The sequence below is a fragment of the Halomonas caseinilytica genome, assembly GCF_001662305.1.
GTDB classification, from domain to species: Bacteria; Pseudomonadota; Gammaproteobacteria; order Pseudomonadales; family Halomonadaceae; genus Halomonas; species Halomonas caseinilytica.
In genome coordinates, this window is record NZ_BDEP01000004.1 from 1 (window position 1) to 57,671 (window position 57,671).

General features: G+C 63.3%; 51 protein-coding genes and 2 tRNA genes (1 of these 53 running past the window's edge). 10 read left to right on the forward strand and 43 right to left on the reverse strand.

What is annotated here, in order from left to right; translation table 11 throughout:
• From wecB to A9O65_RS01940, 12 genes are all read right to left on the reverse strand, one after another.
• The coding region (wecB, locus tag A9O65_RS01890) for a non-hydrolyzing UDP-N-acetylglucosamine 2-epimerase (protein ID WP_146077110.1) at window positions 1–1,028 on the reverse strand (1,028 nt) is incomplete at its 3' end.
• 106 nt (window positions 1,029–1,134) lie between these two features.
• Complete coding sequence (locus tag A9O65_RS17145) at window positions 1,135–1,587, reverse strand: hypothetical protein (RefSeq protein WP_139180656.1); 453 nt, start codon at window positions 1,585–1,587, stop codon at window positions 1,135–1,137.
• 54 nt (window positions 1,588–1,641) lie between these two features.
• Entirely contained in the window at window positions 1,642–2,742 is a 1,101-nt protein-coding gene (locus A9O65_RS01900) for a KpsE/RkpR family capsule polysaccharide export protein (RefSeq protein ID WP_064701202.1), read from the reverse strand.
• A 106-nt stretch (window positions 2,743–2,848) separates the two neighbouring features.
• Window positions 2,849–3,778, reverse strand: coding sequence for an ABC transporter ATP-binding protein (locus tag A9O65_RS01905; protein WP_064701203.1), 930 nt, complete (start codon window positions 3,776–3,778; stop codon window positions 2,849–2,851).
• 15 nt (window positions 3,779–3,793) lie between these two features.
• Entirely contained in the window at window positions 3,794–4,609 is an 816-nt protein-coding gene (locus A9O65_RS01910; protein WP_064701204.1) for an ABC transporter permease, read from the reverse strand.
• Between the two features lie 64 nt (window positions 4,610–4,673).
• Entirely contained in the window at window positions 4,674–6,452 is a 1,779-nt protein-coding gene (locus A9O65_RS01915; RefSeq protein WP_064701205.1) for a polysaccharide biosynthesis/export family protein, read from the reverse strand.
• Window positions 6,449–6,889, reverse strand: a complete 441-nt coding sequence (locus A9O65_RS01920) for an RT0821/Lpp0805 family surface protein (RefSeq protein WP_254783098.1) — start codon at window positions 6,887–6,889, stop codon at window positions 6,449–6,451. The genes A9O65_RS01915 and A9O65_RS01920 overlap by 4 nt, the downstream gene beginning before the upstream one ends.
• A 196-nt stretch (window positions 6,890–7,085) precedes the next feature.
• Complete coding sequence (cysN, locus tag A9O65_RS01925; RefSeq protein WP_064701206.1) at window positions 7,086–8,999, reverse strand: sulfate adenylyltransferase subunit CysN; 1,914 nt, start codon at window positions 8,997–8,999, stop codon at window positions 7,086–7,088.
• 78 nt (window positions 9,000–9,077) lie between these two features.
• Window positions 9,078–9,320, reverse strand: coding sequence for a four helix bundle protein (locus A9O65_RS16855; RefSeq protein WP_258027399.1), 243 nt, complete (start codon window positions 9,318–9,320; stop codon window positions 9,078–9,080).
• A 208-nt stretch (window positions 9,321–9,528) separates the two neighbouring features.
• On the reverse strand, window positions 9,529–10,443 hold the full coding sequence (cysD, locus tag A9O65_RS01930) for a sulfate adenylyltransferase subunit CysD (protein WP_064701207.1): 915 nt from the start codon (window positions 10,441–10,443) through the stop codon (window positions 9,529–9,531).
• Between the two features lie 115 nt (window positions 10,444–10,558).
• Complete coding sequence (gene cysQ, locus A9O65_RS01935) at window positions 10,559–11,365, reverse strand: 3'(2'),5'-bisphosphate nucleotidase CysQ (RefSeq protein WP_064698273.1); 807 nt, start codon at window positions 11,363–11,365, stop codon at window positions 10,559–10,561.
• Between the two features lie 203 nt (window positions 11,366–11,568).
• A complete protein-coding gene (locus A9O65_RS01940) occupies window positions 11,569–13,332 on the reverse strand; it encodes an SLC13 family permease (RefSeq protein ID WP_064701208.1) in 1,764 nt (587 codons plus the stop codon).
• 506 nt (window positions 13,333–13,838) lie between these two features.
• On the opposite strand from A9O65_RS01940, the gene A9O65_RS01945 reads away from it, so the two are divergent.
• The 3 genes from A9O65_RS01945 (at window position 13,839) to A9O65_RS01955 (ending at window position 16,546) form a co-directional block, all read left to right on the forward strand.
• Window positions 13,839–15,377: an alkaline phosphatase D family protein gene (locus A9O65_RS01945; protein ID WP_064701209.1), complete on the forward strand. Its 1,539-nt coding sequence runs from the start codon at window positions 13,839–13,841 to the stop codon at window positions 15,375–15,377.
• A 172-nt stretch (window positions 15,378–15,549) separates the two neighbouring features.
• Complete coding sequence (gene csiR, locus A9O65_RS01950) at window positions 15,550–16,236, forward strand: DNA-binding transcriptional regulator CsiR (RefSeq protein WP_064701210.1); 687 nt, start codon at window positions 15,550–15,552, stop codon at window positions 16,234–16,236.
• 94 nt (window positions 16,237–16,330) lie between these two features.
• On the forward strand, window positions 16,331–16,546 hold the full coding sequence (locus tag A9O65_RS01955; RefSeq protein ID WP_064698269.1) for a ribbon-helix-helix protein, CopG family: 216 nt from the start codon (window positions 16,331–16,333) through the stop codon (window positions 16,544–16,546).
• A gap of 42 nt (window positions 16,547–16,588) precedes the next feature.
• On the opposite strand, the gene A9O65_RS01960 is transcribed toward A9O65_RS01955, so the two are convergent.
• From A9O65_RS01960 to osmF, 14 genes are all read right to left on the reverse strand, one after another.
• Window positions 16,589–17,527 carry a 5-oxoprolinase subunit C family protein gene (locus A9O65_RS01960; protein WP_064698268.1) on the reverse strand — a complete coding sequence of 313 codons (939 nt, stop codon included), beginning with the start codon at window positions 17,525–17,527 and terminating at the stop codon, window positions 16,589–16,591.
• A complete protein-coding gene (locus A9O65_RS01965) occupies window positions 17,524–18,240 on the reverse strand; it encodes a 5-oxoprolinase subunit B family protein (protein ID WP_064701211.1) in 717 nt (238 codons plus the stop codon). The genes A9O65_RS01960 and A9O65_RS01965 overlap by 4 nt, the downstream gene beginning before the upstream one ends.
• Window positions 18,237–19,022: a 5-oxoprolinase subunit PxpA gene (locus A9O65_RS01970; protein WP_064698266.1), complete on the reverse strand. Its 786-nt coding sequence runs from the start codon at window positions 19,020–19,022 to the stop codon at window positions 18,237–18,239. Before A9O65_RS01970 ends, A9O65_RS01965 begins: the two co-directional genes overlap by 4 nt.
• A gap of 82 nt (window positions 19,023–19,104) precedes the next feature.
• Window positions 19,105–20,346 (reverse strand): hypothetical protein, encoded by a 1,242-nt coding sequence (locus tag A9O65_RS01975; protein WP_064701212.1) that lies wholly within the window; start codon window positions 20,344–20,346, stop codon window positions 19,105–19,107.
• A complete protein-coding gene (locus A9O65_RS01980; RefSeq protein ID WP_064701213.1) occupies window positions 20,343–20,969 on the reverse strand; it encodes a condensin complex protein MksE in 627 nt (208 codons plus the stop codon). Before A9O65_RS01980 ends, A9O65_RS01975 begins: the two co-directional genes overlap by 4 nt.
• Entirely contained in the window at window positions 20,966–24,664 is a 3,699-nt protein-coding gene (locus A9O65_RS01985) for an ATP-binding protein (protein ID WP_064701214.1), read from the reverse strand. Before A9O65_RS01985 ends, A9O65_RS01980 begins: the two co-directional genes overlap by 4 nt.
• Before the next feature lie 209 nt (window positions 24,665–24,873).
• Complete coding sequence (locus A9O65_RS01990; RefSeq protein WP_064701215.1) at window positions 24,874–26,718, reverse strand: protein kinase domain-containing protein; 1,845 nt, start codon at window positions 26,716–26,718, stop codon at window positions 24,874–24,876.
• Between the two features lie 12 nt (window positions 26,719–26,730).
• Complete coding sequence (locus tag A9O65_RS01995) at window positions 26,731–28,341, reverse strand: dihydrolipoyllysine-residue acetyltransferase (RefSeq protein ID WP_064701216.1); 1,611 nt, start codon at window positions 28,339–28,341, stop codon at window positions 26,731–26,733.
• Between the two features lie 16 nt (window positions 28,342–28,357).
• Window positions 28,358–29,335 (reverse strand): alpha-ketoacid dehydrogenase subunit beta, encoded by a 978-nt coding sequence (locus tag A9O65_RS02000; protein WP_064701217.1) that lies wholly within the window; start codon window positions 29,333–29,335, stop codon window positions 28,358–28,360.
• Window position 29,336: 1 nt separating this feature from the next.
• Window positions 29,337–30,560: a thiamine pyrophosphate-dependent dehydrogenase E1 component subunit alpha gene (locus tag A9O65_RS02005; RefSeq protein ID WP_064701218.1), complete on the reverse strand. Its 1,224-nt coding sequence runs from the start codon at window positions 30,558–30,560 to the stop codon at window positions 29,337–29,339.
• A 207-nt stretch (window positions 30,561–30,767) separates the two neighbouring features.
• Window positions 30,768–31,511: an ABC transporter permease gene (locus A9O65_RS02010; protein WP_064698258.1), complete on the reverse strand. Its 744-nt coding sequence runs from the start codon at window positions 31,509–31,511 to the stop codon at window positions 30,768–30,770.
• A complete protein-coding gene (locus A9O65_RS02015; RefSeq protein ID WP_064701219.1) occupies window positions 31,504–32,451 on the reverse strand; it encodes an ABC transporter ATP-binding protein in 948 nt (315 codons plus the stop codon). Before A9O65_RS02015 ends, A9O65_RS02010 begins: the two co-directional genes overlap by 8 nt.
• A complete protein-coding gene (locus A9O65_RS02020) occupies window positions 32,448–33,599 on the reverse strand; it encodes an ABC transporter permease (RefSeq protein ID WP_258027398.1) in 1,152 nt (383 codons plus the stop codon). The genes A9O65_RS02015 and A9O65_RS02020 overlap by 4 nt, the downstream gene beginning before the upstream one ends.
• A gap of 23 nt (window positions 33,600–33,622) precedes the next feature.
• Window positions 33,623–34,540: a glycine betaine ABC transporter substrate-binding protein OsmF gene (gene osmF / locus A9O65_RS02025; RefSeq protein ID WP_064698624.1), complete on the reverse strand. Its 918-nt coding sequence runs from the start codon at window positions 34,538–34,540 to the stop codon at window positions 33,623–33,625.
• 94 nt (window positions 34,541–34,634) lie between these two features.
• On the opposite strand from osmF, the gene A9O65_RS02030 reads away from it, so the two are divergent.
• On the forward strand, window positions 34,635–35,603 hold the full coding sequence (locus tag A9O65_RS02030) for a DUF1853 family protein (protein ID WP_064701220.1): 969 nt from the start codon (window positions 34,635–34,637) through the stop codon (window positions 35,601–35,603).
• A 168-nt stretch (window positions 35,604–35,771) separates the two neighbouring features.
• Here the strand turns inward: A9O65_RS02030 and A9O65_RS02035 are convergent, their stop codons facing one another.
• The 4 genes from A9O65_RS02035 to A9O65_RS02050 are packed head-to-tail and all read right to left on the reverse strand — an operon-like array spanning window position 35,772 to window position 38,893.
• Window positions 35,772–36,551, reverse strand: coding sequence for an ABC transporter permease (locus tag A9O65_RS02035; protein WP_064698254.1), 780 nt, complete (start codon window positions 36,549–36,551; stop codon window positions 35,772–35,774).
• Window positions 36,544–37,266: an ABC transporter permease gene (locus A9O65_RS02040; protein ID WP_064701221.1), complete on the reverse strand. Its 723-nt coding sequence runs from the start codon at window positions 37,264–37,266 to the stop codon at window positions 36,544–36,546. The genes A9O65_RS02035 and A9O65_RS02040 overlap by 8 nt, the downstream gene beginning before the upstream one ends.
• A 41-nt stretch (window positions 37,267–37,307) precedes the next feature.
• A complete protein-coding gene (locus A9O65_RS02045) occupies window positions 37,308–38,081 on the reverse strand; it encodes a transporter substrate-binding domain-containing protein (RefSeq protein WP_082920097.1) in 774 nt (257 codons plus the stop codon).
• Between the two features lie 2 nt (window positions 38,082–38,083).
• A complete protein-coding gene (locus A9O65_RS02050) occupies window positions 38,084–38,893 on the reverse strand; it encodes an ABC transporter ATP-binding protein (protein WP_064701223.1) in 810 nt (269 codons plus the stop codon).
• A 100-nt stretch (window positions 38,894–38,993) separates the two neighbouring features.
• Between A9O65_RS02050 and A9O65_RS02055 the strand changes: the two genes are divergently transcribed.
• From A9O65_RS02055 to A9O65_RS02070, 4 genes are all read left to right on the forward strand, one after another.
• Window positions 38,994–39,869, forward strand: a complete 876-nt coding sequence (locus A9O65_RS02055; RefSeq protein WP_064701224.1) for a dimethylarginine dimethylaminohydrolase family protein — start codon at window positions 38,994–38,996, stop codon at window positions 39,867–39,869.
• A gap of 4 nt (window positions 39,870–39,873) precedes the next feature.
• The gene (locus tag A9O65_RS02060) at window positions 39,874–40,500 is read left to right on the forward strand and encodes a TetR/AcrR family transcriptional regulator (RefSeq protein WP_064698249.1); all 627 of its coding nucleotides are present in this window, start codon (window positions 39,874–39,876) and stop codon (window positions 40,498–40,500) included.
• Window positions 40,501–40,706: 206 nt separating this feature from the next.
• Complete coding sequence (locus tag A9O65_RS02065) at window positions 40,707–40,973, forward strand: hypothetical protein (protein ID WP_064701225.1); 267 nt, start codon at window positions 40,707–40,709, stop codon at window positions 40,971–40,973.
• A gap of 38 nt (window positions 40,974–41,011) precedes the next feature.
• A complete protein-coding gene (locus A9O65_RS02070) occupies window positions 41,012–41,323 on the forward strand; it encodes a hypothetical protein (protein ID WP_064698247.1) in 312 nt (103 codons plus the stop codon).
• A gap of 14 nt (window positions 41,324–41,337) precedes the next feature.
• Here the strand turns inward: A9O65_RS02070 and cysS are convergent, their stop codons facing one another.
• Window positions 41,338–42,738: a cysteine--tRNA ligase gene (cysS, locus tag A9O65_RS02075; RefSeq protein ID WP_064698246.1), complete on the reverse strand. Its 1,401-nt coding sequence runs from the start codon at window positions 42,736–42,738 to the stop codon at window positions 41,338–41,340.
• Window position 42,739: 1 nt separating this feature from the next.
• On the reverse strand, window positions 42,740–44,416 hold the full coding sequence (locus A9O65_RS02080; RefSeq protein WP_064701226.1) for a glutamine--tRNA ligase/YqeY domain fusion protein: 1,677 nt from the start codon (window positions 44,414–44,416) through the stop codon (window positions 42,740–42,742).
• Window positions 44,417–44,558: 142 nt separating this feature from the next.
• Here A9O65_RS02080 and A9O65_RS02085 point away from each other — a divergent pair, with 142 nt between their 5' ends.
• Together A9O65_RS02085 and A9O65_RS02090 are read left to right on the forward strand one after the other, a co-directional pair.
• Window positions 44,559–45,062 carry a peptidylprolyl isomerase gene (locus A9O65_RS02085; RefSeq protein ID WP_064698244.1) on the forward strand — a complete coding sequence of 168 codons (504 nt, stop codon included), beginning with the start codon at window positions 44,559–44,561 and terminating at the stop codon, window positions 45,060–45,062.
• A 72-nt stretch (window positions 45,063–45,134) separates the two neighbouring features.
• Window positions 45,135–45,899 carry a UDP-2,3-diacylglucosamine diphosphatase gene (locus tag A9O65_RS02090; RefSeq protein ID WP_064701227.1) on the forward strand — a complete coding sequence of 255 codons (765 nt, stop codon included), beginning with the start codon at window positions 45,135–45,137 and terminating at the stop codon, window positions 45,897–45,899.
• 3 nt (window positions 45,900–45,902) lie between these two features.
• Here the strand turns inward: A9O65_RS02090 and A9O65_RS02095 are convergent, their stop codons facing one another.
• From A9O65_RS02095 to A9O65_RS02145, 11 genes are all read right to left on the reverse strand, one after another.
• On the reverse strand, window positions 45,903–46,967 hold the full coding sequence (locus A9O65_RS02095) for a methylenetetrahydrofolate reductase (protein WP_064701228.1): 1,065 nt from the start codon (window positions 46,965–46,967) through the stop codon (window positions 45,903–45,905).
• Window positions 46,967–47,425, reverse strand: a complete 459-nt coding sequence (locus A9O65_RS02100) for a methylenetetrahydrofolate reductase C-terminal domain-containing protein (RefSeq protein ID WP_064701229.1) — start codon at window positions 47,423–47,425, stop codon at window positions 46,967–46,969. Before A9O65_RS02100 ends, A9O65_RS02095 begins: the two co-directional genes overlap by 1 nt.
• Before the next feature lie 107 nt (window positions 47,426–47,532).
• Complete coding sequence (locus A9O65_RS02105) at window positions 47,533–48,546, reverse strand: CobW family GTP-binding protein (RefSeq protein ID WP_064701230.1); 1,014 nt, start codon at window positions 48,544–48,546, stop codon at window positions 47,533–47,535.
• Between the two features lie 231 nt (window positions 48,547–48,777).
• Entirely contained in the window at window positions 48,778–50,598 is a 1,821-nt protein-coding gene (locus A9O65_RS02110; protein WP_064701231.1) for a SurA N-terminal domain-containing protein, read from the reverse strand.
• Between the two features lie 197 nt (window positions 50,599–50,795).
• The gene (gene hbs / locus A9O65_RS02115; protein WP_013332105.1) at window positions 50,796–51,068 is read right to left on the reverse strand and encodes a non-specific DNA-binding protein Hbs; all 273 of its coding nucleotides are present in this window, start codon (window positions 51,066–51,068) and stop codon (window positions 50,796–50,798) included.
• Between the two features lie 176 nt (window positions 51,069–51,244).
• The gene (gene lon / locus A9O65_RS02120) at window positions 51,245–53,653 is read right to left on the reverse strand and encodes an endopeptidase La (RefSeq protein WP_064701232.1); all 2,409 of its coding nucleotides are present in this window, start codon (window positions 53,651–53,653) and stop codon (window positions 51,245–51,247) included.
• 166 nt (window positions 53,654–53,819) lie between these two features.
• On the reverse strand, window positions 53,820–55,100 hold the full coding sequence (clpX, locus tag A9O65_RS02125) for an ATP-dependent Clp protease ATP-binding subunit ClpX (RefSeq protein WP_064698237.1): 1,281 nt from the start codon (window positions 55,098–55,100) through the stop codon (window positions 53,820–53,822).
• A 76-nt stretch (window positions 55,101–55,176) separates the two neighbouring features.
• Window positions 55,177–55,797 (reverse strand): ATP-dependent Clp endopeptidase proteolytic subunit ClpP, encoded by a 621-nt coding sequence (clpP, locus tag A9O65_RS02130; RefSeq protein WP_064698236.1) that lies wholly within the window; start codon window positions 55,795–55,797, stop codon window positions 55,177–55,179.
• Between the two features lie 84 nt (window positions 55,798–55,881).
• The gene (tig, locus tag A9O65_RS02135) at window positions 55,882–57,237 is read right to left on the reverse strand and encodes a trigger factor (RefSeq protein WP_064698235.1); all 1,356 of its coding nucleotides are present in this window, start codon (window positions 57,235–57,237) and stop codon (window positions 55,882–55,884) included.
• A 281-nt stretch (window positions 57,238–57,518) separates the two neighbouring features.
• Window positions 57,519–57,593, reverse strand: a tRNA-His gene (locus A9O65_RS02140).
• Window positions 57,594–57,618: 25 nt separating this feature from the next.
• A tRNA-His gene (locus A9O65_RS02145) sits at window positions 57,619–57,671 on the reverse strand; it runs 22 nt beyond the window's last position.

Genomic DNA, 57,671 nt, shown 5'->3' on the forward strand with positions numbered 1-57,671 from the left:
TTAGATGATGACCCATGGGCAAAGCTCATGGCGTTGTAGGCATCCTGATCCGTGAGCAGCAAGGTCAGCTCGCCGGTGATGGTATCAACATCGGTACCCACCAACCTGACAGTCCCGGCAGCCACGGCCTCGGGGCGCTCGGTGGTATCGCGCATTACCAGTACCGGCTTGCCCAAGGAAGGAGCCTCTTCCTGAATCCCCCCTGAGTCGGTCAGGATGATATCGGCACGGTTCATCAAGTAGACGAACGGCAGGTAGTCCTGGGGCTCCACCAGGTGCACGTTCTCGATATTGCCCAGCAGGCGATTGACCGGCTCGCTCACGTTGGGGTTCAGGTGCACTGGATAGAGAATCTGCACATCGGGATGGGCCTGGGCTGTTTCGGCCAGTGCCCTGCAGATGTTTTCGAAACCGCCACCAAAGCTTTCACGGCGATGCCCGGTCACCAGGATCAGCCGCTTGTTATCGTCCAGCATGGGGAAGCGCGCCCGTTGATCGGCCGCCAGTCGCGCGTCGTCTTCCAGCTTGCCGGTCACATCGAGCAGTGCATCCACCACGGTATTGCCGGTCACATAAACCGAGTCGGGGGCAACCCCCTCTTTCAGGAGATTATCGCGCGAGGTATTGGTGGGAGCAAAATGCAAGGCAGCCAGGGCACCGGTGAGCTTGCGGTTGCCTTCTTCCGGCCAGGGTGAATAGAGATTGCCGGTACGCAAGCCGGCTTCCACATGCCCCACGGGAATCTGCTGATAGTAGCAGGCCAGTGTGGTAGCAAAGGTGGTGGCAGTATCACCGTGAACCAGCACGATATCCGGGCGGAAGTCCTCCAGTACGCCTTTCATGCCCTGAAGGATCCCGGTCGTCACATCATTGAGATCCTGACCGGGCTTCATCAGGTCGAGGTCATACTCGGGTACAAGCTCGAAGAGACTGAGCACCTGATCAAGCATCTCGCGATGCTGAGCGGTAACGCATACTCGCGCATCGAAGCGCTCGTCCGCAGCGAGTTGCAGAGCCAGCGTCGCCATCTTGATGGCTTCGGGCCGAGTACCGAACACGGTAAGAACCTTGCATTTCTCAGTCACATCATCTTCCTTAATCGTGGGTGAGAACAATGGAAAAATTGCCGATCGATCAATGATCCAGGAATTGGCCTTGCAGTTCCTGGCAGCGTCTGAAGTAGTACTCGAGCAATTGCTGGGTATCCTCCAACTGATGTTCCAGCTGCCTTTCCCTGTCCTGCGGAATCTCGCGGGGCTGCTGACTTGGCAGCGGCGGCGGGGCGGACTTTACGTGCGTGCGGGGGACTTCCGAGGCCGGATCGATTCGGCGGCCTTCCGATTCGCCATTGCGCAGGTAGTGCAAGAGAGGATTGACGTCAGCCCGGCGGACATCGTCATGCCGCTGGAGATAGGCCGCCGTGGAAAATCGGGGCCCCGGATCACGCCCGAGACGCCAGCCATATTCCAGAAAGTGCTGCTCAGGCGTCATGCCAGCATAGCGTACATCGGGATAGCAGGCTTGATACCATTCGGCATCGAACAGTGAAGATTTCTGAAGCAATGCTTCTTCATCGAGTCGTGACATAAGGTTACTTCGTGTTAGCGGTTGAAATCGGTACCTGACATTGTCGTGACACTCCTAGTCACGATGGTCCCGAATGATCAGCACCAGCATGCTGAAAATGAAGGCCAGGAAGATGGTGGCAAGCGCGAATACCGTGGTGTTGTACAGCCGATCCGGCTTCGTCGGATATTCCGGCATCAGCGGGCTTTGCAGTATGCTGACCTGCTTGAGCTTGCGTGCCGCCTCCAGTCGCGTGTTCTCGAGTGCGGAGAGCGCGCTGGAATACGTCTCCTGAGCGAACTGAGCCTGGAGTTCGAGCGTCTGATACTCGGAGGACACGCGGTTGAGCGATTCGCCAGTTGCCTGGGCTAGACGGTCACGCTGCTGTTGGATCTGCTCGCGCAGGGCCGCGATTTCACTCTGAACACGTTGCATGTCCGCCGAGCGTTCGCTCTGGTAGCTGGCAAGCGCCTGGCGCTGTGCCTTGAGCTGAGCCAGGTTGCCCTCGAGCGTAGCGACGACCTGATTGATGCTTTCCACGGTTTGCTGCGGCGCCACAAGCCCTTCACGGTTCTGGAACTCCAACAGATCGGCTCGAGACTCTTTCAAGCGATCGTTGAGTCGCTGGAGCTGCTGTTCCAGGAAGCGGACCTGCTCCTGTGCGAGCCGTTGCCCCATCTCGTTCATATGGCGCTCACCGGCATCGAGCAGCAATTGCACCATCTGCTGGGCAAACTCCGGCGTATAGGCCTGCACCTCGATATTCAGCACACCGGCATATTCATCCATCTCGACGGTGACGCGCTTCTGGTAGTACTCGTGAAGCGATTCAATGGGCGCTTCGGCATCATTCAACCGCGCGAACACATCGCCATGCTCACTGTAATGCGAACGAAAATCGAGCTGCTCCTGCACCTGCTTGAGCATATCGACAGAAAGCAGGTATTCCCGCAACAGCAACAAGTCGGTATCGCTGGACGTACCGGTCAGAATGGAGGAGAAACTGACATCCGCCTGGGAAAGCTGCGGACTTTCCATCACGACCGTGGCGCGCGAGACATAGCGGTCTTCGGCCCAAAGTGCCCAATAGAAGGCAACCAGCAGGATGGCCACACAGGCGAGTACCCAATGTGGCTGGTGTTTCAATAGGCTTTTGATACGTTCTTTTGAGGCCATAGAATTAGCAACAAACCTGGTAACGTGAAGACTTCAGCACTCTCGAAGGCCTTTCGGGTTCCCGCCGACCTTACCGAGTACACTTGACGATGAGATCACAACGGGGCTATCCGGCACCGTCGTCTGGACTTTCCTGAAAGGCTTTCAGCCGTGCTTGCGCGTCTTTGAAGTTCTGCTGGGCGGTACGGAAGGCATCGCCATAGTGGCGACGTTGGCGAGGGATCAAGTCCTTCTCCTTGGCTTCCTCGAACAGCGCCCTGGCATCCTGCAACTCCTTGCGGCGCCGTTGTAGCTGCTGTCGTGCTTCGTCCTGAGTGGAGGGCTCGGCAAGGCGCGCCGGCCTGACCGGCGGACCAAGCGGGTGGTCCTCGCTATTGCCATCCGTTTCGGCGTGATAGGCCTCGATGGCTTCTTCCACATCATCGTACCAGAAGGCTTCTCCATCACGCAGATACACGCCTGCCTGGCAGAGATCCTTGAGAATGCCCTCACCGTGGGAAACCATGATCAGACTGGCCTGGCCGACCTTGTCCTTGAAAGCCTTGGCGGCCTTGGCCTTGAAGGCTCGGTCACCTACCGAGGTGGCCTCGTCGGAGAGATAGACATCAAAATCGAACGCCAGCGAGAGGCCGAAGTTGAGGCGGGAACGCATGCCGGAAGAATAGGTCTTGATCGGTTCATCGAAAGCATCGCCGATCTCGGCGAAGTCCTGCACCCGATCGATAATTTCCTGTTCCTTGTTACGCCCACCATGCACTCGAGCAACGAACTTGACGTTCTGGCGGCCGGTCATCGAGCCTTGAAAGCCTCCCGCCAGGCCGATCGGCCAGGAAACACGGCAATTGCGCTCGATGCTGCCCCGCTCGGGATGATCCATGCCGGCAATCAGCCGCAACAACGTCGATTTACCGGCGCCGTTGCGCCCTACCAGACCGACACTCACCCCTTTGGGAAAGGAAAGGTTGATGTCCTTGAGCACCCAAGGGCTGCCGTGATGGTTATGGTAACGCTTGTAAAGGTTGCGAATTTCGATCATGAGTGGCCTGTCGGCTTATCTGGCTTTGAGGCGATCCCTGAAGCGCATGTGCATCAACAGGCCGAGAGCCAGCGTGCTCAACGTCCAGGCCCAGAAATAGGTCATGCTGGTGCCATGCACGACGTGGTAGCCCTCGAAGAAGCTGGCACGCAGCATCTCCAGTCCATGGACGATGGGATTGAGCATGACGTATTCCAGCAGCCAGTGCGGTAGCTGATGTAGCGGAAAAATCACGCCAGAGAGAATCAACAACGGCATGCTCAGCATCCGCACGATCTTGCCAATTTCCGGCACCAGGGTACCGGCTACCGAAACAATCAAGCCAAGCCCGAGCCCCAGGCACCAGAGTGAGAACCAGTCCCACATGGCATACAGGGCATGATCCGGCATGAGATCCGTGCCCAGCATCAAGGCACCGACGATAAAGAGCAGGAAGATCAGGGTGCGCAGCATGACTTCCAGAAAATTGCGCACCAGCACCGAGTCCACGGGCTGCACCTGGCGATAGGCAAACAGCGCCTGATTGGCCTCCACGGCGCCCAGGCCACGCATCAATCCCTCACGGATCAGGAAAAAGCCCATCAGCCCGACGATCATCCAAGGAATGAATTCAGCCCCAACGATCAGACGATCTCCCCGGATGAAGCCACGAATGCTGACCATGATCAGCGTGAAGGCCGCAGGCTCGGCAATCATCCAGAACCAGCCCATGCGGTCGGTCATGGTGCGCGAGATGGCCTCACGCAGGAACATGGCATACCAGACACTGCGCGTGACTTGCCATGGCGAACGTTCGGTACCGCTAGTACCGCGAGAAAATATGTCAAACATGGTGGGGTAACCCCGTCAGCAAGCACTCAGGCGGCGCCAAGGCCGCCTGAGCATTCAGACCTCGTCACAGATCGAGCGCGACCTTGGTGGCCACGGCAACCTGATAGAGGATCTGCGTGATCGACTTGGCAAGCTCGAGGTTGCTGGTCGGCGCCCTCGGCAACACGATGATCTCGTCGCCGGCACGCAGTTCCGCGTCATCCGCCGGGATAACGGCGCCATTGCGATGCGCCACCAGGATTTCATCGTCGTTGGCACGCGGCGTAAAGCCACCCGCCTGCTCGATGTAGTCCTCGACGGACATGCCAGGCGTATAGACCACGGCCTGCGGCATGGTGACCTCGCCACTGAGCAGGATGGCATCGTTGGTCTCGGGGATCTTGACGACGTCGCCGTCCTGCAGGCGCACATCGGCGATGCCGCTATTCCCGCGCGCCACGACCAGCTGGCCGGTGGGCTCGACCTTCGAGGCCTTCTGCACGAAACGCTCGATCAACTCGGCCTGCTGTACCTGAATCTTGCCCTCTTCCGCGGTGCGCGCCGGATAACCCAGGTAGGTCGTCTGCAGGCGTTGCAGGCTCTTTTCGAGTGCCTCTTCCTGCTGCTTGGCGACGCTTTCACGCAGGATCGAAATATCGTGAACGCTGGTCATGTCCTTGGGCACGCCGACCGCATCGAGGAACTCGCCAAGGCGTGCATTGCGTGGCAGTGCATAACGGGAGGGGCCATAGAAGCTGCCCTCAAGCTCGACGACGATCGTCTCGGCACGCTTGTCGGCACTGAACAGCACTTCATCACCGCTCTGCACGGTCTGGCTGGCGAACTCATCGAGCGGGAAGTACTCGGCCATCGGACCATCACTGCGATCACCGCGCAGCAACACGTGCGAGACACCACTGTTCAGGCGGGCGAGCTGCTGCACATCCCGTCCGCTGAGTTGTTGCCCTTGCAGCTCATAGCGATATTCACGCTTCACGTCGCCGGTCACGGCAATTGCCGGGCCGCGCTCCTCGACCACAATGGTATCGCCGTCCTTGAACTGCGGACGCTGGATATCACCGTCGAGCAGGAAATCGTAGAGATCAACGGTGGCGACCGTGCGGTCACCTCGTTCTACCCGGATCTGCCGGTAGCTGCCCAGATCCTTGTCGATGCCTCCCGCCTGATCGAGGAAATAGAGTACCGAGTCGGAGGGAGTGCCAGCGTAACGCCCCGGATTTTCGACATAACCGGTGACGAACACGCCCACCGGCTGGACGCCTTGCAGGTTGGTGTACACCTGCACGTCCTGGGGATAGACATCCTGAATCGCCTGGCGAACCTGGGCATCGAGCTGCTGACTGTTCATCCCCTGTACCTGCACCGGCCCGATCGAGGGGATGTAAATATTGCCCTGGGCATCCACGGGCACGGTCTGGTCAAGTTCCACGGCCCCCCAGGCACGCAACGTCACCTGGTCACCGGGCTTGATCTTGTAACTGGAATTGAGGCCATCGGCCATGGTGCCACGGAAGCCGCCCTCGAAAAGGTTGGCCCCGAAGGGGTCCAGCTTGTCCATTTCGGCCTTGGGAGGCTCGGCTTTCATCCCGTAGCGGTTGGGCTTGACCACCGGGCCATAGTTGGCGCTCTCCCAGTTGGCGCGGGGCGTCGCATCGACATTGCTGCTCTGCCCGCCACTCTGCGCTTGTCCGGACGCGCTCTGGAACTGCCCCTGGCTCTGCTGTTGCTGCTCCGAGCCACCGATGCCCGACTGCAGGAAGCTCTGGGCATTTGCCGAGCCGGGCAGCAGCAACAAGCCCGCTACCAGCAGGGCGCCCAACGTCGAAGTGTCGCGATTGATCACCGGCTCATTCTCCCTGCCTGGGTTTGCGTTACCAGCCGCTGCGAGACCCAGCTGCCATCGGACGTCTTGCAGGCCACTGCCGAGCGGACATTGCCGCCCTGCAACTGCATGATCTGCAGTTGCCGGCAGTCACGACCGCTTGCCGCGTAGTACGTCGCATCCGCCATCACCTCGACGTTCCCTCCCCAGGGACTATCCTGCAACACGACAGTGGCACCGGGACCGGACTGGCTGAGAAAGCCATTGAGATTGGAGCCTAGCTGGGTGCCCTGGGTGGGCCCGTCGATGACCGAGCCGGAGGGATTCTGCCCCTGTTGCGTGGCGCAACCCGACAAGCTCACGGCGAACGCCACCAGCATCGCGGATGCATGGCGGCGTCTCCAGGGACGCGATGTCGCTCCCATGCGGAACATGCCACTGAATTGTCGTTTTTCCATATTGGTTTCCCTTGCAATATCGGCATGGCAGTCGCCGCCGCTTCGAATTGATCGGCGCCGCCCGGGCCTGGCCCTTGCTTGCGGCGGCACTTCATGATGGAAGGGCGGCGGCTACCAGGCAACCGCATACCCGCATGCAGCGCACGGCGTTGACCCTCGGGTCGCCGCCGTGCGTGCCTGTCTAACGGGTGATGAGTCAGAGCTCCTTGAGGAGACGGGTCAGGATATCCTGCTGACTCATGGTTTCAGTGTTGACCGTCACCTCAGCGTTGCTCGGCGCTTCGTAGGGGCTGTTGATACCGGTGAAGTCTTGGATTCTGCCTTCACGCGCCTTCTGGTAGAGCCCCTTGGGATCACGCTGCTCGCAGATATCCAGCGGGGTGTCGACATGGACTTCGATGAAGTCGCCCTCGTCGAACAGTTCGCGAGCAGCCTCGCGGTTAGCGCGGAACGGTGAAATGAAGGCAGTGATCACGATCACGCCGGCCTCGGCGAACAGCCGCGCGACTTCACCCACCCGGCGGATGTTCTCGGCACGGTCACCTTCGCCCATGTCCAGGTCCTTGCACAGGCCATGGCGGATATTGTCACCGTCGAGCAGCATGGTGTGATAACCGCGGCGATTGAGCTCGACTTCCAGCGCGTTGGCCAGGGTCGACTTGCCGGAACCGGAGTAGCCAGTGAACCAGACACACTTGCCTTCATGGCCATTGATCTGCTCACGCATGGCCTGGGTGACGCTGGTGCGATTCCACACCACATTGGCCTTGCTGTCGTGCTCGCGGAACTCGTACGGCAGCTCGCTTTCCAGCGGCTGATGAATCATCCCGACGCCCACGGTGATGTTGGTGAGTCGGTCGATGATGATGAAGTTACCGGTACCCGGGCTGGTACGGTAGTCGTCGACCGGCACCGGCGCGGTCAACTCCACCTGGCAGCGCGCGATGGCGTTGAGGTCGAGGTGATCGGCGTGGCGCTGTTCGAGGGTATTGACGTCGACCTGGTAGTCGATGGCCTTCACCTTGCCGGCCATGTCGCGGGTGGCCAGCTTGAGATCATACAGCTTGCCGGGCTCGAGTGCCTTCTCGTGCATCCAGACGATGTCGGCTTCGAAGCTGGTAGCCAGCGGCACCTGGGCATCCTCGGCAACGATCCAGTCACCGCGCGAGATGTCGATCTCGTCTTCCAGCGTCACGGTGATGGCCTGTCCCGGGTAGGCAACCTCCAGATCGCCATCCCAGGTGACGATGCGCTCGACCCTAGACGTCTTCCCGGAAGGCAAGGCACGGATGGCCTGGCCCGGCTTCAACACACCGGCAGCCAAGGTGCCGCAATAGCCCCGGAAGTCCAGGTTGGGACGATTGACGTACTGCACCGGCAGGCGCAGGTCACGCAGGTTCTGGTCGTGTCGAATCTCGACGGTCTCGAGCAGCTCGAGCATCGCCGGCCCCTCGTACCAGGACATCGCTTCGCTCTTGTTGACCACATTGTCGCCCTTCAGGGCCGACATCGGCACGAAGCGGATATCCGGGGCATTCAGCTTGTCGGCGATCTCCTGGTACTGCGCGACGATCTCGTTGTAGCGCTCCTCGGAGTAGTCGACCAGATCCATCTTGTTGATCGCCACCACCAGGTGCTGGATGCCCAGCAAGTCGGCGATGAAGCTGTGTCGGCGAGTCTGGGTCTGCACGCCGTGACGCGCATCGACCAGGATCACCGCCAGGCTCGCCGTGGAGGCCCCGGTGGCCATGTTGCGGGTATACTGCTCGTGCCCCGGCGTATCGGCGATGATGAACTTGCGCTTGTCGGTCGAGAAAAAGCGGTACGCCACGTCGATGGTGATGCCCTGCTCCCGCTCCGACTGCAGGCCATCCACCAGCAGTGCCAGATCCACCTCGTCGCCGGTGGTCCCGCTGGTCTTGGAGGCCTGGGTGATCGCGGCCAGCTGATCCTCGTAGATCATCTTGGAGTCGTGCAGCAACCGCCCGATCAGGGTCGACTTGCCGTCATCGACGCTGCCGCAGGTGATGAAACGGAGCAAATCCTTGTTCTCGTGCTCCTTGAGATAGGCTTCGATATCGTCCGCGATCAAACTAGATTGATGTGACATAACGCATCCCTAACTGGAAGCTGGAAGCTGAAAGCTGGAAGCTGGAAGAACTTCCACCCCATTCGCCACACAGCAGATTTATTCATTTGTGAGTTTGCCTACCAGCCCTGAAAGCATGGCGGCAATTTCACGAGTTTCCTGTATCCATCGGTGACCAATAGCCTTGTCGATATAGCCAATGTCGATACCGATGTAAATTTGTGTTCGTAATTCGGCACATGAACCCTTAGCAATCAATAGGAACCGGCATTTATCTTTCAGGGTTCCGCGAGTCATGCCTTCCGCGATATTACTGGGTACTGATAGGCCGGTGCGCGTAATCTAATCCTTGAAACCAAAATCATGTAAATTGCGCATTTCCTTATAAAGTTCGGCCGATAATCTGGCCGAACGTTTCCACACTTGCAGCTTTTCGAAGTCCATCTCGATCCCCCGCTTCCATGACTATCATGCAGATTAGCTCATGTAGTGAAGGCTGAACTTCAAGCTTCAAGCTTCCGGCTTACAGCTTTCTGAGGCGCTTCACACCTCAGAAGTACCCTTCCCGCTTTTTCTTCTCCATGGAGCCGGCCTGGTCGTGATCGATGGCGCGGCCGCTGCGCTCCGAGGTCTTCGTCAGCAGCATTTCCTGGATGATTTCGGGCAGGGTGGTGGCCTTGGATTCCACCGCGCCGGTCAGCGGGTAGCAGCCCAGGGTACGGAAACGCACCCATTTCTCTTCGGGCACTTCGCCCTCCTCGAGCGGCATGCGGTCGTCGTCGACCATGATGTCGATGCCGTCGCGGTGAACCACCGGACGCGGGGCGGAGTAATACAGCGGAACGATGGGAATGGATTCCAGGTAGATGTACTGCCAGATATCCAGCTCGGTCCAGTTGGAGAGCGGGAAGACGCGGATGGATTCGCCCTTGTTGACCTTGGCGTTGTAAACATTCCACAGCTCGGGACGCTGGTTCTTGGGGTCCCAGCGGTGGTGCTTGTCGCGGAAGGAAAAGACCCGTTCCTTGGCGCGACTGGCCTCCTCGTCGCGACGGGCTCCGCCGAAGGCAGCATCGAACTGGTACTTGTCCAACGCCTGCTTGAGCGACTGGGTCTTCATGATGTCGGTGTATTTCGAGCTGCCGTGGTCGAAGGGGTTGATCCCGGCTTCCACCCCTTCCTGGTTGATGTGCTCGATCAGCTCCATGCCGGCCTCCTCGGCCATGCGGTCACGGAACTTGATCATTTCCTTGAACTTCCAGGTAGTGTTGACGTGCATCAACGGAAACGGCGGCGGCCCGGGATAGAAGGCCTTGCGCGCCAGGTGCAGCATCACCGAGGAATCCTTGCCGATGGAGTAGAGCATCACCGGGTTACGGAACTCGGCGGCCACCTCGCGAATGATGTGGATCGACTCGGCCTCGAGCTGCTTGAGGTGAGTCTGGCGTTCGGGTGTTATTTCCATATCGGTCGTTCCATTGAGTTTTCTGGCACTGGAAAGAAGCTTTCAAGCCGGCAAAGCGCGGCGATAACGCTGAAGGAGAAAACGCGATGCGACACGCCTTCAAGGGAGAAGCCAACTACGTCTCGGCCAGGCTCTCGCCTAGCGCATCGGTCCAGCGCTGATCGCGCTCACCGCAGACGATGAAGAATGGGTTGAGTACCGAATCTTGCTGGTTGCAGCGCAGGGGTTCAAGGGTCTCGGCATTGAGCACCTGCCCGCCGGCGGCCACGACGACCGCCTGGGCGGCGGCGGTGTCCCACTCGCTGGTGGGCGCCAGGCGTGGATAGAGATCCGCCTGCCCCTCAGCCACCAGGCATAGCTTGAGCGAGCTGCCCATGGAGACCCGCTCGTGCTTCGGCAGGCGAGCACAGAAAGCCTCGAACGCTTCCGAGCCGTGGGAGCGGCTGCCGACGATCTTCCAGGCGACGCCGCCTTCGCCAGGCAGGGCACGAACCTGGATGCGCTTCGCGGCGCCCTGCTCCACTTTCCAGGCGCCCTGGCCGACCTGCCCGTGCCAGGTCGTATCGAGCACTGGCGCATGGACGATGCCGAACACCGGGTCGCCGTTTTCCACCAGCGCCACGTTGAGGGTGAACTCGCCGTTCTTCTTGATGAATTCCTTGGTACCGTCCAGCGGATCGATCAACCAGTAGCGATCCCAGGTACGGCGAGTCTCGTAGGGAATATCGCCGGACTCCTCGGACAGCACCGGCACACCGGGTGTCACGGACTCGAGCAAGGCCACCAGCGCGTGATGGGATGCCATGTCCGCCTCGGTCAGAGGGCTGTCATCCTCCTTGGTTTCCACCTGATAGGACCGATTATAGACTTCCAGCACCTCTCGGCCCGCGGCATCGACACCGGCAAGCAGTCGGTCTCGCATGTCATCCGTTACAAAATCAGTCAAAAGAGTCTCCTTGGTTATTAGCCCTAAGCTTTAAGCTGGCTCTAAGCTGGAAGAGCGCCGCTTCGCGGCTGGATGCTGGAAGTCACCCCGGGGGCAAAACCAGAACTGGGGGTTAGATTGCAGTTGCTTTTTCTTCCAGCTTCCGGCTTCAAACTTTAAGTTTTCTGACCGCATAGCGGTCAGAACCCCCACACCAACGGTATCAGCCCCACCGCCGTACTCCCGACGAGCAGGCTGAGCGGTGCGCCCAGGCGCAGATAGTCGATCAGTCGATAGCCACCTGGACCATAGACCATCAGGTTGGTCTGGTAGCCCAGCGGTGTCATGAAACTGGCCGAGGCAGCAAACATGATAGCGATGGCAAATGGCATAAAATTGACACCGAGCTGCTCGGACACCGACATGGCGATGGGGAACATCAATACCGCCGCCGCATTGTTGGTGATGATCTCGGTGAAGAGTGTCGTCATCAGGTAGATCATGGCCAGTGCCAACCAGGGCGACATGCTGTCGCTGACCACTGCGCCGGCGATGGCCTGGGCGGCGCCGGAGCTGGTCATGGCCGCGCCCAACGAGAAGGAGGCGGCAATCACGGTCAACACGGAAAGATCGATGTAACGACGCGCCTTGCTGACGGTGATGCAACCAGTCATCAGCACGCCGCCACCGGCCAACAGCGCGGCCTCGAAGATCGAGAGCAGGCCCAGGCCTGCCACGCCGACCATCAGGCCCAGCACCGCCAAGGCGAGCGGCGCCTTGTGAAAGTTGGGTGGCGTGGAGTCGTTGAGGGCGCTGACCAGCAAGAAGTCGCGCCGGTAACGATACTGCTCTACGAAGTCGTGGCCGGTTTCCATCAGCAGCGTATCGCCCACCTGCAGACGGATATCCCCCACCTTGCCAGGCAGGCGGCGTCCCTGACGGGAAATCGACAGAATCACTGCCTGGAAGCGCGAGCGCACCCGGGCTTCGCGAACCGTGTGTCCGACACCGGTGAAATCCGGCCCGATCACGGCTTCGACCAGGCAACGCTGATGGTTGGCCACATCCAGCTTGTGGATGTCGCCATTGGCGGGCGTCACTCCCCGGACCTGGCGAAGCTCGCGGGCACATTCCGGCGCGCCGATGAAGACCAGCACATCGCCGGGCTCGAGCTGGGTCTCGGGGGGAACGGCGGTCATCAGGCGGCCATCGCGTTCGATGTCGGTCAGGTAGCCGTATTGCAGGTTACGCAGCCCAGCCTCTGAGATGGTCTTGCCGGCCAGGGGGCCGCTCTCGTTGACCACGAACTCGACGCTGTACTCACGCGCCATGTCGAGTTGTTCGATCACCCCTTCGCGACGCGGCAGCAAGCGGTCGGAGAACAGGATCAGGAAAGCACCGCCGATCAGCAGGATAGGCAGGCCGACCTGCGCGAGCTCGAACATGCCCAGCGACACGCCCTTTTCGCTCTGAAGCAGGCCATCGACGACAAGGTTGGTACTCGTCCCGATCAGCGTGCAGGTACCGCCGAGGATGGCGGTGTAGCTCAACGGCAAGAGCAGCTTGGAAGGAGATAACTTGAGCTTGCGGGACCACTCTTGTAGTGCCGGTATGAACATGGCGACCACGGTGGTGTTGTTCATGAAGGCACTGAGGCTGGACGCGGGCAGCATGACCCGTAGTTGCGCCTTCTTGAGAGAGCTGGGATGCCCCAGCAGCCCATTCGCCACCCACTGTACCGCACCGGTTTCCTTGAGGGCGGCGGCAACGACATAGAGGGCCGCGATGGTCATGACGCCGGTATTGGAAAAACCGACCAGCGCCTCGGCAGGTTCGAGCACGCCGCTGACCACGAGAAACGCCATGGCCGCCATCAGGATGGCATCCGCCGCGATACGCGTGACGGCCAGGGCCACCAGGACGGCGATTACGCTGAATATACTGAGCCAGGCATCCATTGCCATGTGATATGAGACTCCAAGTTCGCCGAGGCACGCTACCGCCCCGGGATTGCTCCGGGCGATTTCCCTTGCCCTGTCGAGTTGCGTTTGTATGGCGCCGCTTCCTGCGGCCTCCGGCGGCTATTGCGCCAAGAGTACCGAGGCACAGTCCGCCGGCCATTCTATGGATTTACGGCAATGACGACCAGCCGAAAGACCCAAGTCGTGGTACAGAAGTACCTGAACAATATGTAAGTTTTTGTTACTCCCCTGGGCGTGATGGTGTTCGTGACCCGCACGCCCCTGGGTGTTACCCGCCAGCGTGACTTCTTTGTCTTGCCATTCCCAATCTCGCTAGTCGATCTTGTCCCTATCTCACCACATGAACGCGCGACTTTGTATTGTCGCTGTTTGCTGACACTGACTGAAAAATGTCATCCGTGATCCAAGGTTCATCAGATGGCGATAGAACTGTCATCCACTTTGCCTAGCCTCCTGAATGCCGATAACGACCCAAGGAGACCGATGACATGCCGACACGACGCCAGGTACTGGGGCTTGGCCTGCAAGGCGGGGTGGCACTTGGCGCTGCCCTGGCCTCACCCGCCATCGTGCTTGCCGAGACACGCCGGCCGATGATCACCTCGGGCGTGATGAGCGGAGACATGCTGACCGATCGCGCCATGATCTGGTCCCGCGCGGACCGACCGTCCAGGATGCTGTTGGAGATCGCCGACAATCCAGAATTCAAGGGCGCACGCCAACTGCGCGGCCCCGACGCCATGCCTGTTCGAGACTTCACGGCCAAGCTGGACGTCACCGGACTCGAAGGCATGGACACCCTGCACTATCGCGTGCGGTTTGCGGCCCTGGGCGATCATCGCGCCGTCAGCGAGCCAGTGACCGGCCGGCTGCCCCTGCCCTCCAGTACCAAGCGCAATGTCCGGTTCGTCTGGTCCGGCGATACGGCCGGACAGGGCTGGGGCATCGACGAATCGCGCGGCGGCATGACCACTTACGAGACCATGCGGCGTCAACGCCCGGATTTCTTCATTCACTCCGGCGACACCATCTATGCCGATGGCCCTCTGAAGGAGAGCGTCGAGCTGGCCGATGGCAGCATCTGGCGCAACCGGGTCACGCCAGCCAAGAGCAAGGTCGCCGAGACGCTCGACGAATACCGGGGCCAGCATGCCTACAACCTGCTGGACGCCAATGTGCGACGCCTGAATGCCGAGGTGCCGATGCTGGCCCAATGGGATGACCACGAGACGGTGAACAACTGGTTCTCCGGCGAGGTGCTGGACGACCCGCGTTACACCGAAACCAACGTCTCGTTGCTCTCAGCTCGCGCTCGCCAGGCCTTTCTCGAGTATATGCCACTACGCCAGCAACCCGAGGCGCCGCAGCGAATTCACCGTCGCTTTCCCTATGGGCCGGGACTCGAGGTGTTCATGCTCGACATGCGCAGCTTCCGTGGCCGCAATGATGGCAATCGCCAACAGGACGGCGCCACCCTGCTCGGCCGTCAACAGATCGACTGGCTGATCGATAGCCTGAAGCGCTCCACCGCCACCTGGAAGATCATCGCCTCGGACATGCCGATCGGCCTGGTGGTCACCGATGGCGACAATTTCGAGGCTGTCGCCAATGGGGAACCCGGCCAGCCATTGGGTCGGGAACAGGAAATCGCCCGACTGCTCGAGGCCATACGCGACCATGACGTCCATAACGTGGTCTGGCTCACCGCCGATGTGCACTACACCGCAGCGCATCACTACGCGCCGGAGCGCGCCGCCTTCAAGAATTTCCGGCCCTTCTGGGAATTCGTCAGCGGCCCCCTGCATGCCGGCACCTTCGGCCCCAATGACCTCGACGCCACCTTCGGGCCCGAGGTCGTCTTCCAGAAAGCGCCGCCCGACGGCCAGGCCAACCTGCCACCTTCGGCGGGCTATCAGTTCTTCGGCCAGGTGGATCTCGATGGCGAGAGCGAAATCTTGACCGTTACCCTGAAAGACGCCGCCGGGAATGCCTTGCATAAGCAGGAGCTAACACCAGAGCGCAGCTAGCACCGCTGGCAGAGGGAAGAAGGGAGGACCCAGCCTCGAAGCTAGTTTGGGGGTTCTTCCCTCTTCCTTCTTCTCTATTTCCTGCCGCGAAGCGGCGCTCTTCCGCCTCCCCTCCTTCCCGCCCGAGCTTGTTCGCGTATCATGTCCGTCTACTTCAGTGAACGGCAGAACGATGGACAGCACCCCGAAACAGAATCTCGGTATCGGCGCCTATCGCAGCCTCAAGCACGACATCATTCGCGGCGTCTTCCAGCCTGGCGAAAAGCTGCTGATGAGTCGCCTCAAGCAGCGCTACGACCTGGGTGTCGGCCCCTTGCGCGAGGCGCTTTCGCAGCTGGTCGCCGAGCGTCTGGTCGTGGCCATCAGCCAGCGCGGCTACCGGGTCGCGCCGATGTCCCGGGAGGAACTCGCCGATCTCTACGATGCCCGGGCACAGCTCGAAGGACTGGTGCTCGACCTGGCCATCCAGCGCGGTGACGATGCCTGGGAAGCCGACATCCTCGCCAAGGCGCATACGCTGGCCAAGGTCATGGAGGTCAACAGCCCCGACGAAATGCTCGATGTCTGGGACGCCCGTCACAAGGCCTTCCACAACGCCATCGCCGCCGGCTGCAATTCCCCGCATCTACTGCAGATTCGCGAGAACCTCTTCGACCAGGTCGAACGTTATCGCCACCTATGGCTGTATGAGACGGTCTTCTCCGACGAGGCTCTGGCGCGCAAGCGCCAGGAGCACGCCGCCCTGGTCGAGGTCATCCTCGCTCGCGACGCCGACAAGGCCTGCCAGATGATGCGCGATCACCTGATGACGCCGGTCTCGATCATTCTGGAGGTGATGGAACGACGCGGCCTGGCCTAGACGTCCGCGCTTTTTCACGAAGCACGCCAATGAGCGTCAACGGTTTGTCACAAAGTCGGCCTATACTGGCATCATCTCGCCAGGAGACCGCACCATGCCGCACTTTCTGCGCTTTTCCCAAGGACTCGAAACCCGCCTGGAGCGCCTCGCCGAGCGCACTGGCCTCTCCAAGGCCGAGCTGATCGAGCGTCTGGTCAGCGAGGGGGTCGATGAGCTCGAGACTGACCTGATGTTCGAGGACGCTCCTCGCCGTTCGCATTCGGAACTCTCCATCGACCAGCTACTGCGCGAAAGCGGGCTCGGTATCTGAGATCGCCGCACCGCGCTTGCCCGACGGCGGCAGCGACGACAGCTACCGGAAGCCGGCACGAAAGCGTCGGTATTGGCGATGGGCGCGCTCTGGCGCAGTGACCATCAGATACACCTCCTGCCCCGGCAGGCACTGTGCCAGCCGTGCACAGGCCAGTGGTGTCAGGGCACCCAGGCGCGGATAGCCGCCGATGGTCTGGCGATCGTTGAGCAGCGCGATGGGCTGGCCATCCGGCGGAACCTGTACCGCACCGAGCCCGATCCCCTCGGACACCATGCCGCCAAGTCGACAACGCAACTCCGGTCCGCGCAGGCGAACTCCCATGCGATCGGCCCGGTCATCGACCCGCCACGCCGTATTGAAGGCCCGGTACAGGCTGCGACCATCGAACTCGGCAATCTGGGCGCCCGGCAACAGGGCCAGTCTCGGAGGCTCGGCATAGTCGGGTCGCTCATCTAGCGGCGCACGAGCACCGGCATCCGGCACGGCCGACGACGCTTCGGCTTCCAGTCTGTCGCCCGCTTCCAGCTTGTGACCGAACCCATCCAGGCCACCGAGGCCCTCACGGGGTACGCAGGCCGTACTGCCGAGAACCGGCTCGGCAGCGAAGCCGCCGGCAATGGCCAGATAGGCACGCAGGCCATTCACCGGCTGAGCGAAGGCCAGCTGCTGTCCCGGTCGAATTCGCACACTTTCCCAGAGCGGCAAGGGATTGCCATCCAGTGCCACACCGAGGTCGGCACCGCACACCGCGATGATGGTATCGGCCGTGCATTCGAGTTCCAGGCCCCCCATCGTCACCTCGAGGGCCGTGGTGCCCCAGGCGTTGCCGACCAGATGATTGGCCCAGGCCCAGGCGTGCAGATCGGCGGGGCCGCCCTGGGTGACGCCCAGGCGTCGTACGCCGAAACGACCGGCATCCTGCAGCAGCGCCAAGGGGCCGGCACGGCGCACCTCGAGGCATGTCTTCCGGTCGCTCATTGGCTGGCCTCCACACTCCGGACATCACCGCCCAGCCGCTCGAACTCGGCGCGCGAGACGGGCACGAAGCGTACCCGGTCGCCCACGGCCAGCAGGCTGAAGCCTTCGCGATGGCGATCGAACAACACTGCCGGTGTACGGCCGATCAGGTTCCAGCCTCCCGGCGACTCCAGCGGGTAGGCCGACGTCTGACGTTCAACGATGGCCACGCTGCCCTTGGGCACGCGACGGCGCGGCGTCTCCAGTCGTGGACAGGCGATCCGTTCGTCGACTCGCCCCATGAACGCAAACCCCGGCGCAAAGCCCAGTGCGAAGACACGATATTCAACCTGGCTGTGTCGCTCGATGACCTGCTCGACGCTCATGTCACCTCGCTCGGCCAGACGCTCGAGTTCCGGCCCCACCGAGGGGTCGTACCAGGTCGGTAACTCGCGGGGGGCGGCCTCATCGCACGTTGCGTCGGGCTGCAGATCGGCCAGCAGTTCCACGAGCCGGCGCCGGGCCTCCTCCGGGGCCATGGCCAACGGATCGAACACCACGAGCAAGGTGGTGTAGGACGGCACCAGGTCCACCAAGGCATCGCCGAAGCTCGCCTCACAGCGCCGCACCAGGGCGGTCAGCCAGGGCATGTTGGCTTCGTCGATGGCATCGAACAGCCGAATCATCCAGCCGTCCAGGCCGGCGGACTCGATTCTCGGCAGCGCGGCTGTCATGGCTGCCCGCCCTGGTTTGTGGAGCGCCCTGTCGCCCGGCCCTCCTCCGCCAGCGCTTCGCGAATGGCGGCAATGGCTGCGATGGACTCGGCATTGTCGCCATGCACGCAGAGGGTATCGGCCTGAAGCACCAGGTCGCTGCCGTCGTTGGCGATCAGCGGCTCGCCACGAGCGATGCGGCGAGCCTGGTCGACAATGACCTCGCGCTCGTGATGCACCGCACCTGGTTCGCGTCGCGACACCAGGCGCCCCTGGCCATCGTAGGCACGATCCGCGAAGGCCTCGCGCCATAGCGTCACGCCGTGCTGGCGAGCCAGCCCCCATTCGGCGCTGTTGTCGCGGGTGGCCATCACCATCAAGGGCAAGCTGGCATCGAAGGCCGCCACGGCACGCATCACGGCGGCCAGGATGTCATGGTCGCGCATCATGTCATTGTAGAGAGCACCATGGGGCTTCACGTAACCGAGTGACTGCCCCTCGGCGCGACACATGCCGGCCAGGGCACCGACCTGGTAGAGCACGAGATTTTCGATTTCGGCGGGCGAACAGGCCATGGAGCGTCGCCCGAACCCCATCAGGTCCGGATAGGCAGGATGCGCGCCCACCGTCACGCCGTGGCACCCGGCCAGGCGGACCGTCTCGCGCATCACGTCCGGGTCCGAGGCATGGAAGCCACACGCTACATTGGCCAGGTCCACATGGGCCATGACCTCACTGTCCATGCCCATGGTCCAGGCACCGAAGCTCTCGCCCATGTCGGCGTTCAGGCGCAGGATGTGCATGCTCCTCCCCTCATTTCCATCTCGATCTCGATGCCATCATCGGTCGTCCAGCCCCACTTTAACAAGCCGACCGTACGGCCCTTCATGCCGTGGCCAGTTGCAGGGTGACATCGTGAATCAGCCTCACGTCATTGAAGGCACTGGCCCGGGTCTCTTCCTGGCGCAGACGAAAGGCCCGCTGCTCGCTGCGCGGCAGGCCCTGGTACTCGGCGATGACCTGGAAGAGCCAGATTTCCTCACCCCATTCCAGGCCGCTTTCCTGCAAGTAAGCCAGCGCGCTGATACCAGACGAGTCGGGGTGATCGATCACCGACAGATAGAAGCTTTCCACGTCCTGCTTGAGCGCCTGCTGACGAGCCGCCACCAGGCTCTGCTCCTCGACCTCGGCAGGCCTTGCCGCGGCAACCTCCCGAGGCTTGTGCATCGGCGCCGGCAACTGGTGCAGAAGGTCGGTCAGCACCCGGGTATCCGGCTCGTGGTCCAGGGCCGGTGCGGCGGCGGCGGTCAGGGGCGTGGCCCGGTTGACCAGCTCCGGCACCTCGCTGCGACGCGCGTAGTTGCCGGGCACGAAGCTGGGATGCTCGCGCAGGAAGGCGGCCATGCCGCTCACCAGCCGGCTGCGTGATTGCTGCTGACGAAAGCGCGCCATCAACTCGGTGAGACGGCTCTGCACCTCGCGCAGGCTGGTGTAGTGCTGGCTGAGCTGACGCTGCAACTGGCTGATCAGCAGCTTGCGCAATGCGCCATCGGTGCCGACCAACTCGATCAGTTCGTTGAAGTCGATCAGTTGCAGACCGTCCAGCAGGCGCACGATCTGCTTCTGGGCCCGGTCGTTCTCGCGGATCTTGTCGTTCAAGCGGCTGACGAAACCGAAATCGCTGTTGAGACGCTGCCAGAGGCTGTCGATGGCGTCGGCGAAGCGGCCGTTGAGGTCATCCACCGCCTGACGCAGGCGCAGCAGCTGCTGTTCCTGCCGCCAGTGTTCCCCCTGGTTCAAGGCCTCGCGATAGCTCTGCACCAGGCTGCGCAGCAGCTCCAGGGTCTCGCCCACATCGGCATTGACGTGGCGGCGGGTTTCGTCGGCCAGCATCTCGGCGATCAATTCGCGCACCCGAGGGGCGAGCTTCACGCCACCATGGTCGTCGGGGCGCCAGACGATGCGCGCGGCCAGCAAGCGACGCAGCGCGGTTTCGCTCAGGGCCTCCAGCGGCACCTCGTCGCGGCTATAGCCCTGCATCAGGGCATCGGCATGCTTGCCGAGCAGCGCCAGCCGCTCGACGCCGGTGGTGATCAGCCGGCTCTCCAGCTCGTGATCGTCCCTCACAGCAGACTCTCCTGCGCCCTTGGCATCTCGTCGTCGACAGGGAGATTCTCTTCGTCGCGGATGAACCGCACCAGATCGATGAGGTAGTCGATCTTGCCGGTGACCAGGTAGACCTGGCGATCGGCATGGGGCTGAAGCAGATAGCCGTGTTCCTTGAGTCGCTTGAAGACCTGCTTCATCTGAGCATCGAGCTGCTCGCTCTGGGAGCCGAAAAAACTGTCGCCGGCGAGCCGCTCGAGATGCTCGCGCAGGCTCTGGTTGTCTTCACAGCGAGCGCTCAGCTCGGCCGGCTTGAGCACATCGCCGGGGGCGATCAGGGCATCGTGGCCCAGCGCTTCCTGCATCAACTGGAGCCATTCCAGCATCGGCATCAGGCTGTTCAGGGTATCGCTCAGCTGCCGGGATAGCTGCTCGCGCGCCTCGTAGTTGAGCTGTCGCCAGGCCAGGAAGTAGACGCTGCCCTCGGTATTGGTGGCCAGCCGGCGATTGAGCGGGCGCAGGTAGGTGTCGATCTGTTCGCGCACCTCCTGGTCTTCGAGACGGCGGAAAGCCCTGTCATCGCTGACCGCGCAGATGAACTCGCCGGCCAGCAGGCGTTCCAGCAGCGGACCATGCTCGATCATGACGGGACCTCCTCATTGGCAGGCTCGGTGGTGCGTGCTTGCAGGCGCTCGGCCAGACGGCTCAGGCGCGGCTCGATGCGCTTCAGCCGGCGCCGGTGCGGCTGGGTGGCGTCGCGGTCGATAAGGTAGCGGTTGTGGAACAGCAGCAGAACGTCGGATTCCGGGTTGGGAAAGGCGCCCACGATATGAATGCGATTACTGTCGCAGGCGTCGAACAGGGTCTCGACGTTGTGGTAAGCCAGGGTGCCGATCTCGTCGATGGGCCAGTGAATGGCGATCTCCGAAGGTCCGCGCAGCAGCCGCGTGAAGGCCAGCAGGAACTTGCACAGGATCAGGTAGGCCATGCCATGACTCGAAGACTCGAGTAACTGGCGATCGTTCTTGATCACCAGATCCGTGCCGCCCTCGTTCAGATGCAGCTCGAGCCGCAGCAGGCTCTCGAAGCTGTACTGCTGGTCGTGGCGCAGCAGGTCCACCACGTCGCCCAGGGCATCCAGGTAATCGTCGCTGGGCAGTGTCTGGGTGGAATGCTCCCAGTCGCGGTACAACTGGGCGAAACGCTTGAGCGGCTCCCAGAAGCCCAGCTCGTCGATGGTCGACTGGATGCGTACCTCGGCCTTGCCGATGCCGTCGAGGCGCAGGTCGTCGGCGACTTCCTCCGATAGCCGCCGGCTCTGGGCGCTGATGCGGCGATTGAGGTCGCGAAAGACGGTAAAGAACTTGTCTAGGTCCGCCCCCAGGTTGCGCCCCTGCTGGATCAATTGCTGCTGCTGGTCCTCGAGCAGCTGGAGCATGCCACGCAACAGCGGCAACTGGCGACGCGGGCTGACGCCCTGCTCCGCACCGTCGCCGCCGAGCTTGGCCCGCTCGGCGTCCAGGGTCTCGACGAATCCCTGACTGGCGCCCTTGATCAGATCCGCTTCGACCTGCTCGCACCCTTTGCGCAGCGTCTCCAGCTCCCGGCCACGCTGGCTCAGTGCCTGACGGGTGCGTTCGATGCGCTCATGCACATCACCGGGCGCCTCGTTGATCGGCTGGTTGGCAACGCTCAGGCCAAGCCCCTCGACCTGGCTCAGCAATGGCTTGAGGGCATCGATGATCTCTTGTTCGCCATCGCGACGGGCTTTCAAGGCCTTGACGGCGTCCTGGTGCGCGACCTTGGCGGCCTGGAAATCGCTGCGGCACTGTTCGCGCTGGTGCTCGGCGGCTTGCTTGTCGCGCGTCAGGGTCGTTTCCCGGTCGACCAGTTGCGGCTTGCGCTCGCCCCATTCGACGCGCATGAAGCGACTGTAGGCGTCGAGCTCTTCGCGACGCCCCTCGGTGACACGAATGCGCTCTTCCAGTTCGGCAATGCGCCCGCGAGTGGACCTCAGTCTTTCCGGGTCGACACCCTGCTCCTGCAACTCCTGATCGAAGGCGGCTTCCAGTTCCTTGCGCTGACGCTGGTGCTCGGCCTTGAGCTCCTCGAGTTGCTGCTTGTGCTGGTCGATCCGCGCGTCGAAGCTCGCCAGCCGGGCCTGCCCGTCGGCCTTCAGTTCCAGTAGCTGCGCCTGGTGGGTATCGTCGAGCGTGCCGAGGGCTTCACGCTTTTCAGCGCGCAGGGCCTGGTCGGCGGCCTGCTGGTCGGCCAATGCCTGTTCGGCGTCACGCCGGCGCGCTTTCTGCTGCTGGGCATGACGCTCCTGGAGCTGATGCCGGGCATCCATGGCATATTCGACCTCGTCGTCGGCCCGCTTCAGGGCAAGCCGTGCCTGGCCAAGCGTTTCCTCGACGCCCTGAACGCGCTCGTGGCAAACCTTCAGTTGCTTCTCGGCAGCCTGGAGGTCGGCCTCGGCACGGGCCTGCTCGATCTCGGCGGCTTCGATGGCCTCATTGAGACTCGCCTCGTCGCGTGCGTGATCGGGCAGTTCGATGGCGGCAAGGTCGAGCGCCACACCGAATAGACCATCGTGCTCGGTTTCCGTCAGCCGAGGCGAAAGATCGCGGCGCTCGAGCAGCTCGGGCGCGATAATCTTGCCCAACCGATGCTCCCAGCCCGGACGGTGGTAACGCATGAAGTGACGCAGGCTGCCCTCGGCCGGGTCGCGCTGACGCTGGAGCTCCTGCCAACGCTGTTGCGCTCGATTGAGCTGCTGCCTGGCGCTTTCCCGTTCCTGTTCGGCCGCTTCGCGCTCGCGACGCAAGGTCTCGTGCTCGCGACGCAGGCCTTCGACGCGGCCGGCCGCACCATTGCGATCGCTCTGTGCCTGATCGACCCTGGCCTGGGCCAGCTCGCTTTCCTGGGCCTCCTCGGGCGACTGGCCGGTCGAGGCGAGTTGGGCCTTGAGGTCGGCCAGGCGCTCGATGCCCTGCTCGAGTCGTGTCTGATAGGCGGCCTCCAGCTCGGCTCGCTGGGTGTGGTACTGGGCTTCCAGCTCGCGTTCGGACGCCCACTGCCGCTCCTGGCAGGCGGCCTTCTCGTCGCCCAGCTCATCGATGAGCGCCTGGATCTCGTCGGTACACCGTGACAGGTGGTCGGAAAGCTCGCGCAACCGCCCATCCAGCCGGGATTGATTCGCCTGGGCGGCGTCCTGCATCAAGGCCAGGTGCTGCTGCAATTGCTGGACCTGTTCGCGCCACTGAGGCAGCTCGGCCAGGTCCCGCTCCAGGGCGGGCATGTCGGCCTCAGCGTATTGCTCGTACTGCTGTTGCAGGTCGTTCAGGCTGCGCTGGGTGCGATCCAGTTCGCTGGCAAGCTCGCTGATGCGGTCGTTGAACGCATCACGCGCTTGCTCGTACTCGTGCTCGCGGGCCTGAAAGGCTTCCTGCCGGGTGTTGAGCTCGGCCTCGGCGTCGGCCAGCACGCGCTCGGCACGATGACGGTCGGCGTCCAGCTGGGGACCGAGTTGCCACAATGTCGACTCTAGGTCGGCAATGCCTCGATCCACGTCCTCCAGGCGAGCCAATGACTGCTGAAGCGGCTCCAGGCGCATCGACTGGCGCATCTGGGCGATCCACTCGCGAGCCTTGGTGTTGCGGATCCGGGTCACCGGCAGTTCGACGCCGTCTTCCTCGAAGATCGCCGCCAGCATGGTCTTGAGGGTGTCCATCTTGCCCTCCTTGGCATGCACCGCCGAGATCAGCTTTTCCATGTGACGGATGCGCCGCTCGGGCTTGACCAGGCTGAACTGGGCGGCGATCTGGCGAAGTTTCAGGGCCTCACGACGGTTGCCCTGCTGCTGGGTGAAGTCGTTCTGGATCACCGAGCGGTATTCGGAGGTCGCGCCGAGCTTGGACGAGACGTTGACGCCGGCACGGCGCAGCCCGCTCACCCAGTCAGCATAATCCAGTGCCACGACGCCCTCGCCACTTTCCACCAGATAGTCTTCGGGCTGATAGGGCGCGCCGACGAAGCGGTACTCCAGACCGCCTTCCTTCTTGCGCGTGAGCACCGCCTGGCAGACGTTGCCGGCCTCGCGCCGATATTCGTAGATCAGATAGCTGTTGCGATGCGGCAGATAGAAGGCATCGAACTTCATTCGCGTCTTCGGCACGACCTTGTTGGGCAGCTCGCCGTAGAAGACCGGCACCAGGCGCTGCAGGGTGGTCTTGCCGGAGGCATTGGTGCCGCAGATATTGGTGTGGCCATCGACATCCAGTTCGACGACGCCGTCCAGGTGACCGTGAATCATCACGATTCGTAACAGGTGGGCCATGCCGCGTCCTTGATCAGTGCAAACAATCGAGCATTGCCTTCGCTATCGAGCCGTCGCTGTCGGTGTGGCGCCATGTCTCGGCCCCATCGCAGCGTCAAACCCGAGGTGAAGCGTCGGGGAGCGAAGGAAACGGTAGACCACTATCTTGCCAGACTGCGCAGCCAAGCTCATTCATGACCGAGGTTGTGAGCAGGCCAGGGCCACGACGCTCAGTCGTTGTTCGACTGCATCGCCGCCATGGCGGCACGTGGGTCGCGGGGGTAGAAGCGTTCGGGCTGGCGCGCCACGTGGGGGAAGAAACGGGTGTCCTTGTAGGGCATCTTCATGAAGCCCGAGACGCCGAGCCCCTCGATCAGCCCGACCGCGTCGAGAATATCGTCGAGCCGCCGGCGGAATTCCGCCTCCCGGGAGGGATCGAGCAGCCGATAGTGACTATGGATCTTGAGGTGCTCGGGCAAGGCTTCGAAGATGATCATCCCGGTATGATGGATCTCGTTCAGCGCCTCAAGCGAGGTGATGATGGCCTCCGGCAGCACCAGGAACTCGTCCGGGTCCGGCCCATCCTCGAAATAGCTGTGCAACCGGGAGCGGTCCTCCAGCTCAGGGACGGCGCTGACCTCGTAGTCGAGCCGCAGGCCCGGGGGAATCACGAAGGGACGATCCGGCCCCTCGCGCTCCAGATGGAGAGTATCGCGGGCATTGAACAAACAGCTCTTGAAGATGCCTCGGCGGTGAATGGCCCGGGCCAGGCTGACCATGTTGTTGACGGCGGCGACGAAGGCCGGCTTGAGGGAAGGATCGTGCAGGTTGAGCGAGGTGTCGATATAGACACCTTCGGCCTCCCAGCGAACCGCCAGCCCGCCCACGACCGGATAGTTGCCCAGCCGACTCACCGCCGCCAGGAAGGCCTTCTCGGTATCGCCCATGCCCTGCATGAAGTTCTTGTAGTAGCGATCGAGCTGAACGTCGTTGACATCGCTGAGCGTCTCGCGCCCGCCCTCCTCACGCAGGAAGGACTTGCGCGAGCTGTAGACCACAGTGTCGATCTCGCGACCGGCGGCACGGCTCCACACCGGCACCAGGGGCGTTTCCGGTGGCTCCGGCAGGTCGAGCATGACCAGCCTGGCCAGGCGCGGCATCTCGCGGGTGAAGTGGTCTCCCGCCCGGCGGCGCACGTCGGGGTCCGGGTCCAGCATGCCGTCGAGCATGCGGGCGAATTCCCGAGGCAACCCCAGCGAGGTAGCCGGAATGGCCCGGTGGCCAAACCGGCAGGACTGGGCCGAGGCCAGCGCGTATAGCGTGCCGGCCGCGCCCTGTTCGTCGAAACGTGGCGACGACAGGGCGCCGTTCAGTTGCTCCTCGCCGATGAAGTAGACATCGCCCAGTCGGGCGTTGGTCTGCTGCAGGTTGTCCGACATCAACTCCATGACGTTGGCGGCGACGAACTGCTGATTGGCATCGAGCTGGGCGAATACCGAGGAGCCCCAATCGATCAGGGCGATCGTCTCGGCCTGCTCGTCGAAGACCAGGTTGGAGGGCTTGATGTCACCGTGCACTACCGGACGGCCGGCCGGGCCGGACTCGCGGCGCAGAGCCCGCAGGATGCCGGCGAGCTGATCGGCAATGCGCACGATCAACCGGGGCGGCAGGCGACCTTCGCGCAGCGAGAATTCCTCCAGGTTGATGCCCGGGGCACGCTGCATCACCAGGATCGACTGATTGCGCACCCGCTGGAAGACGATCAGCTTGGGAATGCGGGGATGGGCCACCTGCTCCAGCATGAAGGCCTCTTCCTCGAGGCGATCCTGGATGCGCTGGGGCAGATTGACCCGCGTGAACTTGAAGACGTACTCCTCGCCAAGCGCGGTGACGCCGGCGAACACGAAGCCATAGGCGCCCTTGCCGATCAGTTCGATATCCCGATAGCCGAGCTGCTCGAGCTGCGCCTGGCACAGCGCCACCCATTCGCGCAGCTTGCGCGCATCGTGGTGGCTGAGCAGATAGACCGACTGGTCCTCCGGAATGTAGAACTGCTGCAATGGCGCCTGGCTCATGACGGCACCTAACTAGCGCAGCTCGAGCAACATCGTTTCCGGATCCTCCAGAAAGCCCTTCCAGACATTGCAGAACCGGGCGATGGTACCGCCGTCGATCAGCCGGTGATCGCCGGCCCAGGTGGCGGTCATGATGGCTCTCGACACCACCTCGCCGTTGTCGTCGAAACGCGGCAGCCACTGGGTCTTGCCGATGGCGACGATAGCGACCTCGGGGGCATTGATGATCGGCGCGGCATAGGTTCCCCCCAGGGCGCCGATATTGGAGATGCTGATGGTACCGTCGCGCAGGTCCGCCTGGCTCACGCGGCCATCCCGCGCATCGGCGGTCAGCCGCTGAACCTCGCCGGCGATCTCCAGCAGCGAGCGGTGCTCGACGTGCTTGACGTTGGGCACCATCAGGCCAGCCTTGCCGTCCACCGCCATGCCGACGTTGCAATGCGGCAGGTAGTGAATCTCCTCGGCCTCGGCATCGAGCCGACTGTTGAGGATCGGATACGCCTCGACCGCCAGCGCCAGGGCCTTCATGAAGAAGGGCATCAGCGTCAGGCGCATTTCCTCGGCCTCGGCACGCGGCTTGAGCCGCTCCCGCAGGGCCAGCAACTCGGTGACATCGATCTCCTCGCCGTACTGGAAGTGCGGAATGGTCGAGGCGGACTCCACCATCCGCTTGGCCATGGCGGCACGCACACCGCGCAACGGCTCGACTCGCGTCTCGGCCGGCCGGGTGCCAGCGGCAGCGGACGACGTCTCGGTGGCAGCAGCGACCGGCTCACCGCCAGCGGTGCTTCCTGACTCCAGATAGGCCAGCACGTCGCCCTTGAGCACCCGGCCATCCTTGCCGGAACCAGGTACCTGCTCCAGGCGCAGGTCGTTCTCGCGCAGCAGCCGACGCACGGCGGGACTGGCCGGTATGCGCCCATAGGCGCCCTGCCCCTTGCCTCGCTCGCCCTCGGTTCGCCGCTCTTTCGCCGGGGCCGGCGTGGTTCGGGTGGTCTCGGCCGTCGCAGCACGGCTTGCCTCCTGCTCGGCACCACGCTGGGCTTCGGCATCATCCGGCACGTAGGCAAACAGCGGCGCGTGGACCCGGGCCGTCTCGCCCTTACCAACATGCAGGCGACTCACCCGTCCCGATTCCGGCGCGGTGATCTCGACCATGGCCTTGTCGGTCATCACGTCGACCACCGGTTGATCCTCGGCAATCGCGTCGCCTTCCTGAATGCGCCACTCGACGATCTCGCACTCCACGATGCCCTCGCCGATGTCCGGCAGGATGAATTCCCGGGCTGCCCCCTCGACCACCGGGGACGACGACTCGCTCGAGGTCTCCACGTGGTTCGATGATGCCTCGGCGGCATGTCGCTCGCTGATCTCGCTCGCGGCTTCGCCCTCGGCCTGATAGGCGAACAAAGGCTCATGCACCCGGGCGGTCTCGCCCTTGGCCACATGCAAGCGGGTCACGCGTCCCGATGCCGGTGCGGTGATCTCGACCAGTGCCTTGTCGGTCATCACCTCGACCACCGGTTGGTCCTCGACGATGTCGTCGCCTTCCTGGACACGCCACTCGACGACTTCGCACTCCACGATACCTTCACCGATATCGGGCAGCTTGAACTCGGTCATGATCTCTCTCCCGTCCTTAATAGTGCACGCTAGCGCGGATAGCCTCGTGGATCTTGAGGTGATCCGGCAGGTATTCCTTCTCCAGCGTCAGCGGGAAGGGAGTATCCAGGCCGGTCACACGCATGACGGGCGATTCCAGGTACAGGAAGCAGCGTTCCTGGATGGCGGCGGCGATCTCGCCGGCGAAACCTCCGGTGCGTGGCGCCTCGTGGGTCACCACCAGGCGGCCGGTCTTGAACACCGAATCGGCCACGGTGTCCTCGTCCCAGGGCAGGATGGTGCGCAGGTCGATCACTTCACAGGAGATGCCGTCCTTTTCGGCAAGCTCAACGGCACGCTCGATGACTTCCATCTGAGCACCCCAGCCCACCAGGGCGACATCACTGCCCTCCTTGGTGACCTCGGCCTCGCCGAGCGGCAGTTGATAGTCTTCTTCGGGCACCTCGCCTGTCGAGGCGCGATAGAGCCGTTTGGGTTCGAAGAACAGCACGGGGTCCGGGTCGCGGATCGAGGCCAGCAGCAAGCCCTTGGCCTCGTAGGGATTGCGGGGTATTACCACCTTCAGTCCCGGTGTGTGCGCGAAGTAGGCCTCCGGCGACTGGGAGTGATAATGGCCGCCCGAGATACCGCCTCCATAAGGCGCGCGGAGCGTGAGGCCGCCGACATTGAACAGATCGCCCGAGCGATAGCGGAACTTGGCGGTCTCGTTGACGATCTGGTCGAAGGCCGGAAAGATGTAGTCGGCGAACTGGATCTCCGCCACCGGTACCGAGCCCTGGGCCGCCAGGCCATTGGCAAAGCCGACGATGCCTTGCTCGACGATCGGGGTATTGAAGCAGCGCGCGTGCCCGTATTTCTCCTGGAGATGGCTGGTGGCACGGAAGACACCGCCGAAGCTGCCCACGTCCTCACCGAAGCACAGCACGCGCTCGTCCTCGGCCATGGCGATATCCAGGGCATTGTTGATGGCCTGCAGCATGTTCATGTTCGGCATTTCAGGCCCCTCCCTGGTCGGTCGTGGCGTCGGCGCCGCCATTGACGCTCGGATCCAGTGATTGCGCGCCTTTCGGATAGGCGTCGGGATAACGACGGATATGCGCCTCCAGGGCATCGAGCTGGCGCTGCAACGCCGGGGTGACATCGGCATAGACATCGGTCACCAGGGTGCCCAGAGCGGGCGGCGGGCGTTTCTCGGCACGCTTCATCGTCTCCAGCACCTCGCGGCGCAGCTCTTCCTGCAGTGATTGTTCCTCGTCGTCGGTCCACCAGTCGCGTTCGGCCATCCAGCGTTTCATGCGCAGGATCGGATCCTTCTCGCGCCAGGCTTCTTCCTCTTTCTTGGAGCGGTAGCCGGAAGGATCGTCGGACGACGAGTGTGCCGCCAGCCGGTAGGTCATGGCCTCGATCAATACCGGCTTGTTGTGTTCCACCGCGATGCGACGCGCCTGTTCGGTGGCGCGATAGACTGCCAGGATGTCGTTGCCGTCGATGCGGATCACGTGCATGCGATAGCCCAGCGCCCGGGGCGCCACGCCGTCGGCAGCAAACTGTTCGACGGTCGGCGTGGAAATCGCATAGCCGTTGTTGCGGCAGAAGAAGATCACCGGCGCTTCATGCACCGCCGCCATGTTCAGGGCGGCATGGAAGTCCCCCTCGGAGGCAGCCCCCTCGCCGAAGAACACCAGGGTGCACAGACCTTCTCCGGCCAGCTTCTGACCATAGGCATAGCCGGTAGCCTGGGGAATCTGAGTCCCCAGCGGCGATGAGATGGTCATGTAATGCAGCTTGCGCGAACCATAGTGAACCGGCATCTGCCGGCCCTTGCCGTAGTCGAGCTCGTTGCCGAACAGCTGGTTCATGAATTCGTCGAAGCTGAAGCCCCGATAGACCAGCGCCCCCTGTTCACGGTACTGGGCCATGATCATGTCGGCATCGTCGAGCGCCGCCGTGGCACCGACCACCGCGGCCTCCTCGCCGGTACACTGCATGTAGAAGCTGAGCCGCCCCTGGCGTTGTGCCGCCATCATGCGCTCGTCCATCACGCGGGTGGCGAGCATTGCCTGGTAGATACGGCGCGCCTTGGCCCGTTCGAGCTGCGGCGCTTCGGCCCCCTCGATGAGTCGACCGTCCTGGGACAGGACACGATAGGTGGGAATGCTGTACTCGTCCCCAGCCAGGAACGCCGGCGTGGACGTCTCTCGCGTTGTTGTCATCGTCATGATCCTTACCCCTTTTGGGGGCAGTGTTGTCTCTATTCCTTCGGTCCGCCAGGGGGTTGCCCGGACGCCGATCAACGCAACAAATTGACGTTAACGTAAACTGCGATCCAAGAACAGTCCTACGAACGACGAACTGTCCTGCAATGGAATTCCGAGCCTCTCCTCGTTGCCGCCTCTCTCCGACAGCATAGCGCATGAACGCCCTGTTCAGGATGACGAGGCGGGCTGGAAGCGGGCAAACAAGCTGTCGACACTGAGCGCCAGCAGGCCGATCAGCAACGCGCCCTGCAGGACATGGGCCGTATTACCGTTGACGATGCCGGAGATGATCGGGTCGCCCAGGTTGCTCGCCCCTACCGTGGCACCGATGGCTGCGGTGGCGATATTGATGGTCACCGAGGTGCGAATACCGGCCAGGATCACCGGTGCCGCCAACGGCAGTTCCACCTGGCGCAGGCGCTGGCCACCGGTCATGCCCATGCCGCGTGCCGCCTCGGCAACGCCGGGATCGATGCCTTCGAGCCCAGCCAGGGTGTTGCGCACGATGGGCAACAAGCCATAGAGCAGCAGGGCCACGATGATCGGCAGCGTACCGAAGCCGAGCACCGGCACGGCAAGCGCCAGCACGGCGACCGGTGGAAACGTCTGGCCGATGGACGCCAGCTGGCCGACCAGCGGCAGGAAGTCGCGCCCACCGGGACGCGTCACGGCCACTGCGGCCCCGACCCCCAGCAGGATGGCCAGCAAGGCGGCCACGCCCACCACCAGCAGATGGCGCCCCAGCAGGACGATGAAATCCGCTCGGTCGTAGATCAGTGCCTGGCTGTCAGGCTCGACGAGACGGAACAAGCCTTTCAGTCCTTCCATGCCCAGGCAGGCAGACAGCAAGAGCGACAGCCACAGCAAGGGCGAAAGCCAGCCGTATCCCCGCGAGGACCTCCCCTTACGCATCATGGTCTCGCGCTCCCACCAACCGCCGCAGGGAAAGCTCGCCGATGGGCACCTCATCGTCATCGACCACGGCAAGGTGCTCGACATGGCGCCACAGCATGACCGACAACGCCTCGCGCAGTGTGGCATCCCGGGCAATTCGCTCCTCGGCCAGCGGCCCCGGCCCGAGCGGCGACATCCGTTCGCTGACGGGCAGCAAGGCAGCTTCCTTGAGGCCGCGGTCCTCGCCGCCGAGCAGGGATTCAACAAAAGCATCGGCGGGAGCGCGCAGCAACTCGATGGGATGGCCCTGCTGGACGATACGCCCCTGATTCATGACCACCAGCCGATCCGCCAGCCGCAGTGCCTCGTCCATGTCATGGGTGACGAAGACGATGGTCTTGTGCAACCGCGCCTGCAAGCGGGCCAGCTCGTCCTGCAGCGACTCCCGGGTGATCGGGTCCAGAGCGCCGAAGGGTTCGTCCATCAGCAGAATCTCGGGGTCGGCGGCCAGAGCCCGCGCCACGCCGACACGCTGCGCCTGGCCGCCGGAAAGCTGGCTGGGATACTTGTCGGCGAACTCCGTCATGGAAAGCTCGAGCAACGCCATCAGCTCCTCGACTCGCTCCCGCACCCGGTTGGCCGGCCACTTCAACAGCCGCGGCACCAGGCCGATATTGCGCTCGACGGTCCAGTGCGGAAACAAGCCGGTACTCTGGATGGCATAGCCGATGCGTCGGCGCAGTACTTCCTCACGGAACTCCCGTACCGGCTGGCCATCCAGGTGGATCTCGCCATCACTGTGCTCGATGAGGCGATTGATCATGCGCAGGGTCGTGGACTTGCCACAGCCAGACGTGCCGACCAGCACGCATAGCTCACCCTTGCCCACACTCAGTGAGATATCGTCCACCGCCACGGCATCGCCGAAGCGCTTGGTCACGTGGATCAGTTCGATCATGTCGCCCCTCCCGGGCGCAGCAGGTCGGTCAGAGCCCCCAGCAGCGCATCCGCCACCAGCGCCATGGCGAGGATCGGCAAGGCACCGAGCAGCACCATATCCATGGCGGCCTGCCCGAGCCCCTGGAAGATGAAGGTGCCCAGGCCACCGGCACCGATCAGGGCCGCCACCGCCGTCAGCCCGATGGCCTGGACGGTGGTGATACGAATGCCTTCCAGGATCAACGGCAAGGCCAGTGGCAACCGGACCTGACGGAACACCTGGCCACGACTCATGCCCATGCCTCGCGCCGCCTCGATGACATCGAGGTCCACTTCATCCAGCGCCACATAGGTATTGCGTACCATGGGCAACAGGCTGTAGCCGATCAGTGCCAGCAGTGCCGGTGCCCAGCCGATACCGCTGACGCCGAACGCGGCGAGCCAGTCGAAGCGACTCGACAGCCAGGCCAGCGGCGCCAGGAGCAGACCGAACAGCGCCAGGCTGGGAATCGTCTGCAGGAAGTTGAGGATCGCAAAGCCGACCCGCTGCGCCCTGGGCCAGTGACGCATGGCCATGGCCAGACCGACGCCCAGCAGGAGACTGAGGCAGACGGCCACGCCGACCAGCAAGAGGTGTTCAGCGATCGCCGACACAAAGGCCTCGCTGCGCCCCTGATATTCCTGGCGAAGCGCCAGTGGCTCGAGCCCGAACGAGAGGCATGCCGCCAGGCTGGCCAGGGGCACGAGCAACAACGCCCAACCCCGTGCGCGAGGCATCGTCAAGCGAGTGCGCAGCTCGATCAATGCCAGCAGCAACAGGAACAACGCCATCCAGACACCGCCACCGATGCCCATGCGCGCCTGGGGCATGTCCGGATCGACCGTGAACGCCGCCGCGACCATCAGCCAGACCGGCAATGCCGAGAGCATCAACACCACCAGCCCCGTCGACCACCGCAGGCGATCCGGCGTCGGACGCCAGGCCAGCCCCAGGGCAACGAGCAAGGGCGAGATGCTCACCGCCATCCCGCCCCATCCGGCAACCCCCAGCACATCGACCCCCTGGCCGGGCACGATGCGGTTAGGCGCCACACTCACTGCATCGAGCCCCAGCCAAGCGACCAGGGTGGCCAGGAACAAACTGGCCAGGACAATGTTTGGCTGCACCGCATCCCTGCGCACGCCCAACCTCAGCTATCCAGGCTGTCGAGGAAGTCGGACGCCACCTGGGCCGGATCGAGCCCATCGACCGCCACGTCGCCATTGAGTCGCTGCAGGGTATCGCGATCCAGAGCCTCGAAGACCGGCGCCAGCAGGGTCTCGATCTCAGGATGCGCTTGTAACACGCTCTCACGCACCACCGGCGTCGGCTGATAGACCGGCTGCACGCCGAGGGTGTCGTCCATCACCACCAGGTCCAGCGCCTTGAGTCCACCGTCGGTGCCATAGGTCATGGCGGCGTTGACACCACTGGTCTGCTGGGCGGCGGCACGCATGGTAGCGGCGGTGTTGCCGCCGGAAAGCACCAGCAGCTGATCGTCGGAAAGATCGAACCCATAGGCTTCCTGGAATGCCGGCAGCGCCTGGGGCGACTCGACGAACTCGGCACTGGCCGCCAACTTGACGTCACCGCCCTCGTCGAGATAGTTCGCCAGATCCTCGAGGCTGGCGAGATCGTGCTCGCGCGCCACTTCCCCGCGCACGCTGATCGCCCAGGTATTGTTGGCCTCTGCCGGGGTCAGCCAGACCAGGCCGTTGCGTTCGCGGTCCTCGGCCTTGACGGTCTGATAGGCCTGCTCGGCATCCTTCCACACCGGGCTGTCGGCCATGTCGAAGAAGAAGGCACCATTGCCGGTGTATTCCGGATAGAGATCGATCTCCCCTGCCGTGAGCGCCTCGCGCACGATGCTGGTGGTCCCGAGTTGCAGGCGATTCTCCACATCGATACCGCCATTCTCCAGACGCTGCAGGATCAATTGCCCGAGCACCGAGCCTTCGGTATCGATCTTGGAGGCCACCACCACCGGAGAATCGTCGGCCTGGGCCAGGGAGAAGGTCATCAAGGTGCCGACCGCGGCGGCGGCGAAACGCGTCAATACAGGGGTCATCATTAGCACCTGCTTGCTGTGTATGTATCCTGAGAGTATAAGGCCCGACGCCTCGGGCTGTCAGAACGGCACCTCAACGCCGCAGCGAGGGCGCATGCCACCCCACGATACCGACTTCCTGGAGCGCTGGCAGCATCCCCAGGTCAGAGACCTCGCCTGGTTATTGCTGGCCCCGGACCTGCTGGCCCTGGCCTGGCCCGGTCGCCCTACCCGGTACGCCCTGGGTCTTGGCGATGCGGGCGCACTGCATGGCTATCTCGACGCCCAGCAGGCACGTCCCGATGCCCTCGAGGCCAAGACGGGCGCGCCCGGCGCGACACGCCTGGGTCACTACCACGAGCGCCTGTGGCAGCACCTGCTGGAAACCGCGCCGGGCACGCAACTGCTGGCACATAACCTGCCGGTCGTGCGCGAGCGTCGCACCCTGGGCGAACTCGACCTGCTCTATCGGAGGAACGGCGACCGCACGCCCGTGCATCTCGAAGTGGCCATCAAGTTCTATCTGGGTCTGCCGGAAGGGCCTGGCCAAGCGCACGATCAGGCACGTTGGATCGGCCCGGGCGGCCTCGACAGCCTGGCCATCAAGCGTACTCACCTCGAGCGCCATCAATTGCCCATGGTGGCCATGCCGGAGGCACAACGCGCCTTGTCGCAACGACTCGGCGAGCACTTCGATGGCCGGTTGCGTCAGCAGCTGGCGATGCCCGGCGTGCTCTTTTATCCCTACCGGCAGCGGATGCCGTCGCCGCGCCAGGCACATCCCGCCCATCGCCGCGGGCAATGGTTGCATTGGCGTGACTGGCCGGCCATGGCGGCAACGCTACCCACGCGAATACGTGGTGCCTGCCTGGGCAAGCCTCACTGGCTGGCGCCGCCCCGCCAGGCAGAGCTGATGCCGCTCACGGCGCTCTCGGCGTGGCTCGACACGCATTTCACCCACGGCGGAGCACCGCGGCAGCTCGCCCTGCACGACCCCGTCCAAGGCTGGCGACGCCTCTTCGTGGTCGATGACGCCTGGCCACGCCAGATTCCCTTGCCACCGTCGGCCCGAGACCTGTCTTGATTCGACTCGCCCCCAACCCACTCGTGACGAGAAAGCCCCTCCGGCAAATGGCGCGGGTGACGATTTCCATGAAGGTTTCCATGCCGTGATGGCGGCCTTGTCGGCCAGGCGAACGCCCCAGGACGGGAACGGCATGATGCGAACGGTGATGGTGTCAGGGAGATGACATCAATCGCCGGCGGAACGCCGAGACCATGAACGCTCCAGGAAGCTGAAGGCCAGGGTGATAAGGCCGGCCAGGACCAGATAGATCAGGGCCATCAGCAGCAAGGGTTCATAGACCAGATAGGTTTCCTGGCGGATACGCCCGAAAACGGCATAGGTATCCAGGGCGGCGATGGTGGCGACCAGCGGCGTGGCCTTGAGCTGGATGACCAATTCGCCATTGAGCGTCGGCAGGACACGCTGCACGGCGCGAGGCAACCAGATACGCCGCAGGATGGTCAGAGGATGCATCCCCAGCGAGCGGGCCGCCTCCAGCTCCCCTCTGGGCACGCCGGCAAAGGCGCCGCGCATCACCTCGCCTTCGTAGCCGGCGAACGACAGCGTCAGCGCCGCGAAGGCATAGGGCCAGGCCTCGATGAGATAGGGCCACAGCCAACTCTCGCGTATGCCCGGCAGGTAGGGAAACAGCGAACCGAGGCCGTAGTACAGCAACCAGATCTGCAGCAGTAATGGCGTACCTCGAATCAGGGTGCAGAAACAACGTGCCAGCCAGGCCAATGGACGAGGCCCCGCCGCCTGCACCAGACCCAGCGGAATCGCCAGCAGGAACCCCGCCACGCTGGTGGTCACCAGCAGGATCAGCGTCAGCCAGAGTCCGCCCAGGATGGCATCGTGATAATCAAGCAACCAATCCCAGCGCATCTGCAGGGCCATCAAGGTGACGGCCACCCCGGCGGCAGCGATCAACCCGAGTCGATGCAGCGGCAGTCGAGATTCAACCATGTGACAGCCCCCTGGTGGCACGACGCTCCAGTACCTTGAACAAAAGGTTCGAGACCAACGAAACGAGTAGATAGAGCACGCCGGCCGCGCACAGGAACAGTAGGTGGTGCTTGGTGGCACCGGCTGCCTGGCGGGCAGCCAGGGTCAGCTCGGTGAAACCGACCACCGCCAGCAGCGCCGTGTCCTTGGTGGCAATCAGCCACAGGTTGGAGAGTCCCGGCAATGCCCCCGGCAACATGGCCGGCAAGGTGATGCGCCGGAAGGTCTTGGCGGTTGACATGCCCAGGGAGTAGGCCGCCTCGATCTGCCCATAGGGTATGGCGCGAATCGCGCCGCGCATCACCTCGGTGGCGTAGGCGCCCTGGACCAGGGCAATCACCACGATGCCGGCAGCGAAGGGACCGATTTCCACCTCCCCCAGCCCGACCATGGCCAACAAATGGCTGAGAGCCTCGGGCATGGCGAAGTACACCAGCAGGATCAGCACCAGCTCCGGCACCGCACGGATGACCGTGGTGTAGCACGTCAAGAGATCGCGGATGACAGGGCCACCGGAGAGCTTGCCGGCAGCGCCGGCCATGCCGATCAGCAATCCCAGCAGATAGCCACCTCCGGCTACCTGCAACGACAGCCAGAGCCCGTCGAGCAGGACACCGCCCCAGCCGGGCGGCGCCAGCGCGAGCAGCTCTGCCATGCTCATGTCACGATAGTTCATGGCCTAGGCGACTCCCTGACCCGTCAATAATCCCTGCCACCTCAGGTGTCAGGTTCGCCGTAGATATCGAAGTCGAAATAACGGGCGGTGATCTCGTCATAGGTACCGTTGGCCCGGATCTCGGCGATCCCTTCGTTGAGCCGCTCGCGCAGGGCGTCATCTGCCTGGCGTACGCCGAAGCCGATGCCCTCGCCCAGGGTCTCCTGGTCCTGAGTCACCGTGGCCTGCATCTCACAGCACAGCTGGCCTTCTTTGCTGTCCAGGAACTGTTCGATGATCAGACGATCGGCCAGGGTGGCATCCAGCCGCCCGGCAAACAGGTCCTGGTTGGCATCGTCCTGGGTCTGGTATTCGCGCAGGATGGACTCGGGAAAATGCACCTGGGCATAGGCCTGGTGGATGGAGGCGGACTGCACTCCCAGCGTCTTGCCGGCAAGCCCTCCGGACGTCGTCTTCAGGTCGTCGCCCTTGGCCCCGGCCAGTGCGGCGGGCGTCTGGTAGTACTTGTCCGAGAAGGCGATGGTCTCGCGACGCTGATCGGTGATGCTCAACGACGCGGCGATGACATCGAGCTTGTCACCGGTCAGGGCGGGAATCAGGCCGTCCCAGGAGGTCGTGACGATTTCGCACTCCAGTTCCGCGGCGTCGCAGACCGCTCGAGTGATGTCCACTTCCCAGCCTTGCAACTCGCCGCTCGCATCCAGCGTGGCGAAGGGCGGATAGGGCTCGGTCGCGAAGCCGACACGGGTCACCTCGGCCTGCGCCACCGGTGCCAGGCAAAGGGAGGTCAAGGTAGCCGTCATCAATCGTTTCATTGTCATTCTCCTTGGGATGGACCGACCGAGCCCAGAAAGCGCTGCAGTCGCTGGGCCGTGGGGGCGCCGAACAACCGGCCCGGTGGCCCTTGTTCGGCGATCTCGCCCTGATCGAGGAAGATGACCCGATCCGCCACGTCGGCAGCAAACGCCATTTCATGGGTCACGATAATCATGGTGCGCCCCTCTCTGGCGAGGTCACGTATCACCGCCAGCACCTCCCCCACCAGCTCGGGATCCAGTGCCGAGGTGGGCTCGTCGAACAGCATTACCTCGGGGCCCATCGCCAAGGCACGGGCAATGGCGCCGCGCTGCTGCTGTCCGCCGGAGAGCGTCGCCGGGTAGGCCTCGCGAAGATGATAGAGACCGACTCGTTCCAAGAGCGCTCGCGCCTCGTCGCGCGCTTCGCTCCGCGAACGTTTCAGCACCTGGATCGGTGCTTCCATGACGTTGGCCTCCAGGGTCATGTGGGGCCACAGGTTGAACCCCTGGAAGACCATGCCCAGACGCGCCCTCAGACAACGCAACTGGCGGCGATCGGCCGGCTCACGCCGCGCTCCCTGACCGCGGAAGGGAATCGCCTCGCCCAACAGACGCAGCGAACCGGAGGTCGGTGTCTCGAGCAGGTTCAGGCAGCGCAACAGCGTGGACTTGCCCGAGCCACTGCTGCCGATCAGCGCCACAACATCCCCTCTCCCGGCGGCAAGATCGATGCCCTTGAGAACCCGGGCGTCGCCATAGGTCTTGTGCAGATTCTCGACCTCGATGACGGCATCGCCACGAGAGGCGGTAGTGGTCGAAGCATCGCTCACGTCAGGGCTCCCGGTTTATGCCTGTTGTTATGCGGTTGCATAAACTATGCATCTGTATAAGATGCGAGTCAACGATCCCCACCAGCCACGGAGTCCCGCCATGTCCCGCTACGGATGCCAGTCCATGGCCGCCCCCATGACCCGCGTACTGATGCGCCGCCCGGGAGCGAGCCTGAAGCAAGCCGACCCTGTCGAATGGCACTACAACGATCATTTCGACGCCGACAAGGCCATCGCCCAGTACGACGCCTTCGCTGAACTGGTGCAGGCCTCTGGCGCCGAGATCCTATGGATCGAGGACAACGACGACGGTCTCTCCGATGCCATGTTCACCCGCGATGCCTCCCTGATCACACGTGCCGGCGCCGTGCTGCTCAAGATGGGCAAGCCGTTGCGTGCCTCGGAACCCGAGCTGCACGGGCAGCATTACGAGGCGGCGGGCATCCCGGTGCTGGGGCGCCTGACCGACGAGGCCTGCATCGAGGGCGGCGACACCTTATGGCTCGACGACAGCACCCTGGTCGTGGGCATGGGCTTTCGCTCCAACCGCGAGGGAGTGCGCCAGCTGGAGACTCTGCTCGCCCCGCACGGCATCGAGGTGCTGGGCTTCGACCTGCCGGTGTGGGACGGTGAGGCCGCCTGCCTGCACCTGATGTCGGTCATCTCGCCGCTCACCGACGACCTCTACCTGGTCCACCCCAAGCTGATTCCGGCCGCTCTGTGGACCTTGATGAAGGCTCGTGGTATCACACTGGTGGCGGCTCCCGAGGCCGAGTTTCGTGATTCCCTGGGGCTGAACCTGAATGTCATGCCTCTCGCACCGGGCGATTGCCTGATGATCGACGGCTTCCCCGGTACCAGAGCCGTGATGGAACAACACGGCGTTCGGGTGCGCACCTTCGCCGGTGATGCACTGTGCATGGCCTGCGAAGGCGGCCCCACCTGCCTGACCAACCCGATCCTGCGCGAGGCCTGAGCCCATGGCGACCCGGCGTGCCGGCAACGACCGCGAGAGCGTCCTGATCGACGCCACACTCACCTGCATCGCGCGGGAGGGCATCTCCGCGGCCACGGTACGCAACATCGCCGACTATGCCGGCGTCACCAATGGCCTGATCCGCTTCTACTTCAAGAGCAAGGACGGCATTCTCCAGGCGGCTTACCGGCGTTTTCTCGAGCGCCTCTTCGAGGCGGCCCACGGCACCATCGGCGACGGCGACACGACGGCTTGCGAGCGTCTCGAACGCTACCTACTGGCCAACCTCTCACCGCCCATCGTCACCCCGGACAGCCTGCTGCTGTGGGCCAACTTCCTGCCCCTGACTCATCACGATGACGCCATGGCCGACATCCGACGACACTGGTACGGTCGCACGACCCATGCCTTCCGCGACCTCATCCACGGGGCGCTGGAAGAACACGGTCACACGCCAGGCGACACCGAGCTGCGCCGACTCTCCGTCGCCGTCAACGGCCTCATCGACGGTCTGTGGATCGAAGGCTCCCTGTCTGCCGAGTCTCTCGATATCCGGGAACTCCAGGCCATCGGCCTTGACGCCGCCTCGCGCTTGCTGGATATCTCGTTCTCCCGTTCACCGGCAACCTAAACCTCATCGCTCCCCCGGCGACTCCCGGCGATGATGCCATCGCGAAGGCAGGTTAAAAAACAGCGTTTGCAAACAGCGTTTTTATACTACGCTGGAAGGCGAGGACCAGGGTTGGATCGGCATCGGATGAGTTCCAGCCCTGCGCCCTGATGACCGGCGACCCAGTGTCGCCCTCATGACCGCAAAGCCGTTCGGAGGGATGCAATATGAACCCGGTATTGCTGTTGACCCACACCCCCTTTGGGGAACGCCGCCTTCCCGAAGCCCGCCCGGTGCGTCGGATCGCACGCAGCGAGCCGCTATACCGGACAGGTGCCCGCACCCATGACAAGGTGAAAGTCGGCTGCCTCTCCCATGCGCCCCACGAAGATCTGGGACCGGTGGATCTGGCCAACGCCAAGCGCAGGCTCGACTTCTACTCCCGTTGGCACGGGCTGGCCGAACCCCGCTTGCAGATCTGGAAAGCATCCTGAGCGCCTCGCCTTGCACGAGCGCTGAAGGAGGGAATCTCATGAACACCGGAGCGCCGCTCGCCGCCCGCTGGCAACATGTCCATGCCGACTGGTGGCAGGACAATCGGGGCAACGAGATCCATCGCGTCGATATCGATGGCGATGCACTCTACCACTGCCATCTCGCCGGCTCGTCACTGCCATGGAGTGCCGTGGCCAGGAGCCTGGACGAGGCCATGGCCGCCGTCGACAAAAGGTCGCCTTCCTCCTCGCCGGCCCCAGGGGCACACTGGATGCCCCTGGTCCCCCTTGGGTGGCGCAGGGAGGCGGAAGGCGGCGGCCTCCACCTCTTCGGTCGGTCAGGGCGCTGACACGATGCCGTGGCTCAGTCGCCGGGCGCCTCGAAGACCCAGCGGGTTCCTTCGCGACTATCCTTGAGCACGATGCCGAGCGCGGCCAGCTCGTCGCGGATGCCATCGGCACGCGAGAAATCCCGGGCGCGCTTGGCCTCGGCACGCTCGGCGATCCGCGCCTCGATCTCGGCCTCGGACAGCGGCAGCTCACCGTCCCCGCCCTTGAGGAAAACGCTCGGCTCCTGCTGCAGCAGGCCGAGCACACCGCCCAGGCGCTTGAGCTCGGCGGCCAGCGCCGGAGCCTGCTCGGGCGATTCCTTGCGCGCCCGATTGAGCTCGCGGGCCAGATCGAAGAGCACCGACATCGCCCCGGCGGTATTGAAGTCGTCGTCCATGGCCTCGGTGAAACGCCGATCGAAGCTCGGGTCCACCGCGCCTTCCCGAGCCTCCTCCGTTGCCAGTCCGTCGAGCGCATTGTAGAAACGCTCCAGCGACTTGCGGGCATCGGCCAGCGAGTCCGGGGCATAGTTGATCGGACTGCGATAATGGCTCGACACCAGCAGATAGCGAACCACTTCCGGATCGTGATGCTCGAGCACCTCGCGGATGGTGAAGAAGTTGCCCAGCGACTTGGACATCTTCTCGTGATTCACCCGCACCGCGCCGGCATGCATCCAGGTGTTAACGTACGGCTTGCCGGTGGCCGCCTCGCTCTGGGCGATCTCGTTCTCGTGATGCGGGAAGGTCAGATCGGGCCCCCCGCCATGGATGTCAAAGGTCTCGCCCAGGCAGCAGGTCGACATCGCCGAACACTCGATGTGCCAGCCCGGCCGGCCCGGCCCCCAGGGTGATGGCCACTCCGCCTCGCCGGGCTTGGCGGCCTTCCATAGCACGAAGTCGAGGGGATCCTCCTTGTGCGCTTCCACGTCGACCCGGGCCCCGGCGCGCATGTCGTCGGGGTCGCGATTGTTGAGCTTGCCGTAATCGGCGAACTTGCGGACCCGGTAATAGACGTCGCCATTGGGCGCCGCGTAGGCGTAGCCCTTGTCGATGAGCGTCTGGATCATGGCGACGATCTCGTCGACGTGCCGGGTGGCACGAGGCTCGGCATCGGGCCGCAGCACGCCGAGCCGGCCCTCGTCCTCGTGCATGGCATCGATCATGCGGTCGGTGAGCGACTCGATGGCCTCGCCGTTCTCCTCGGCCCGCTTGAGAATCTTGTCGTCGATGTCGGTGATGTTGCGCACGTAGGTGACATCATAGCCTCGTGCCCGGAGATACCGGGTAATGACGTCGAAGGCCACCATCACCCGGGCATGGCCCAGGTGGCAGTAGTCGTAGACGGTCATGCCGCAGACGTACATGCGGACCCGCCCGGGCTCGATGGGCGTGAAGGTCTCCTTGCGCCGCGTCAGGGTGTTGTAGATCTGCATGTCAGCCCTTCTTCTTGATCTTCGCCCAGGAGTCCTTGAGCCCCACGGTACGGTTGAATACCAGGTGGTCGGGTCGACTGGCGTAGCGATCGGCGCAGAAATACCCCACCCGCTCGAACTGGTAGCGGCTCTCCGGCTCGGTTCCGGCCAGGCTGGGCTCGCCAATCCCCTGTACGGTGACCAGCGACTCGGGGTTCAGGTGCTCGAGGAAATCGGCATCGCGATCCTTGTCGGGCTGCTCGACCTGGAACAGGTTATCGTAGAGCCTCACTTCCATGGGAATGCCGTGGATAGCGCTGACCCAATGCAGCACGCCCTTCACCTTGCGGTCCTCGGGATTCTTGCCCAGGGTGTCGAAGTCCACCGAGCAGTGCAGCTCCGTCACTTCGCCCTCGTCGTCCTTGATCACCTCGTCGCAACGGATCACGTAACTGTTGCGCAGGCGAACCTCCTTGCCCGGCGCCAGGCGGAAGAACTTCTTGGGCGGCTCTTCCATGAAATCGTCGCGATCGATGTAGACCTCACGAGTGAACGGGATGCGACGCGTCGGCATGTCGTCCCGGGCGGGATGGCCGGCCACCTCGTACACTTCCTCGTGGTCCTCGGGCACATTGGTCAACACCACCTTCAGCGGCTTGAGCACGCACATGGCCCGCGGCGCGTTGTCCTCGAGATCCGAGCGGATCGCGTGGGTCAGCATGGCGATGTCCACCAGCCCGCCGTCGGCGCGGGTGACGCCGATCATCTCGCAGAACTTGCGAATCGAGGCCGGCGTGTAGCCGCGCCGACGCATCCCGGAGATGGTCGGCATGCGGGGGTCGTCCCAGCCATCGACGATGCCCTGGTCCACCAGCAGCTTGAGCTTGCGCTTGGAGGTCAGGGTGTAATTGAGATTGAGCCGGGCGAATTCGATCTGCCGCGGTCGAGAGGGAACCGGCAGGTGCTCCAGGAACCAGTCATAGAGCGGCCGGTGATCCTCGAACTCCAGCGAGCAGAGAGAATGCGTCACCCCTTCCAGGGCATCCGACTGGCCGTGGGTGAAGTCGTAGGACGGGTAGATCTTCCACTTGTCGCCGGCCTGATGGTGTCTGGCATGGCGAATGCGATAGAGGATCGGGTCGCGCAGGTTGATGTTGGGCGAGGCCATGTCGATCTTGGCCCGCAGCACCTTCTCGCCCTCGGCGAACTCGCCGACACGCATACGCTCCAGCAGATCGAGATTCTCCTCGACGCCGCGTTCCCGATACGGGCTCGGCCGGCCCGGCTCGGTGAGGGTACCGCGATATTCGCGGATCTCGTCGGGCGACAGATCGTCGACATAGGCCTTGCCTTCGCGCACCAGGTGCTGGGCCCAGGCATACAGCTGGTCGAAGTAGTCGGAAGCAAAACGCACATCGCCGGCCCACTCGAAGCCCAGCCAGTTCACGTCCTCCTTGATGGCATCGATGTAGGCCTGCTCCTCCTTCTCCGGATTGGTATCGTCGAAGCGCAGGTTACATTCGCCACCAAACTGTTCGGCAAGCCCGAAATTCAGACAGATCGACTTGGCATGGCCGATATGCAGGAAACCGTTGGGATGCGGCGGGAACCGGGTGACGATCTTGTCGTGCCGGCCGGCCTCGAGTTCCTCGGCGATCTGGTTGCGAATGAAGTTCGGCGCGCTGGTGGTCTCGGTCATGTTGATAGGGCAACCTCTGGTTGAACGCGGGCCTGTCGGGCGTTACCGGCTTGCCGGCTTCGCGCATCGACGCAAAACCGCTATTATAGCGCCACGCCCATGCACGGCGCCAAGGCGTCTGCCCAGAAGACAGGAAATCGTCATGATCACGCTGCAAACCAATTTCGGCGATATCGTCATCGCCCTGAATCACGACAAGGCACCGAAGACGGCGGCCAACTTCGAACGCTACGTGCGCGAAGGCTTCTACGACAACACCCTCTTCCATCGGGTGATCGACGGTTTCATGGTTCAGGGCGGCGGCTTCGACCTGGACTTCAACCAGAAGCCGACCCACGAGCCGATCGAGAACGAGGCCGACAACGGCCTGGAGAACCGCGTGGGCACGCTGGCCATGGCCCGCACTCAGGACCCTCACTCGGCCACGGCCCAGTTCTTCATCAACATCGCCGACAACGACTTCCTCAACCACCGCGGCAAGAACCTGCAAGGCTGGGGATACTGCGTCTTCGGCGAAGTGGTCGAGGGCATGGAGGTGGTCGAGCGCATCAAGTCGGTCAAGACCACCCGTCGCGGCATGCATGCCGATGTGCCCGCCGAGGATGTCATCATCCAGAGCGCTCGCCTCCAGGATGCCGCCAGCTGACCGCCGTCGCCAGCTTACTCCGCGCCCGCCTCCGCGGGCGCGCCCTCTTCGCACCCGCCCACGGAACATGACATGGCCACCCTGCTGATTTCCGACCTGCACCTGCATCCCGGCGCTCCGGCAGTCACCGAGGGCTTTCTGCGCTGGCTCGACGAACGCGCCCAAGGTGCCGATGCGCTCTACATCCTGGGCGATTTCTTCGAGGCCTGGATCGGCGACGATCTGCTCGATCTCGGCGCCGCCGACCCGACCGGCACCGCCCCCCTGGCCCAGCGCGTGGCCTCGGCGCTCAAGGCGCTCGCCGATACCGGCACCCACCTCTACCTGATGCATGGCAATCGCGACTTCCTGCTCGGCGAGCGCTTCGCTCGGGAAGCCGGCGCGACCCTGCTGCCCGATCCGACGCTGGTGACCCTGGGCGACGAGCGAGTGCTGCTGATGCATGGCGACAGCCTGTGCACCCGCGACGAAGCCTACATGGCCTTCCGAGCCCAGTCGCGAGACCCCGACTGGCAGGCTCAGATTCTCGCCATGCCGATTCCCGAACGCCTCGAACTGGCCCGCCAACTGCGCGAACGCTCCGGAGAGGCCAACTCCAACAAGGCCGAGGACATCATGGACGTGACGCAGGAAGACGTCGTGACGGCCCTGCGCGAACACGGCGTGACCACCCTGATCCATGGTCATACCCATCGCCCCGCCGTGCACGATCTCGAGGTCGACGGGAAAGCCGCCCGCCGCTTCGTACTGGGCGATTGGCAGCCCGGAATCGGCTGGGAAATCGAGGCCGCACCGGGTCATGACCTGGCGTTGCGACGCGTCACCCTCTCGGACTGAACCTCAACTCGATGCCGCGGCCGGCAGGTCACCGGCCGCCTCGGGCGCTTCCGGATTGAGCTCGGCGGGATCGTCCCGACCGGGATACCAAGGCACCCGCCCTTCGAGCACCCCGGTTTCCTCGATGATGCGCGCCACCGTGGCTTCCTGTCGGTAGGCCATGATGTGGGCGCCGCTGACGCCTTCGATCTCGCGCACTTCCTGCAGGATGTCCCGACACAGGCGAGCACCTTCCTCGCGTTGATCGCTCGCCCCTTCGAGACGGCGAATCACGGCATCGGGAATGTGGATGCCAGGCACATTGTCGCGTATCCAACGCGCGCTGCGCGCCGAGGCCAAAGGCCCCATGCCGACCAGTACATGGAGTCGGTCGGGCCCTTCCAGCAGGCCGTAATCGGCGACTTCGGCCATGAAGTCCCGCAAGGTGGCGGTATCGAAACAGTACTGCGTCTGGATGAAGCGCGCCCCGGCCGCTGCCTTCTTGGCCAGGCGCTGGGCCCGCCAGGCCCGGGGCGGCACGAAGGGATTCGCCGCCGCGCCGAGAAACACCCGCGGGGGCGAGTCGATCGGCCGCCCGCTCTCGAAGCAGGATTCATCGCGCATCCGCCTCGCCATCTCGAGCAACGACAGCGAGTCGAGGTCGAAGACCGGCCGGGCATGGGGGTGGTCGCCGGCCTGGACGCCATCCCCGGTCAGGCACAGCAGGTTGCAGGCGCCCATGGCTGCCGCCCCGAGAATCTCACCCTGCATGGCGATCCGGTTACGGTCGCGGCAAGACATCTGCAGGATGGTCGCGTAGCCGACGCGCGTCAGCAGCGAGCAGACGCCGACGCTGGACATATGACAGTTGGCGCCGGAACCGTCAGTGGCATTGATGGCATCGACATAGCCATCGAAGATAGCGGCACGCCGCAGGACCTCCGCCGGATCCGCCGAATCCGGCGGGTCGATCTCGGTGGTCACGGCGAAGCGCCCGGCTCGCAGAACCCGCTCGAGCCGACCCGGCGAGACATGTCCCGGCAACACGGGAAGCGAATACCCGGGAACCGGCTCGTCATCGAACTTCATCACCGGCCTCCTGCATCATGCTCACCCCGCGCCACCCGCAACCAGGAAGAGGTGCCCTCCAGCGAGGCATCCACGGGCAGCTGCACGACATGAATGCGGTCCCCATGCTTCATGCGCTGGCTGCCCTCCCAGGCATCCAGCCATACGCAGCGCATCTCCGGCTTCACCTCGCAGCCACCATCCTCGCGCACCCCGCCGCAAGGGCCGTTGCGCAAGCGCTTGGGGCAATTCATGGGACACGACATACCCGTCGAGCTCAGCACGCAATGGCCGCACATCTGGCAATCGAACAGCAGCCCCTTGATGGCTCGCTCGAGACGGGCCACCGGCGCCTCGAGACGCGCATAGCCGATACGCTCCAGCAGCGGTGCCGAACGCTGGAGCATGACCTCAAGGCCTGCATAGAGCAGTTCGAAGGCACGGGCATGGCGCACTGCCCAGCGTCGTACTCGATACATGGCGACTCCTGGCAATCGCGAGATTTCTCCACCGAGACGACTTTTGCTTCGTAGCCTAGGAGGGCGACGACGCAGGCACATCCATCAGGACGACAATGACGTGTGCGTCACCGTCGTGACGCGAGACAGGCGGTCACGGACGCTTCCAGGTGCTCGGCATCGGGCATGGACGCCGGCTCGCCCAACACCTCCAGGCGAGAATCATGGCGCCAGACACTCGGCCAGCTCTCCGTCACCCCCGACACGCGATTGTAGAACCACCACCCATGGTCGGTATGGAACACTCCCTTGACGCGCAGCGCTGCCGGCAGTGCCTCGAGCCGGCTTTCCAGGGCATGTCGATCGAAGCGATCCCGGAAATGCCAACGCCAGCCCAGGCTTGCATGCCCCAGGGCATGGCCTTGCTCGAATACCGGACCCCCCTGGCGCGGCTCCCTCGAGAGACTCGAGGGTCGAGACTCGGCGTGATGGTGCGACACCGGTGAGGCGAGCGTCTCGCCGACACCGGGGTCGGCCGCGAGCACCCATTCGCTCGGCAACCGACCATATGGCGCCTCGCGCACCCAGCGCCGCGGTGGCCATAATCCTTCGAGCCAATGACGCGCCGCTGCCATCTGTCGAGCGGAGGCGAGATCGGTCATGGTCAATGCCACGGCATCGGCCATGCGGAGTTGATCGCGAAATGTCTCGTGGGCCATGGCCCGGGCATCGTCCAGGCGGCGCGGATCCAGCACGGCTACCACGCCGCGAATATCGAGGACGTCGGCGAACCCCTCGCCGCGCAACAGATCCAGCAAGCCCGCGGGATGCCCCAGGCCCGAAGGCTCGATGATCAGGCGATCCGGACGCTGGCGACGCAGTAACCTGACAAGCGACGCGCGCAACACCACGGCTTGCTGACAGCACAGACAGCCGCCGGGCAACGCCTCGACGACCAGGTCGGCACGCTCCTCGAACATCGCCTGGTCGATACCGACACGGCCGAATTCATTGATGACCACGGCCCAGCGCTCCCCTGCCGGCTTGCTGGCCAGCAAATGGTGGATCAGCGAACTCTTGCCGGCCCCGAGAAAGCCGGTGATCACATGCACCGGCACAGCTGACAGTCTCGATCGGCTCATTGGCCACTCCCTTTCAGCCGCCCGATATTCCCTGGTGTGACGACAAGCGGCACACTCGCCTTGCTTCCTCACGATCGGAGGCGTGAGGTGTCGCCGACACAAGAGAAGATGGAGATAACGGTATAATAGAAGTTGGCGACACTTTCCTCGCCACAGCCTCATGAATCAAGAGGCCAACAATGAAAAAGGGGCCAAGGCCCCTTTTTCATGATACGTCTCGAGCAGGTGCCGTCAGAACCGCTCGATGTCTGCCTGCTCACGCAGGTAGCCAAGCAGGCCGTTGACGGCTGCCTGGGCGCGTAGCTGCTGCGCCATGCGCGCAACATAGGCCTCGCTCTGCTCATCGACCTGCCCATCGCTCACCTCGTCCAGGGCGATCAGCACGACACGCTGCCCATCGACTGCACGACCGTAGACGGTCTCGTCGCCTTCCGGGTGCGGCAGACGGAAGACCGCGTCCACCACCGGCTGGGCGAGCCCGGTATCATCCTGACGGCTCAGCGTCTCGGCCGGCTGCCAGTCGATCGCTGACGACTCGCCGGAGCGCAGCGCCTCGATCCGTCGATCCGCCTCGGCCGTCAACGCCTCGCGCACCTTGAGTGCCTGGACGGCATCGACCACCTGGGAGCGCACCTCTTCGAGCGGCAGGGTCGTGGCCTCACGATGGTCAAGCACACGCAGGACCATGCGGCGATCCTCGTCGAGCTCAATGACCTCGCTGTTGAAGCCCTCTTCGAGCACATCCGGCGTGAAGGCACGGCGCATCACGCCCGGCTCGGCGAGAATGCCCGAGGCGTTGTCACGGCTCACCCAATCGGTGGTCTGACGCTCGAGTCCCAGATCTTCCGCCACGCTCTGCAGGTCCTCGGCAGCAAAGCTCTCGTCGATCAATCGCTGGGCGCGGTCATCGAAAGCGGTCGAAACCTGCTCCCGCGCTACCTGGCGTGCCAGCCGATCACGCGATTCCTCGAACGAAGGCCGGTCCAATTCGGTCACCTTGATCAAGTGCAGGCCATTGTCGGTTTCGACGACATTCGAAACCTGCCCCTCGCTCAGCGAAAACGCCGCCTCGTCGAACGCCTCACCGAAGAAGCCGCGGCTGATGACGCCAAGGTCGCCCCCTTCGCCGCTGGTCGAGGTATCGTCGGAGTACTCGGCGGCCAGGTCGGCGAAGGACTCGCCTTCGGCGAGGCGCTGCTGCACTTCCTCAAGGCGTGCCTCGGCCTCTTCCCGAGTCCGCTGCTCACCGAAATCGACCATGATGTGCGACACACGACGATCGGCATCGGCGGCCTCGGCATTCCAGGCGTCACGCAAGGCTTGTTCGCTGACTTCTTCCTGCTCGGCCATCCGCTCGCGATCGAGCACGACATAGGCCAGCTTGACCTGCTCCGGACGCTGGTAGTCGTCGGCATGCGATTCGTAATAGGCCTGGAGCTCCTCGTCGCTGGCCTCGGGACGGCTCTCCAGATCGTCGGCAGTCAAGACATGCTGGCGGAATTGGCGAGTCTGGCGCTGCAGGGCAGCCAGCCGCTGTTCTTCGCTTTCCAGGCTGAACTCACTGGCGGCCAGCCCCTGTTGCAACTGACGACGTTTCATGTCCGCACGCAACTGGTCACGGAAGGCCAGCGGCGTGAAGCCGGCGCTGGAGAGACGGTTACGGAACAGTTCCTGAGAGAAGTTGCCGTCCTGATCCTGAAACTCGGGCAGATTGACGATCAATTGATCGATCTGGCTTTCGGAAAGGTGCAGCCCTCCCTGCTCGGCGTATTGGGTCAACAGGCGTTCCGAGATCAGGCTGTCGAGCATCTGGGCGCGCAATTCGCGTTCCTGCTCGGGAGGCACCTGGCCGCTGCGAATGGCGCGCTGAACCTGGAGCTCTAACTGCTGACGCGAGATCGACTCGCCATTGACCTTGGCGACATCGTCACCGTCGTTGCCCAGCAATCCGATCAGCGACTCCGCGCCGAACAATGCCATGGCCACCACCACGGCACCGATGATGATCTTGGCGCCCCAACTGGCGGAGCGGTCACGAATACTTTGCAGCATGCAGGCCTCTGCTGAATGAAGAGTGTCGGAACGCGCCACATTATACGCATCCTCGAGGGGCTGGCGACCCTCGGCGCACGTGGTGAGCCGTCCCCCTTTCGGCCCGGACCGGACGTCAGAAAACAAAACAGGCGCACCGCGAAGCGATGCGCCTGTATGGACCCGACGTCAACGGTAGTCGGCGATACGCGACAAGCTCAGTTGACGGAATCCTTCAGCGCCTTGCCGGCCTTGAAACTCGGCACCTTGGCGGCGCTGATCTGAATCGGTTCACCCGTCTGCGGGTTACGACCGGTGCGTGCCGCACGCTCCTTGACAGTGAAGGTACCGAAACCCACCAGGGACACGCTATCACCCTTCTTCAGGCTATCGGCCACGGCGTCCACCATGGCATCCAGCGCGCGCGAGGCAGCGGCTTTGGGAATATCGGCAGACGCGGCAATGGCTTCGATCAGCTCGGATTTATTCACACTTCACCCCTTGACTGTTTCGTAAATTGGCTCTAATCGGCGAGACTTACGGCTGAGTGACGCGATCACAGCATAGCGCTAGTTTATAGCAATGTGATGAAAGGCATGTCAAGCGACCATCCCTGATAATCCCCATCATGCCGGGCTTTTCGCCTCGGCATGATGGCGAAAAAACGTCAGTGTGTACTGATCATTGAGTGAGAAGAGGCCGGCTCTTCCGCTCTTGTTTCTTCGTTATCCGAACCTGCTTTTTCGGCTAACGCAACGTCGAGAACCTCGTCGATCCACCGAACGGGGCGGATATCCAGAGCATCCTTGATGTTATCAGGAACCTCCTTCAAGTCCCGGCGGTTCTCCTCCGGAATAAGCACCGTCTTTATACCACCCCGCCTGGCCGCCAGCAATTTCTCCTTGAGCCCCCCGATCGGCAGCACCTCGCCACGCAGGTTGACCTCGCCGGTCATCGCAACGTCACAACGCACGGGACGACCAGTGTAGGCCGAAATCATGGCGGTGACCATGGCGATGCCGGCACTCGGTCCATCCTTGGGCGTGGCACCTTCGGGAACGTGGATGTGCAGGTCTTCCTTCTCGAAGCGCTCCGGGTCGACACCAAGCGAGATCGCCCGGGCCCGCACCACCGTCTGAGCGGCACTGACCGACTCTTTCATCACGTCACCCAGCGAGCCGGTCTTGTCGAGCCGCCCCTTGCCGGGCGTGACCACGGACTCGATATTGAGCAGCTCGCCGCCCACCGAGGTCCAGGCCAGGCCCGTCACGCGGCCGACCTGATCCTCCTGATCGGCCAGGCCATAGCTGTAGCGACGCACGCCAGCATAAGACTCGATGTCCGCCGCCGACAGGTGATCGGGCGCCTGGGCACCTTCCTTGCTCTCCTGCTCGAGACGCTGACGCAGCACCTTCCGGCAGACCTTGGCGATCTGGCGCTCGAGCTCACGCACACCGGCTTCGCGGCTATAATAGCGAATCAGCTCCAGCAGGGCCTCGTCGGAAAACGATAGCTCGTCGTCCTTGAAGCCGTTGGCCTTGAGCTGCTTGGGCACCAGGTAGCGTCGAGCGATGGCCAGCTTCTCGTCCTCGGTATAGCCCGGCAGACGGATCACCTCCATCCGGTCGAGCAGCGGGCCGGGGATGTTCATCGAGTTGGCGGTACAGATGAACAGCGTCTCTGAAAGATCATAGTCCAGCTCGAGATAATGGTCGCTGAACTTGTCGTTCTGCTCCGGATCGAGCACCTCGAGCAGCGCCGAGGCAGGGTCGCCGCGATGATCCATGCCGATCTTGTCGACCTCGTCGAGCAGGAACAGCGGATTCTTGACCCCGGCCTTGCTCATGCGCTGCACCATCTTGCCCGGCAACGAGCCGATGTAGGTCCGGCGATGGCCGCGAATCTCGGACTCGTCACGCACACCGCCGAGCGCGAGGCGCACATACTTGCGGTTGGTCGCGCGAGCGATCGACTGACCCAGCGAGGTCTTGCCCACCCCGGGCGGCCCGACCAGACACAACACGGGCCCCTTGAGCTTCTTGACCCGCTTCTGCACGGCCAGGTACTCGAGGATGCGCTCCTTGACCTCTTCCAGGCCGTGGTGATCCTCGTCGAGCACCTTCTGGGCATGCTGGATATCGTGACGCACCCGGGTACGCTTCTTCCAGGGTACCGACGTCAGCCAGTCCAGATAGGAGCGAACCACCGTGGCCTCGGCGGATGACGGCGACATCATGCGCAGCTTGCCGAGCTCCTGCCGGGCCTTCTCCGCTGCCTCCTTGGGCATGCCGGATTCCTCGATGGCCTGCTCGTACTTGTCGGCCTCGTTGGGCACGTTCTCGAGCTCGCCCATCTCCTTCTGGATGGCCTTCATCTGCTCGTTGAGATAGTACTCGCGCTGGGACTTTTCCATCTGGTCCTTGACCCGCGAACGAATACGCTTCTCGACCTGGAGCAGATCGATCTCGGACTCGATCAGCGCCATCAGGTGCTCGACCCGGTCGCGCACCCGGTCCATCTCCAGCAGCTGCTGCTTGTCATCGATCTTCAGCGACAGATGCGCACAGATGGTATCGACCAGTCGGCTCGGGTCCTCGATACCGGACAACGAGTTCAGTACCTCGTTGGGCACCTTCTTGGACATCTTGACGTACTGCTCGAACTGGTTCAGCAGCACGCGGACGAGGGAATCCTGCTCGCGCTCGGTCAGCGGCTCGCTCTCGCGCAGTACCACCTCGGCACGGCTGTAGCCCTCGTCAACGGACTGGATGTCACGAATATCGGCCCGGGACTCTCCTTCGATCAGCACCTTGACGGTACCGTCGGGCAGCTTGAGAAGCTGCATGATCTCGGCCACGGTACCGATGGAGAAGAGGTCCTCGTTGTCCGGATCGTCCTTGCTGGCCTCGCGCTGTGCCACCAGCAGCACACGCTTGTCGGCCTCCATCGCCGTTTCCAGCGCCTGGATGGATTTCTCCCGGCCGACGAACAGCGGAATGACCATCTGCGGGTAGACGACCACGTCCCGCAGCGGCAAAAGGGGCAGACTCAGGGTCTGTTCGGCGTTCTGCTGCATCGCAGACGTTCCTCAAACGATTCGGGTGAATACCAAGGGGATGGGGACGATACCCCGACATTGCAAGGTCGCGGCGACAGCGTGGCACAGAAAAGGGCCGCCAGGCGGCCCTTTCGTGACGTCTCCCTGTCCGGGGCCCCGAGACGGGACCGGCCACCTCGGCAGATCAGCCGCCAGTGCCGTCGACCCGTGGCTCGTCCTGCTGCTGGGAATAGATCAGCAGCGGCTCGCTCTCGTTGGCGATCACCGAGGCATCGATCACCACCTTGGAAACGCCCTCGATGGAGGGAATCTCGTACATGGTGTCGAGCAGCACCGATTCGAGAATCGAACGCAGACCACGTGCCCCGGTGTTGCGCGCCATGGCCTTGGCGGCCACCGCCCGCAGGGCATCCTCGCGGAAATCGAGCTCCACGTTCTCCATGTCGAACAGACGAGCGTACTGCTTGATCAAGGAGTTCTTCGGCTCGGTGAGGATCTGGATCAGGGCGTCCTCGGTGAGCTCTGTCAGGGTCGCGATCACCGGCAGTCGACCGACGAACTCGGGAATCAGCCCGAACTTGACCAGGTCTTCCGGCTCGACCTCGAGCAGCAGGTCGCCGACACCCTTGGTCTCGTCCTTGGTCTTGACCTCGGCGTTGAAGCCGATGCCACCCTTTTCGGCGCGGTCGCGAATGACCTTGTCGAGACCGGCGAAGGCCCCACCGACGATGAAGAGCATGTTGGTGGTGTCGACCTGCAGGAACTCCTGCTGGGGATGCTTGCGCCCCCCCTGGGGCGGCACCTGGGCCGTCGTGCCCTCGATCAGCTTGAGCAGCGCCTGCTGAACGCCCTCACCCGAAACATCGCGGGTGATGGAGGGGTTGTCCGACTTGCGCGAGATCTTGTCGATCTCATCGATGTAGACGATGCCGCGCTGGGCCTTGTCCACATCATAGTCACACTTCTGCAGCAGCTTCTGGATGATGTTCTCGACATCCTCGCCGACGTAACCGGCCTCGGTCAGCGTGGTCGCATCGGCGATGGTGAAGGGAACATTGAGAAGACGCGCCAGGGTCTCGGCCAGCAGGGTCTTGCCGCTGCCGGTGGGACCGATGAGCAGGATGTTCGACTTGCCCAGCTCGACCTCGTCCTTGGCCCCGTAGCGCAGACGCTTGTAATGGTTGTAGACCGCCACCGACAGCACCATCTTGGCGCGGTCCTGGCCGATCACGTAGTCGTCGAGAGTGTGACGAATCTCGCGCGGGGCGGGCAGGCGCTCCTCATCGCTCTCGGCATCGGCATCGAGAACTTCCTCGCGAATGATGTCGTTGCACAGGTCGACACACTCATCGCAGATATATACGGACGGACCGGCAATCAGCTTGCGCACCTCGTTCTGGTTCTTGCCGCAGAACGAGCAATACAGCAGCTTGCCGTCTTCGTCCTTGCCTTTGCCGTCGGCCATTCGCGTACCTCTCTCGCAGCGGCGACCCTGCGGTCGCCGGGAATCACGTAATCAGAGCGTGGTGAATTTCACGCTATCAGGATGTCGGCCGCTTATCCAGCACGGCATCGATCAGACCATATTCCGCTGCCTGCTCGCCGTTCATGAAGTTGTCGCGGTCGGTATCCTTGGCGATCGTCTCGAACTTCTGGCCGGTATGATGCGCCAGAATCTGGTTGAGGCGCTCACGGATGCCGAGAATCTCGCGGGTATGGATCTCGATATCGGACGCCTGCCCCTGGTATCCCCCGAGGGGCTGGTGAATCATCATCCGCGAATTGGGCAGGCAGTAACGCTTGCCGTGAGCCCCACCGGCCAGCAGCAGCGCCCCCATGCTGGCCGCCTGGCCGATGCATACCGTGGAGACATCCGGCTTGATGAACTGCATGGTGTCATAGATCGACATCCCCGCCGTGACGGAGCCACCCGGTGAATTGATGTACAGGTGGATGTCCTTGTCGGGGTTCTCGGATTCCAGGAACAGCAGCTGTGCCACCAGCAGGTTGGCCGTGTAGTCCTCGACCGGGCCGACCAGGAAGATCACGCGTTCCTTGAGCAAGCGAGAATAGATGTCGTAGGACCGCTCGCCCCGTGCGCTCTGCTCGACCACCATCGGCACCAGGCCGCCGGCGGATTGGATATCGAACTCGTTATTCATCTGGGTGATGTCCTTGCATCCGATGTATGGAAGCGGCGGCTGATACCCCGCCCGGTCCAGGCCGGGCGGAGCTGTCGGGAAGGATCAGGCCTGACGTTCTTCGGCCTCTTCCTCGGCTTCCTCGTCACCACCACCTTGTTGCTGGGCTGCCGCGAGTGCCTCCTGGTAGCTCATTTCCACGTCCTTGACGCTGGCCTGCTCGAGCAGCACATCGACGGCCTTCTCTTCCAGAACGGCGGACTTGACCTGATTTTTCATCTGGTCATTGCCCATGTAGTACTCGACGACCTGCTCCGGCTCCTGGTACTGCTGTGCCAGTTCCTCGACCTTGGCCCTGATATCGTCATCGCTGGCGTCGAGCTCGTTCACCTTGATGACTTCGGCCAGCAGCAGGCCGATCTGCACACGGCTCTTGGCCTGCTCGGCAAACAGCTCGTCAGGCAACTGACTGACGTCGAAATCCTCGCCAAGACCAAACTGCTGAGCCGCCTGACGCTTCAGGCCATCGGTTTCCTGCTGGATCAGCGCCTGGGGAACCGGAATGTCGTTGGCCTTCTTCAGCGCTTCGAGCACTTGCTGCTTGACGCGGTTGTCAACGGCCTGCTCGGCTTCGCGAGTCATGTTCTTCGCGATTTCCTCACGGAACCTGTCCAGATCGCCGTCTTCGACGCCGAACTGCTTGACGAACTCGGCGTCCACCTCGGGCAGCGCCTGAGCCTTGACCGCGTGAACCTTGACCTTGAAGGTCGCTTCCTGGCCGGCCAGCTGCTCGGCCTGGTAATCCTCGGGGAAGGTGACCTTGAGCTCCTTGTCCTCACCGGCCTTGGCACCGATCAGCTGCTCTTCGAAGCCGGGGATGAAGCTGCCGGAGCCGATCACCAGCTCATGACCTTCGGCGCTGCCACCCTCGAAAGGTTCGTCGCCCAGGTATCCCTGGAAGTCGATGGTCAGCTGGTCGCCATCTTCGGCGGCACGCTCGACCTCTTCCCAGCTGGCATTCTGCTTGCGCAGGGTCTCGATCATCTCGGCGACGTCGGCATCGGCCACCTCGACGACCGGGCGCTCGACCTCGGTGCCCTCGATGGAGGACAGCTCGACTTCCGGATAGATTTCCAGCGTCGCGGTGAACTCCAGATCCTTGCCGGCCTCGTTGACGTCGGTCTCGATCTGCGGGTTGCCGGCCGGATTGAGATTCTCGTCGGTGATGGCGCGGACGTATCGCTCACGCATCACCTCGCCGACCACCTCGTTACGCACTTCGCTGCCATAACGCTGGCGGATGACCGACATCGGGACCTTGCCCTTGCGAAAGCCATCCATGCGCACGGTCTTGGCGGCGTCCTTCAGACGGGCGGTGACGGCCTCATCGATTTCGGCGGCCGGCACCTGCACCTTGACGCGGCGTTCAATCTGGGAGGTCGTATCGACGGAAACTTGCATGAATTGTCCTCTACACCGACGGGGGCGTTGGTTCTGTGGATAGCGTTGAAACGTTCAAAGGAGGGAATTCTATGAATCCCGCTACGCACTGGCAAGCGCCATGCCCTGACAAATGAGGGCTAAACGGCACACTTCAAGGGGAATACAGGAAAAGAATTGTTACCGACACCGCGAAACACCAGCGCCGTAAGGCAACGACGGCATGGTATCGCCCACCACGTCAGACGTCTGTGGAGCAAATTCGCGAAGCAACTTGACGGGGCATCATCAGAGGGAGGCAATGGGGTGGATGATGGGGATCGAACCCACGACCACCGGAGCCACAATCCGGGGCTCTACCACTGAGCTACATCCACCACTGCCTGGATAGGGTGTGTCGACTGGGGTGGATGATGGGGATCGAACCCACGACCACCGGAGCCACAATCCGGGGC

Bases quoted from the DNA above. Each gene is read 5' to 3' on its own strand.
- A9O65_RS17145 (WP_139180656.1), bottom strand. From the start codon at position 1,587: ATGTCACGACTCGATGAAGAAGCATTGCTTCAGAAATCTTCACTGTTC.
- A9O65_RS01900 (WP_064701202.1), bottom strand. From the start codon at position 2,742: ATGGCCTCAAAAGAACGTATCAAAAGCCTATTGAAACACCAGCCACAT.
- A9O65_RS01905 (WP_064701203.1), bottom strand. From the start codon at position 3,778: ATGATCGAAATTCGCAACCTTTACAAGCGTTACCATAACCATCACGGC.
- A9O65_RS01910 (WP_064701204.1), bottom strand. From the start codon at position 4,609: ATGTTTGACATATTTTCTCGCGGTACTAGCGGTACCGAACGTTCGCCA.
- A9O65_RS01920 (WP_254783098.1), bottom strand. From the start codon at position 6,889: ATGGAAAAACGACAATTCAGTGGCATGTTCCGCATGGGAGCGACATCG.
- cysN (WP_064701206.1), bottom strand. From the start codon at position 8,999: ATGTCACATCAATCTAGTTTGATCGCGGACGATATCGAAGCCTATCTC.
- cysD (WP_064701207.1), bottom strand. From the start codon at position 10,443: ATGGAAATAACACCCGAACGCCAGACTCACCTCAAGCAGCTCGAGGCC.
- cysQ (WP_064698273.1), bottom strand. From the start codon at position 11,365: ATGCGAGACCGACTGCTTGCCGGTGTCGATGCCGCGGGCCGAGAGGTG.
- A9O65_RS01940 (WP_064701208.1), bottom strand. From the start codon at position 13,332: ATGGCAATGGATGCCTGGCTCAGTATATTCAGCGTAATCGCCGTCCTG.
- A9O65_RS01945 (WP_064701209.1), top strand. From the start codon at position 13,839: ATGCCGACACGACGCCAGGTACTGGGGCTTGGCCTGCAAGGCGGGGTG.
- csiR (WP_064701210.1), top strand. From the start codon at position 15,550: ATGGACAGCACCCCGAAACAGAATCTCGGTATCGGCGCCTATCGCAGC.
- A9O65_RS01955 (WP_064698269.1), top strand. From the start codon at position 16,331: ATGCCGCACTTTCTGCGCTTTTCCCAAGGACTCGAAACCCGCCTGGAG.
- A9O65_RS01960 (WP_064698268.1), bottom strand. From the start codon at position 17,527: ATGAGCGACCGGAAGACATGCCTCGAGGTGCGCCGTGCCGGCCCCTTG.
- A9O65_RS01965 (WP_064701211.1), bottom strand. From the start codon at position 18,240: ATGACAGCCGCGCTGCCGAGAATCGAGTCCGCCGGCCTGGACGGCTGG.
- A9O65_RS01970 (WP_064698266.1), bottom strand. From the start codon at position 19,022: ATGCACATCCTGCGCCTGAACGCCGACATGGGCGAGAGCTTCGGTGCC.
- A9O65_RS01980 (WP_064701213.1), bottom strand. From the start codon at position 20,969: ATGATCGAGCATGGTCCGCTGCTGGAACGCCTGCTGGCCGGCGAGTTC.
- A9O65_RS01985 (WP_064701214.1), bottom strand. From the start codon at position 24,664: ATGGCCCACCTGTTACGAATCGTGATGATTCACGGTCACCTGGACGGC.
- A9O65_RS01990 (WP_064701215.1), bottom strand. From the start codon at position 26,718: ATGAGCCAGGCGCCATTGCAGCAGTTCTACATTCCGGAGGACCAGTCG.
- A9O65_RS01995 (WP_064701216.1), bottom strand. From the start codon at position 28,341: ATGACCGAGTTCAAGCTGCCCGATATCGGTGAAGGTATCGTGGAGTGC.
- A9O65_RS02000 (WP_064701217.1), bottom strand. From the start codon at position 29,335: ATGCCGAACATGAACATGCTGCAGGCCATCAACAATGCCCTGGATATC.
- A9O65_RS02005 (WP_064701218.1), bottom strand. From the start codon at position 30,560: ATGACGATGACAACAACGCGAGAGACGTCCACGCCGGCGTTCCTGGCT.
- A9O65_RS02010 (WP_064698258.1), bottom strand. From the start codon at position 31,511: ATGCGTAAGGGGAGGTCCTCGCGGGGATACGGCTGGCTTTCGCCCTTG.
- A9O65_RS02015 (WP_064701219.1), bottom strand. From the start codon at position 32,451: ATGATCGAACTGATCCACGTGACCAAGCGCTTCGGCGATGCCGTGGCG.
- osmF (WP_064698624.1), bottom strand. From the start codon at position 34,540: ATGACCCCTGTATTGACGCGTTTCGCCGCCGCCGCGGTCGGCACCTTG.
- A9O65_RS02030 (WP_064701220.1), top strand. From the start codon at position 34,635: ATGCCACCCCACGATACCGACTTCCTGGAGCGCTGGCAGCATCCCCAG.
- A9O65_RS02035 (WP_064698254.1), bottom strand. From the start codon at position 36,551: ATGGTTGAATCTCGACTGCCGCTGCATCGACTCGGGTTGATCGCTGCC.
- A9O65_RS02040 (WP_064701221.1), bottom strand. From the start codon at position 37,266: ATGAACTATCGTGACATGAGCATGGCAGAGCTGCTCGCGCTGGCGCCG.
- A9O65_RS02045 (WP_082920097.1), bottom strand. From the start codon at position 38,081: ATGAAACGATTGATGACGGCTACCTTGACCTCCCTTTGCCTGGCACCG.
- A9O65_RS02055 (WP_064701224.1), top strand. From the start codon at position 38,994: ATGTCCCGCTACGGATGCCAGTCCATGGCCGCCCCCATGACCCGCGTA.
- A9O65_RS02060 (WP_064698249.1), top strand. From the start codon at position 39,874: ATGGCGACCCGGCGTGCCGGCAACGACCGCGAGAGCGTCCTGATCGAC.
- A9O65_RS02065 (WP_064701225.1), top strand. From the start codon at position 40,707: ATGAACCCGGTATTGCTGTTGACCCACACCCCCTTTGGGGAACGCCGC.
- A9O65_RS02070 (WP_064698247.1), top strand. From the start codon at position 41,012: ATGAACACCGGAGCGCCGCTCGCCGCCCGCTGGCAACATGTCCATGCC.
- cysS (WP_064698246.1), bottom strand. From the start codon at position 42,738: ATGCAGATCTACAACACCCTGACGCGGCGCAAGGAGACCTTCACGCCC.
- A9O65_RS02080 (WP_064701226.1), bottom strand. From the start codon at position 44,416: ATGACCGAGACCACCAGCGCGCCGAACTTCATTCGCAACCAGATCGCC.
- A9O65_RS02085 (WP_064698244.1), top strand. From the start codon at position 44,559: ATGATCACGCTGCAAACCAATTTCGGCGATATCGTCATCGCCCTGAAT.
- A9O65_RS02090 (WP_064701227.1), top strand. From the start codon at position 45,135: ATGGCCACCCTGCTGATTTCCGACCTGCACCTGCATCCCGGCGCTCCG.
- A9O65_RS02095 (WP_064701228.1), bottom strand. From the start codon at position 46,967: ATGAAGTTCGATGACGAGCCGGTTCCCGGGTATTCGCTTCCCGTGTTG.
- A9O65_RS02100 (WP_064701229.1), bottom strand. From the start codon at position 47,425: ATGTATCGAGTACGACGCTGGGCAGTGCGCCATGCCCGTGCCTTCGAA.
- A9O65_RS02105 (WP_064701230.1), bottom strand. From the start codon at position 48,546: ATGAGCCGATCGAGACTGTCAGCTGTGCCGGTGCATGTGATCACCGGC.
- A9O65_RS02110 (WP_064701231.1), bottom strand. From the start codon at position 50,598: ATGCTGCAAAGTATTCGTGACCGCTCCGCCAGTTGGGGCGCCAAGATC.
- lon (WP_064701232.1), bottom strand. From the start codon at position 53,653: ATGCAGCAGAACGCCGAACAGACCCTGAGTCTGCCCCTTTTGCCGCTG.
- clpX (WP_064698237.1), bottom strand. From the start codon at position 55,100: ATGGCCGACGGCAAAGGCAAGGACGAAGACGGCAAGCTGCTGTATTGC.
- clpP (WP_064698236.1), bottom strand. From the start codon at position 55,797: ATGAATAACGAGTTCGATATCCAATCCGCCGGCGGCCTGGTGCCGATG.
- tig (WP_064698235.1), bottom strand. From the start codon at position 57,237: ATGCAAGTTTCCGTCGATACGACCTCCCAGATTGAACGCCGCGTCAAG.